The sequence below is a fragment of the Halalkalibacter sp. AB-rgal2 genome, from assembly GCF_041821005.1.
In the GTDB taxonomy this organism is placed as follows: Bacteria; Bacillota; Bacilli; order Bacillales; family Bacillaceae_D; genus Halalkalibacter.
On sequence record NZ_JBGUAV010000004.1, the window covers coordinates 115343 to 173013 of the forward strand.

A 57671-nucleotide genomic window follows, 5' to 3' on the forward strand; every position below is an offset into this window, starting at 1 on the left:
CTTCATCCATGTGTACCGTGCCAATATCTCGACTGTCTTTGCTCCTGCGACGATTATCACCTAATACAAAAACTTGGTCATCGGGAACAATAATCGCCTCGAAATCATGTGTAAGATTCTCTGAAGGATAAACAGTTCTTAGCTCATCTAAATAAATCTCAGCAACCTCTTCTCCATTTACATATAATAAATCGTTCTCAAATTTAATTTCATCACCAGGTAATCCAATAATTCTCTTTATGTAATCTTTTCCTGCCGGAGCGTGAAACACAATAATATCAAATCGATTCGGTTCGCTAAATGTATAGGCTATTTTATTAACAATCATTCGATCACCGTGCTCCAATGTTGGTACCATCGATTCTCCATCAACAATCACCGGTGCAAATAAAAATTGTCGAATGATAAACGCAATCGCAAAAGCAATGAGTATCGCTTTTATCCATTCCCATGATTCCTTTTTTCCTTCTTTTTCTTCCTCTATTAAGGTTTCTTCACTCATAAAGGCGCCCTCCATTTTCCGACTAACAAGCTTTAGTTTATCATACCTTTATAAAAATCTCATGCCCAAAATAAGACTTGGCCTATTATTATAAAGATACTTATATGAAAATGAAAAGAGGGCATTCAAAATAAGGCTAGCACCTCATATGAACACCCTCAACTCAATTATTTTTTCACATACGAAAAGCACTTTTGCTGCTTAACGAATTTCTTTAATACGAGCCGCTTTACCGCGTAGGCTACGTAAGTAATAAAGCTTAGCACGACGTACTTTACCGCGACGCTTCACTTCGATCTTATCAATCTTCGGTGAATGTAATGGGAATGTACGCTCAACACCTACACCATAAGAAATCTTACGTACAGTGAATGTTTCACTAATACCAGTACCACGACGTTTAATGACGACACCTTCAAAAAGCTGAATACGCTCACGAGTTCCTTCGACTACCTTAACGTGAACGGTTAACGTATCACCAGCGCGGAACGTTGGAATGTCATTACGTATTTGTTCATTCGTAATTTCTCGGATAATGTTGTTCATAACTTCCACTCCTTCCTTACAGATGCTCTTATCAGTCGAACCTGCAGCGGAACATCGTAATTACGGGCATTTAGCCACAAGCTTTATAATACCATAGCATTCATAACTTCTCAAGATGATTCATCTTTTTTTTGTGAAAATTCACGTATCCATTTCTTTTCTTCATCATTTAATTGCTTTCCTTTTAGTAAATCAGGACGTCGACTCCATGTTCTCTTCAATGCTTCTTTTCTACGCCACTCCTCAATTCGTTCATGATGACCAGAAAGTAATATATCTGGGACTACATTTCCACGGAAATTAGCTGGCCTTGTATATTGAGGGTGTTCCAATAAACCCGTTGAAAAAGAATCTAGCAAAGCCGAATTAGAATTTCCTAACACACCAGGTAATAATCGAACAATACTATCTGTCATAGCCATTGCTCCTATCTCACCACCCGTTAAGACATAATCCCCTATCGAAATTTCTTCATCTACAAGATGCTCTCGAATTCGCTCATCATACCCTTCATAATGACCACAAATAAAAATCAAATGCCCTTTTTGAGTTAATTGTTCTGCTTTTGACTGCGTATATGGCTCCCCTTGTGGGCAAAGAAGAACGACGTGGGGTTGTTCATACTCAGATGCTTGCTTCACGTGTTCGATTGCATCAAAAATAGGTTGCGGTCTAAGCACCATCCCAGCACCACCGCCATAAGGGTAGTCATCCACTTTTTGGTGTTTATCATTTGCAAAATGACGGTAATTAATCGTATTTAATGATACAATTCCAGCCTGCTGCGCTTTTTTCAAAATCGATGTTTCAAATACCCCATCAAACATTTCAGGAAACAACGTTAAAATGTCAATCTTCATTCAAGTAACCCTTCCATCAAATGAATCGTTATCTTCTTATCCGATATGGAAATGTCTTTAACAACATCATCAATATAGGGGATTAGAATGTCTTTGCCACCACTATTTCTTTGAACAATCCAAACATCATTAGCACCCGTTTGAACAATTTCCTTTACTTTCCCTATTGTTTCTCCTTCATCTGTCATAATGCTACAACCAATGATTTCATAATAGTAATACTCATCCTCATCAAGATCTGTTAAATACTCACTAGACACATATAATGTACACCCTTTAAATTTTTCTACATCATTGATCGAAAAGTAGCCTTCAAATTGAAGTAAATCAAACTGCTTATGTATGCGATGATGACTAACTGTTACGCTTATTTCCTCATTCGTTTGTACGCGTATCATTAGTTTAGAACCTACCGCGTATCGTTCATCACTGAAATCAGTTGATGAAATAACCCGTACTTCGCCTTTAACTCCATGGGTATTAACGATTTTCCCGACTCGAAACCAATCCCCATTCATCACTTTCCCTCCTTATTCGTAAATGTAGATTATGTCCCACTAATATAAAGAACGTATTTATAAATCAGGCATTATGTAACCTGAGACACATTTTATTATTTTAAGCAAAATGCAAAAAGTATAGTCATATATGTACAGAAAAAGGGTGAGGATTCCCCCACCCATTACTTGCACATTACTATTCCATGATGTCTAATTGAACACGCTTATACGATGAAGGTGAGGCATAGAGAATCGTCCGAATGGCTTTAGCTGTTCGTCCTTGCTTCCCTATTACTTTCCCAATATCCTCGCGATGAACAAACAATTGCAACCGCAACATCTGTCCTTCCGTGACTTCTTCAATCCGAATTTCTTCTGGATGATCGACAATTTCTTTCACCATATGTTCTAGTAACGCTCTCATTAGATTCTCCTTTTCGAAGAATTACTTTTGATTTTTTGCATTGTGAAGCTTTTCCATTAAACCAGCATTTGAAAACAGGTTACGCACTGTATCAGAAGGCTTTGCACCTTTTAACATCCATTCAAGTGCTTTTTCCTCTTCTAGATCAACCTTCGCTGGCTGAGTTAATGGATTATACGTTCCAATTTCTTCAATGAAACGTCCATCACGTGGTGAACGAGAATCTGCTACTACTACACGATAAAATGGGGCCTTTTTTGAACCCATGCGCTTTAAACGAATTTTTACTGCCATTCGTTAAACACCTCCACTAAAATTTAAAATTATTATATATGATCAATTTTTATCACATACCACCGTACATGATAAAAAAGGATTTCACTAAAAAGGTAACTTGAATCCACCAAGACCTTTGCCTTTTTTCTTCCCTTTGCCTGAAGACATATTGGTCATTTGCTTCATCATTTTCTTCATATCCTCGAACTGTTTCAAAAGTCGGTTCACATCTTGAATCGATGTTCCACTTCCTTTAGCAATTCGTCTCTTTCTACTTGCATTCATGATGGATGGCTCTTGTTTTTCCTTTGTCGTCATTGAACGAACGATTGCTTCAACTTTACCAATTTGCTTTTCATCCACTTGTAAATCCTTCATGCCCTTTTTGTTCATACCAGGCATCATATTGAGAAGTTCATCTAATGGCCCCATATTACGCACCTGATCTAGTTGCTCGAGAAAGTCTTCGAACGTAAAATCCATCGTTCTCATTTTCTTTTCAAGCTGCTTTGCCTTGTCTTCATCAATATTTGTTTGAGCCTTTTCAATAAGTGAAAGGACATCTCCCATGCCAAGAATACGAGAAGCCATACGCTCAGGGTGGAACGCTTCAAGCTGATCGATTTTCTCACCCATACCTGCAAATTTAATTGGTGTGTTCGTAACAGCCTTAACAGAAATCGCTGCTCCTCCACGAGTGTCACCGTCCAATTTGGTTAACACTACTCCAGTCACATCCAATTGTTCATTAAAGCTCTCAGCTACATTAACCGCATCTTGCCCTGTCATTGCATCAACAACAAGTAGAATCTCATCAGGACTAGCTACCTCTTTTACTTGCTGCAATTCTTGCATTAACTCTTCATCTACGTGCAAGCGACCAGCTGTATCAATGATGACATAATCATGATGATCTTCCTTTGCTTTATCAATGGCTTGTTTGGCAATCTCAACAGGACTAACTTGATCGCCTAGGTTGAACACAGGCATATTTAGCTGCTTTCCTAACGTCTCTAGCTGTTTAATCGCTGCCGGGCGATAAATATCAGCAGCAACTAATAATGGCTTACGGTTATGATTTTTACGTAAATGGTTCGCTAATTTAGCTGTCGTTGTTGTCTTACCAGCACCTTGTAAGCCAACCATCATCACAACTGTCGGGGATTTTGGTGAAACAGCAATCTTACTCTGTTCTCCCCCCATCAACGCTGTTAATTCTTCGTTTACAACCTTAATGACTTGCTGTCCTGGCGTTAAGCTCTTCATCACTTCTTGTCCAAGTGCTTTCTCACGTACACTTGCTATGAATTGCTTTACTACTTTAAAGTTAACATCCGCTTCTAGCAAGGCTAAGCGAACTTCACGCATCATTTCTTTAACGTCTTGTTCACTAACTTTTCCTTTACCGCGTATTTTCGTTAACGTTCCTTGCAATCGCTCCGCTAAACCTTCAAATGCCATGTTGTCGCCTCCTAGTCTAATTTCTCAAGAGAGTCAAGCAGTGACAGAGTCTCTTCAGGAGTCGCATTTTGTTGAATCGTTGTTCGTAACTTCGCCATAAGATCTGTACGTTGCTCAAATTTGAACAATAGCTTAAGCTTATCCTCATATCCTTCAAGCATCACTTCTGTTCTTTTAATATTATCGTAAACAGCTTGGCGACTAACGTCAAATTCTTCAGCAATTTCACCTAAAGAGAAATCATCTAGGTAGTAAAGTGACATATACTTACGTTGCTTCTGTGTTAGTAACGACTGATAAAAATCAAACAAATAGTTCATTCGGAGCGTCTTATCTAACACATCATCAACCCCTTGTTAAGTGATTTCCCTTTACGAATCATTATCTTACACGAATGAAAAGTATGTGTCAAGTTTTTTTCTTAACAAGTACTAATGCTCCTTCTGTTCCTCCTCTTCAATGGCTTCTTTAAACAGACCATATACAAACTGTTCAGCATTAAAAGCTTGCAGATCGTCAACCTTTTCACCTAAACCTACAAACTTCACTGGAATATCCAGCTCATGCCGGATCGCTAATACAATTCCACCTTTTGCTGTACCATCAAGCTTCGTTAAAACAATACCTGATACATTCGTTGCCGAACTGAACGATTTAGCCTGTGAAAGAGCATTCTGACCTGTTGTCGCATCCAATACGAGTAGCACTTCATGAGGCGCGCCAGGAACCTCTCTTTCGATCACACGTTTGACCTTTGCCAGTTCGTTCATTAAATTCACTTTATTTTGTAATCTTCCAGCAGTATCACAAAGTAAGACATCCATATTCCTTGCCTTTGCCGCTTGTAGAGCATCATACATGACAGCAGCTGGATCAGATCCTTCCTGCTGCTTTATAACATCAACACCTACTCGCTCCCCCCATACTTCAAGCTGTTCAATTGCTCCAGCTCTAAAAGTATCACCCGCGGCAAGCAAAACTGATTTCCCTTCTGCTTTCAGTTGATTCGCTAGCTTCCCAATCGTTGTCGTTTTACCGACACCGTTTACTCCAACAAAGAGGATAACACTCATGCCATTTTCATTTAATTGTAATGTCGTTTCATCTTGCTTCTCCAATAAACCTGCAAGCTTTTCTGAAATAACCGGTTGAATATCCTTTGTATCTTTAATATTCTGAAGTCTAACCTCGTCCTTGATCTCATCAATTAATTCCATCACTGTTGTAACACCAACATCTGACTCAATTAAGATCTCTTCTAACTCCTCAAAGAACTCTTCATCTACTTTGCGATAGCGTGATACAAGCTCATTCATTTTACCGACGACCGATTCTCTTGTCTTTTCTAATCCTTCTTTAAACTTATCTGTCACGTCTACCGTTTGATTTGTTATTTTCTCTTTCAGTTTTTTAAAGAAACTCATGTGCTCACACCTAACTTTCTATTAATTCTTTCGTTTCTTCCAAACGGACAGAAACGAGCTTTGAAACACCTGACTCTTCCATTGTAACACCATAGAGAACATCTGCTTCTTCCATTGTCCCACTTCGATGTGTAATGACAATAAATTGAGTCGCTTCACTAAACTCTTTTAAAAATTGTGCAAATCTACTTACATTTGCTTCATCTAATGCTGCTTCTACTTCATCAAGAACACAAAACGGAACAGGCCGTACACGTAATATCGCAAAAAGTAATGCGATCGCTGTCAATGAACGTTCTCCACCAGAAAGCAAACCTAAGTTTTGCATTTTTTTCCCTGGTGGTCGTGCCATAATTTCAACACCTGTATCAAGCAGATTTTCTGGCTCAGTTAGAACTAAATCGGCTTCCCCACCACCAAATAACTTTTTGTATATGACTTGAAAATGTGAGCGAATATGAACATACGTATCGTAAAATCGTTTAGTCATTTCTTGATCCATTTCAGTAATAACCCCATGCAGCGTCTCTTTAGCTTCTTGTAAATCGTTTTGCTGTGTCGTGAGAAAATCAAAGCGCTCACTCACACGGTCATATTCCTCAATTGCACCAATGTTCACTGTACCTAATTCATCAATAGAACGCTTCATTAGCCTTACCTTCGTCTTCGCTTCATTGGCATCGATCGTGAGCTGATAAGTTTGTTGCGCAGCTTCAAAGGAAAGCTCATATTCCTCCTGTATAGAAGATAAGCGATTATCTAGATCGACATCCATTCGATTAACCTTCACTTCAATCGACGTACACTCATTGCTAACAGCAGACTGTAATTGTTGCTTTTCCTTTTGCGTTTGTTCAACTTCTATTAAAAGCTGCTCTTGCTGTTCTCTTTCTTCTCGTAATGATGTAATGTGTACGGTTAATTCTTGCTTTTTCAACCTACTTTCACTAATCATTTCATTAATATGATCTTCACCATTTGTACGGTCAGACATTTCAAGAACTAAATCTTTATATTGATCATTAAGGTCACGATATTCACTCTCAAATTGTTCTTTCATCGTCCCCCAATAATCGACTTGCGAAGAAATCGCTTGGTATTGTTCTTTTATACGCGCAAGTTCAATTTTTCCAGTCGTTAATTGTTCTTGTAATGTTTCCTCAGATTCTTTTTGTTCTTCTTGTTTTTGCTCTAATGTTTTTACCCTTTGTTCTAATTGCTGACCTCTATCTACCATAACATCATAGGTTGAGTCTAACGTTTGAATCCGTTCAGTCATTTGACTAATCTCATTCGTAAAGCTATCTTTTTCTCGATCGAAGCGTGTGAATTGGTCTTTCGTCAATTCTAGCTCACGCTCAATGACTGTAACGTAAGATTTCATCTCCTGCCATTCTTGCCTAATGTTCTCTCCGCTTCCTCTTAATGATTCTCTCTTCTCCATTAATTGTTGAGAAACACTTTTTAACTCCTTCACTTCCTGTTCTAATGAATCGGCTACTTCCTTTAGATTGGAGAGCTTATTCTGTAAATCTTCTAGTTCTCGTTTACGACCAAGAAGTGGGGTTTGCTTTTGTTTCACCGCCCCTCCGGTCATCGAACCACCTGTATTAACAACATCTCCTTCTAATGTCACGACGCGAAAGCGATGTCCAACCCTCTTGGCTAACTCATTAGCAGCCTGTAAATCTTCAGCAATAATAACATTACCGAGCAGATGCTCTAATACAGGTCGATATCGCTCATCCGAACGTATTAAGCTCGCTGCAACACCTAAAAAACCTAAATGTTCACTCAAAGCCTGTACTTGGGCTGCCGGTATCGTCCTTGCCTTTAATACAGGTAAAGGTAAAAATGTCGCTCGTCCAATTCGATTCAGTTTTAAATATTGAATCGCCTTTCGTGCGTTCGCCTCACTATCCACAACAATATGCTGTGTTGCTCCACCTAATGCAATTTCGATCGCCGTTTCATATTGCTTTGGTACACGTAATAACTCAGCAACAGCACCGAGAATCCCTGTCAATTTACCATTTCGTTCCTTTAGGATTTCCTTAACACCATGAAAAAACCCAGAAAAGTCCGATTGCATTTCCTCCAATACATCTGCACGTGATTGGAGCTTTTGCTGAAGCTGAAAGGTTTCGTACAGCTTTGATTCCTTCTGTTGATACATCGACTCCTGCTTTTCAGCTTGACTCGAAATTCGCCGATATTCGTCCGTAATTCTTTCCAACTCTCGTTGCGTAATCGATTCTTTCTGCTTAGCTTCCTCAAGCTCTTTCAACCACTTTTGATGAACTTGAACAATATCTTCATTTTCTGTTAACAAACGTTGTTGCTTCTTTTTTTGATGATCAATTTGTTCTTCTAAGTAACGTTTTTCATTACGAATACTAGCTTGCTCATTCAAAACTTCAATATAGTCTGATTTTAATTGATCCATTTCATCTTCTAAATCTGTTGCAGAGCGATTAGCAAGCTGCTCCTTTTCTGAAACAGTTCGCTTAAATTCATTTAAGCGGGTACGAATTTCTTGCTCTTTCTTCTGCTCTTCTTCGAACTTCTTTTGAGTTGACTCTAATTGGTCTTTCTTTTCAGCAATCGATTTCTCTAATTGCTCTTTATGTTGTGATGCATTTTTCCGTCGTTCTTTTAATACTTCTTTACGACCTTCATTCTTCTCTAACTCTTCACTAGAATGAAGGAGTTCATCCTGCATATTAGATAGACGTTGACTCATATTACTTAGATTCTCACGTATCGCAAGACGCTGCTCTTCTAAATCAATCAGTTCTTCATTTAGATGTTGAAGCTTCTCCGTATGTGTCGCCAGTTGTTCTTTTTTCAATAACCAATTCTCATGTAATTGCTCAATTTCAAAAACCATTAAGGCAATATCTATTTCTTTTAATTCCTCTTTAATCGCTAAATATTCCTTAGCAAGTGAGGCTTGTTCCTTTAGTGGCTCCACTTGCGACTCGAGCTCATGAAGTATATCTTCCACACGAAGTAAATTATCTTGTGTCTCGGTTAAACGTTTCTCGGCTTTGACTTTTCTCGTTTTGTATTTCAAAACGCCGGCGGCTTCTTCAAAAATGACACGACGATCTTCAGGCTTATTACTTAAAATTTCTTCTATTTTCCCTTGACCAATGATTGAATAGGCTTCCTTTCCAAGTCCAGAATCAAGGAACAAATCAACAATATCTTTTAATCGACAGAGTTGCTTGTTAATAAAATACTCACTATCACCAGACCGATAAACACGCCTCGTTACACTGACTTCACTATAATCGATCGCTATGTATTGATCCTCATTGTCTAAAATTAAGCTCACTTCAGCATAGTTTAGTGGTTTACGACTATCACTTCCAGCAAAAATGATATCCTCCATTTTTGCTCCTCTTAATGACTTTGCCGATTGTTCACCAAGAACCCAGCGTATACTATCTGAAATATTACTTTTTCCACTCCCATTTGGTCCAACGACTGCCGTTACACCTGGAACAAAATCAATATTAATTTTTTCGGCAAATGATTTAAATCCGACGACCTCTAGTCGTTTGAGGAACATAGTCTTCTCCTCCTAACTATGTATGACAACTAAATAATTTTATCATATTAACAAAAGAATTGACATATAGAGGTTGTTCAAAATGGGCGCTTTTTCCCTTTTTGAATAACCTCGAAGTAATGAGTGTAGTCGCTACATCTTTTAAAGTCCTGTAGTGAGTCGTATTCTCGCCACAGGACACGTAGTGAATGAAGCCACATATAGACATTTAACGTCAAGTGAAACAAGTCATTCGAATTTGTTATTGCTTCTTTTTCAATGTAAATTGGGTTTTAAGAGGACAAAGTGATGTGGCTATGGTACGATGAAATCACTAGAAATAAGGAGTGAGATCATGAATTTAGATACTCAATCGAGAGAAAACATTGAATATATGCTTGACTCTATTAAAGACAAGCTACAAATTGTAAATGCTAGCGCGTTAAATTCAAAGAACTTCGACACCGAGCAATATGACGATTTACGTGATATTTACGAGCATGTCAAAAAACAGTCTAGCTTTTCAGTAAGTGAATTGGATGCAATTGTTACCGAATTAGGCCAACTACGAAAATAACCGATCCCCTATTAGTAAAAGAGTCGCTATCTAAAGAAGTAGCGACTCTTTTACTATGCGAAATTATTTTAACTTTTCTTTTTCATTTACATTCATAAGTGCTTGCTGAGCCGCATGTTGTTCAGCTTCTTTCTTTGAGCGCCCTGTACCGACTCCAATAGTTTCCCCATTTAACTGGACTTCTGATACAAATTCACGATTATGGGCAGGCCCACGTTCCTGAACGATTAAATATTGGATTAAACCGAGGTTATCACGTTGAATAAATTCTTGAAGCTGACTTTTAAAATCCATCATATGAGAAAAAGCACCATCGTTTATCTTAGGATAAATAGTCTGATTTAGAAATTCTAATACCGTATCAAGTCCTTGATCAAGGTAAAGAGCACCAATAAACGCTTCAAATACATCGGCTAATAAAGCCGGTCTTGCTCTTCCACCTGTCATTTCCTCGCCCTTTCCTAACAATACCATCTCTCCAAATTTTAACTCTTGGGCAAATAAAGCTAGGGAAGGCTCACATACAATAGAGGCACGAAGCTTTGTCATATCTCCCTCACTCATCGTATTGAATTGTTTAAATAAAAATTGAGAAACAGACAGTTCAAGTACAGCATCACCGAGAAATTCTAAACGTTCATTATCTTGACAAGAAAAAATACGATGCTCATTCACATAGGATGAATGGGTAAAGGCTTGAATTAATAATTTACGATTATCAAAATGTAATTGCAATCGCTCCATTAACTCATCAAACTTTTGCTTTTGATCTTTTGAAAGCACCATTTTACGAGGTGCACGTCTACGATCATGCTGGTACCTAGCACGTTTTGAAGGTCTTGAAGATTGTGGCATTCATAAACCACCTCCGTCTTTTTACATCTTCTAATAAGGTGGAAATACTAGGGTTTCTCCTTTCTAATATGAAAGGAGAAACACCTTGTCTTCCTATTAATTACGGTTGTTTATGTAATCAACGACATCAGCAACCGTTGAAATTTTCTCCGCTTCTTCGTCGGAAATTTCTAGGTCAAATTCATCTTCTAGCTCCATAACAAGCTCTACAACATCTAATGAATCTGCACCAAGATCGTCTTTAAATGAAGCTTCAGGCTTCACTTCTGCTTCTTCAACACCTAGACGATCAACAACAATCTTCGTAATACGTGATAAAGTATCTGCCATTTTCATTCACCTCCTCTCAAAGAGTACCATTCAATCTTATGGCATAACCATTCCGCCATCAACATGTAATGTTTGGCCTGTCATGTAATCCGCATCTGAACTTGCTAAAAAACGAATTGTATTGGCTATATCTTCCGGCTTACCTAATGTTGCAAGTGGAATTTGATTTAACAACTGAGCTTTCATATCTTCTCCAAGCTCATCTGTCATATCCGTTTCAATAAAACCTGGAGCGACTGCATTTACATGAATATTACGGTTAGCTAGCTCCCGTGCAAGAGTCTTTGTTAACCCGATTACACCCGCTTTAGCTGCGACATAATTCGCTTGACCGGCGTTTCCTAAAACAGCTACCACCGAAGCAACATTAATAATACGACCATATCGTTGCTTCATCATTTGGCGACTTACTGCCTTTGCACATTGAAAGACTCCTTTTAAATTCGTGTTGATCACATCATCCCATTCGTCATCCTTCATACGCATTAGCAGGTTATCTCGTGTAATTCCAGCATTGTTCACAAGAATATCAATGCGTCCAAACGCATCAACGGTTTGCTTCATTAACGCTTTCACTTGTTCTCCATCAGCAACATTTGCTTGAATGGCAATTGCGTCAACTCCAAATCCTTTTATCTCTGTAACAACCTCTTCTGCTTTTGCTTGACTACCTGCGTAATTCACGACAACATTAGCTCCATTACGTCCAAGCTCTAGCGCTGTTGCACGACCAATCCCACGAGAAGCGCCTGTCACAATCGCTGTTTGACCTTGTAGCATTATTCACTCACTCCTTCTAATTGCGCCTTTACTTTCATAACATCTTCCTTTGACTGTACAGAGATCGCTTTTACTTTTCGATTGACCTTTCGAACTAGCCCTGTTAAAACATTGCCACTTCCTATTTCAACAAATGTGTCAACTCCATTATCTAATAACGTATGGATCGTATCCTCCCATAAAACAGGCGAATAAACTTGCTGAATCAAGTTCTCACGAATGGTTGCGGCATCATCAACACGAGATGCAGACACATTTGCAATCACTGAAATGTTCGCATCTTGAATGTCCAACTTTGCTAGTACTGTTGCGAGCTTTTTTGCAGCTGGTTTCATTAGGGACGAATGAAATGGCCCGCTTACTTGCAATGGTAAGACGCGACGTGCTCCTTTTTCTTTCGCTAATCTGCTAGCCTCTTTTACACCAGCAGCAGAACCTGAAATGACGATTTGTCCTGGACAATTTAAATTAGCTAGCTCAACAATTCCTTTATGCTCATAAGCTCTCGTACAAATTGTTTCTAATGTAGCACGCTCCAATCCTAATACAGCGGCCATTGCCCCTTCACCATTCGGTACAGCTTCCTCCATAAATAATCCCCGTTGACGCACAGCATAAACGGCATCCTCAAACCTCATCGCTCCTGCTGCAACTAGAGCACTGTATTCGCCAAGACTGTGACCGGCAACGAAATCAGCCATTAAACCTTCTTCCTGCATCATTTGCAGTAGTGCAACGCTCATTGTAACAAGTGCTGGTTGAGTATGCTCTGTTTTCTTCAACTCTTCTTCAGGTCCTTCATACATGATTGTTGACAATGAGTAATCGAGAACTCGGTCTGCGCGTGAAAAACAATCAGACTCTACATCCTTCCCCATTCCAACTGATTGTGAGCCTTGCCCCGGAAACAAAAACGCTACCTTCCCCATCTTATCTCTCCTATTCCTCATTTACTGATTTAGCCACTTCATTTTTAATGATTGTGACCACTTGCTGATCAACCATCTCATACGCTTGTCTAATAGCATGAAAAACAGCCGTCTCATCTGAAGATCCATGAGCTTTAATCAAGGGTGCTTTTAAACCGTAAAGTCCGGCGCCACCATATTGCGAATAGCTCATTTGATTTTTTATTTTACGAAAGCGTGGTTTTAACGCTGCCGCAGCCATTTTTGAAAAAAGTGAGCTTGTTAATTCTTTCTTCATAATAGAAAAAAGAGCTCCAGCAGTCCCTTCAATGGATTTTAAAACGAGATTACCAGAAAACCCATCGCTTACAACGACATCGGCTACTCCATTAAGTAGATCTCTTGCTTCTATATTACCAACAAAATTGATGTTAGCATTCTCAAGCAATGAAAAGGTATCTTTCGTAAGCTCATTTCCTTTTCCGCTTTCAGTACCTACATTCAATAAACCAACGCGAGGTTTACGAACATTTCGCACCATCTGCATATAAGTATGACCCATTATAGCATATTGTAATAAATGCTTAGGCTTAGCATCCATATTTGCTCCAACATCAAGTAATAAGAAGCCTTTTCCATTTAGTGTTGGCAACATTGGTGACAAAGCAGGCCGATCAATCCCTTTAATACGGCCAACATGTAACAGACCAGCCGTCATTAAGGCTCCTGTATTACCAGCAGAAATCGTTGCATCCGCTCTTCCTTCCTTGACTTCTCTAACGGCTAATACCATGGATGAATCTTTCTTTCTTCTGACTGCTGTCGTCGGTTGATCAGTATCCTTTATCTTTTCAGTCGTATGTAAAATCGATATTCTCTCTTCTTTAACTAAATATTTCTTAATATCTTCTTCGTTACCAACAAGAGTTATTTCCAAATCGGAATACGTTTGAGCAGCTTTTTGAGCAGCCTCTACTTGAGCTTTAGGCGCGTTGTCGCCTCCCATTGCATCAATTGATATTTTCATCATGGTCTCTCCTTCTAAGAATCCTTTACCGCTGATCGGAACATGACAAATTCTCCTGAAAATACTAACTCATCTCCGACATAGCTTTTCACGTGAACGATCGTTCGCTCACGTTGATTTCCTGAAACACTCGCTTTAGCAATCACTCGTTCCCCAGCTTGTACTTGACGCGAGAAACGAATATTAGCTTTAGCCGTTAAAGCCATTTCATCGTTAATAATAGCAACTGCCAAAGAATTTGCCTGCGCAAACAAATGATGACCTCGGGCTATTCCTGTGCGAGTGAACACGTGTTCCTCTTTGACATCTAGTATTGATATCGCACGTTGATCAAGTTGAAGGTCGACGATCTCTCCTATCACTTCATCGGGGGAAAGTGCTTTTAACTCATCAAGCTGCTTTTGAGCTACTCCCTTAATACGCTCCCTCAGTTCAGGTATCGATAATTCCAATCGGTCGAGCCGTATCGTTTGTATACTAACAGAAAATGCTTCTGATAAATCCTCATCGGTTAAAAATGGATTTAACTGCAACATTTCTTGTAAACGTGTTTGGCGTTCCTTCTTTTTAATTTTCATCGGTTTCACCATCCACAACTATTCACTTTTATTACTAGGTACTAAGAGTAGTATATAATTGGTACAAGTTGATTTCAATAGTTAATCAATTTTTTGCCCATCCAATACGCCTTCTTTTTCTAAATATTCCCGAAGTAAAGCAAATTCTCCTTCCTTCCAAAACGAGTTAGAAAAAATAAGTGATTGAGCATCTTGTCTTGCCACTTCTAATGCTCGATAATCATGAACGACATCGGCTACTTTAAATTCAGGCAATCCACTTTGTTTAGACCCAAAGAAATCTCCTGGCCCCCGTAATTCTAAATCCTTTTCAGAGAGAACGAAACCATCATTCGATTCAGTCATAATCTTCATACGTTCTTTTCCAATTTCCGACTTAGGGTCAGCTAATAATATACAGTACGATTGAGCATCGCCTCTTCCAACTCTTCCTCTTAGTTGATGGAGTTGAGCAAGCCCAAAGCGCTCGGCATCATAAATAATCATCACTGTCGCATTCGGAACGTTTACTCCAACTTCTACAACAGTTGTTGACACCAATATTTGCGTTTCGTTTTGACTAAATGCATTCATTACTTCCTCTTTTTCGGTCGGGTGCAATCTCCCATGCATTAATCCGACTTTCCATTTCCCTTCAAAATGCTGCTGTAACAATAGATGAACATCAATTGCATTTTGAACGTCAAGCTTATCAGATTCCTCTATTAATGGACAAATGACATATACTTGTCTACCTTTTTTTAGCTCTTTTTCAGTGAAATCTAATACTCTCGTTAGCATATCAGGCTTAGCCCAATAAGTCTCTATCGCTTTACGTCCCGCCGGCATCTCATCAATGATCGATACATCCATATCACCAAAAACAGAGATCGCCAACGTCCTGGGGATAGGAGTAGCCGTCATAAAGAGTACATCAGGGTGTTGTCCTTTATCACGAAGAATCCTTCTTTGATTAACGCCAAAGCGATGCTGTTCATCAGTAATGACAAGCCCTAACCTTGAAAATTGTACATCATCTTGAATGAGTGCATGTGTCCCTACAATGACTTTTGTTGTCCCTGTTAAAACATTTGCCAGTAAGTCCTTTCGTTTACGTCCTTTTACCGATCCGGTTAACAATTCTACATCTATGCCGAACGGCTCAAATAATACTTGTAACGATTGGACATGCTGTTCTGCTAAGATTTCAGTTGGAACCATAAGAGCTGCTTGATAACCAGCTTCAACAACAGCATACATAGCGATTGCTGCCACAACTGTCTTTCCTGATCCAACATCACCTTGTAATAAGCGATTCATTTGATAAGAGGATTTTATATCCTCAATAATTTCATCCTTAACTCGACTTTGTGCACCTGTAAGTGGGAAGGACAAATGTGAAACAAAAGCTTGAACAGCTTCATCTTTTATATTTAAGCTCTGACCATTTGAGTGTTCTCGTGAAATCTTTCGAAAAGCTTGCATTTTTAATTGAAAGAATAAAAACTCCTCATAGACCATACGTCTTCTTGCATGTTTTAAAGCCTCATGACTAGAAGGGAAATGCAACTCCTGTATCGTTTGTACTTTATTCGGAAGCTTATATGCCTGCAAGTAAGAAGCTGGTAGCGGGTCAATGATTTCACTTTTATATTGAAGGAGAGCTTGTTGGATATACTTTCTCATTTTCTTAATCGTTAATGAGCCTGTTGTTGAATAAATGGGCATCAATGTTTGGTCACGTTCTTGATTACCTTGCTTAAACTCCGATCCTGTAATCATTAGTCGGTGTTGATCCCATTTACCCGTTACAGTCGCTTCAGCACCTACTACAATTTGCTTCTTTAAAAATGCACGATTAAAAAAAGTTACGGTTGCCAATACGCCATTTATTAACATCCTAAATGATAGACGATTTTTCTTTTTTCCATAATACCTAATAGAGGGCTCAGATTGAATCGTACCGATTACCGTCACTCGTTCCTCATGTTTCACTTGATGTAAATCTTTAATTTGATAATCTTCATACCGATAAGGAAAGTGTTCAATTAATTCAGCAATAGTATGAATTCGAAGGTCAGCAAGCTGAACTGCTGTTTCTTCACCTATTCCTTTTACCTCTTTTATAGGTAAATGTTGCATGTCCCTTCACCTCATTTCTAACAACCATTCAAGCTTATTTTAACATATTTTATCTGAAGGAAGAAAAAGGAGCTTTCCGATTAACGAACGAGATAACTCAAGTCCACTGAAATGTACAAATCAGCTTTTTTCAGTACCAACCGTTTCGTACATTGCTTAAAGGGCACTGAAAAAGTTAAAAATCAAAAGCCACTGAAAAAGTTAAAACCAAACTTTTTCAGTGGCTTTAAGTAATGTGCGTAGCCGTTGCCCGATTTTGAAAGCCTTGATATGAGTGGGTTTCTCATAGCAAGACGCGCAACGAGCGGAGCCATTACTCTTCCTTGAGTGACTAGAAAGGACTTTTTCAGTGCCCTTAATAACTGCTTTTACGAATATTTATATCATTCAACGACTTCATTCGTTGCCCGTGTGATTGAAATAGCAATCGTTCCAGGCCCGACATGTGCTCCAATGACTGCTCCTATAGATGTAACCACATCACTTTGAACATTAAACCTTTGCTGGCATAGTGACAAAACATCATGAGCATATTGTTCATTAATTGCATGAGAAATGCCTACATGTACAGGTTCTTTCCCAAATTGTTCATCAAACACTTCAAGTATTCGATTTAGTGCCTTCTTTTGACCTCTAGCCTTTTCAAATGAATACACTTCTCCTGCTTCATTTAATGAGAGGATCGGCTTAATTTTCAACATTGAGCCTAATAATGCTGATGCTTTACCAATCCGGCCATTTTTTTGCAAATATTCTAATGTATCGACCATAAAATAAACGGTTGTATCGTTAAGTAACTCTTCCAACCTCGATAGACAGTCCTCTAAGCTCCTGCCTGACTTTGCATATTTCGCTATTTCGACAACGATAATACCAATCGCATATGAAGCTCTCTTTGAGTCAATCACATGAATCGAATCCATTTCCAAAGCTTGCTTTGCAATGGTTGCAGCCTGATATGTTCCACTTAATTTAGAAGATAAATGAATAGAAATAATTTCGGTATCTTTGTCTGACAACGAACGATACAATTCCTCAAATTGATAAGGAGTCGGCTGAGAGGTTGAAGGAATGACATTACGCTCTTTTACATATTCATAAAATCGATCCGCAGTAAGAGTGACACCATCTTCATAAGCTTCTTCATCTGAAAAAATTACATTCAATGGGACAACGGTAATTCCTAATTCTTCGGCTAACGTATTGGGGATATCTGCGGTGCTATCTGTCACAATTTTAATCGTAGACATTTCCGACAACTCCCTTTTCGTATCATTTTTTATTCAACTGACAACAAATAAGAATAAAGTGGCTGGTCACCTTGATGAACATCAACTTCTACATCTTTATATTTCTCTTCAATGTAGTGAACGATTTCCTTTGTTCCTTCATCCGTTGCATCTTCACCTTGTAATAACGTCACAATTTCTGAATCTTCATCAATCATTTCATCTAATAAATCTTTCGTGACTTCTAGAAGGCTTTGTCCAGAACTAACAATCTTTTTATCTGCAATGCCCATATAATCTTCTTTTTTAATTTCCACACCATCAATAGTCGTATCTCGAACGGCATACGTAACTTGTCCAGATTTAACAGATGTTAATGCACCTTTCATTGTATCTTGATTATTCTCAAGTGATTGAGATGGGTTAAATGCTAATACTGCTGCTAACCCTTGTGGGACTGTTTTAGAAGGGACAACGATAACATCTTCTTCAGCAACTTCTGCAGCTTGCTCCGCAGCCATAATGATATTACCATTATTCGGCAAAATGATAATTTTTTCAGCATTGGTCTCCCTAATCGCCTTAATAATATCTTCGGTACTAGGATTCATCGTTTGTCCACCTGGAATCACAACACTAGCTCCTAAGCCTTTGAACAGTTTTGCAATTCCCTTCCCCATCGAAACGGTTACAATACCATACTCACTTTGATTTTGAGATTGATTAAGTTGTCTTTCTTGTTCATGATGTTGCTTTGACTCTTCTAATAAATTAGTATGTTGCATTCGCATATTTTCAATCTTAATATTAACGAGCTCACCGAATCGTTGCGCCTTATTTAGTACCTCTCCTGGATGCTCTGCGTGTATATGTACTTTTAATAAATCTTCATCTGACACAACTAATAGTGAATCCCCTAACTCACTTAATTCCTGACGAAATTCAGGTTCGTTAAAAGGGTGTTTTGCTAGCTTATCGTCTGCAAATTGAACCATAACCTCTGTACAAAAGCCAAATTCGATATCTTCAGTAGCAAGGTGACTTTGAGCATTGTGGTGTTCTACTTTTACTAGATCATCCATAGACGGTGCTTCTTGATTCGTTGTTGCAAGCTTTTCTCCTTTTAACACAGCTAAAAAACCTTCATAAATGTATACTAACCCTTGTCCACCAGAATCAACTACGCCAACCTCTTTTAAAACAGGTAATAGATCAGGAGTCCTCTTTAATGATCGATTAGCTTCTTCCAATGTAGCCTCCATCACATGAATGAGGTTATCATCCTTTTGTGAAACCTTCTCAGCTACCTTCGCTGCATCCTTTGCAACTGTCAAAATGGTACCTTCCACTGGTTTCATTACTGCCTTATATGCCGTTTCGACACCATGCTGGAGCGCCATCGCAAAACCTTCAGAAGTGACAGTCTGTTTCCCTTCGAGTTCTTTTGAAAACCCACGAAATAACTGTGACAAAATAACACCTGAGTTCCCTCTTGCACCCATTAGCAAGCCTTTTGCAAAAGCAGAGGCAACTTGACTGGCATTTCCATGTAGTTGCTGCTTTACTTCTTTCACACCTGAAGTGATAGAAAGATTCATATTGGTCCCTGTATCCCCATCTGGCACAGGGAATACATTTAATGCATCCACAACCTTAACATGGTTTGTTAAATTTGCTGCACCTTCTATAAACATTTGAGCAAGCTTATTCCCTTCAATTCGCTTCATTGCCACGAACATTTCCTCCTTACATCTTATGGGTTCGTGACGTGGACTCCTTGAACAAAAATGTTCACAGAATCTACATCTAGCCCTAACATTTGATCTAATTGGTACTTTACTTTCGTCTGTACATTATAAGCCACCTCTGATATTTTCGTTCCATAGCTCACAATAATATACATATCAATATGGATTTGCTCCATTTCTTCACGAATGACTACTCCGCGCCTGAAATTTTCTTTACCTAGTAAATCAGATAACCCATCCTTCAATTGTTTTTGCGATGCCATTCCAACAATGCCGTAGCAATCAATGGCCGCACCACCTGCAATGGTCGCAACAACATCTTTTGATATATCCACAATTCCTAGTTGAGTTTTCATTTCAATTGTCATTGATCCAACCTCCTCATTCCTTAACATCCCTTAGTAATGTTATTTTACTATACAATCCTTCATTTTAAAAGCAAATCTCAGATTTGAACTGTCAAGCAAGATTACTTGATAAAGTTTTCAGTAAGTTATTGCAATCAACCATGTGCTATGCTACTATATCTAAGTATGAAATTGAGCGTTTCGCATCGGAAATAAGGAGGTGCATATGATGGCACGTAAATGTTATATTACTGGTAAGCAAGCACGTAGTGGCAATAAGCGTTCTCACGCTCTGAATAAAACAAAGCGTCGTTGGGGTGCAAATGTACAAAAGGTTCGTATTCTTGTAGATGGTAAGCCAAAACGTGTTTACGTATCTGCTCGCGCACTTAAATCAGGTAAAGTACAACGTGTGTAAGGCTTTATAAGCCCCTTACACAGAGGGTGTTTCCATGTTCTATGTAGAACTTGTGAAACACCCTCTTTTCATTATCCTTTTTTAAATGAATTCAATACCGCTTTGACAATACCGCCTAAAAATTTTGGTAGCTTAATCGTGTAAAATTTCATAGCTCCTCCTCCTCAACATAAGTAACCAAATGAATAAGGTTGTTGCTGATCGCTAAAGGTGAAACTGCTTACGATACAGTTGGGCTTGATCAAGAATGACTCGAATCATTTTGACCAATAGAACGACCTATCCTCTTTCAATTATATGCGTGAACAAGATTCTATTCCCCATTTTTTCAAATTCATTTCATATTAAACTTGACTTTATTCCTTCACCTTTAAACATATGCCCTCAATCCACAATATATGATGATTCTTATTGAAAAGTGACCTAAGAAAAACCGTGGTGGCGGTCTTTTCTTATAAGCATTGTGCGGAGCCGTTACAACAGGTTTAAGTTTTTATGAAAGTGGAGTTCTTTCATAAATACGAGTAACGAGCGAGCCAACACTCTCCTTTGAACTGTCCCTCTAGCTTCATTCGGTTCCTCCCACACTTCCTTCTGAAATTTTACACATTCTGATTCTATGATACTACACCACGGTTTCGCACATTGCAAAAAGGGCACCAAAAAAGTTAGAAGACAAACTTTTTCAGTGCCCTTTCTTAATTATTCACCTCTTAAAACTTCTATTGCTTGTTTACGATTATTCATATTGTAAATAGATGAGCCTGCAACTAGGACGTTCGCACCAGCCTCTATGCATTGCTTCGCAGTCTCTTCATTTACACCTCCATCTACTTCAATATCAATATTCAGTCCTCTTTCTTGTGCGAGCGAATATACTTCTTGTATCTTACTTAATACAGTAGGAATAAATGTTTGACCACCGAAGCCCGGATTAACGGTCATAAGTAATACAAGGTCAACATCGTCAATGATTGTTTCTATCATTGAAACAGGAGTAGCAGGATTAAGTACGACACCTGCGTTAATTCCTAAATCTTTTATATGATGAATCGTACGATGAAGGTGAGGACAAGCTTCTACATGAACAGAAATGATATCTGCTCCCGCTTTTGCAAAGAGTGGAATATACTTATCTGGATTCTCTATCATCAAATGGACATCTAGTGTTAAATGTGTAACAGGTCTTATCGCTTCAACGACTAGAGGTCCTATTGTGATATTTGGAACAAAATGACCATCCATGACATCAACATGAATATAGTCGGCCCCACCTTTTTCTACATCTTTAATTTCTTCACCAAGCTTTGCAAAGTCTGCTGATAAAATGGAAGGTGCTATTTTTACCATATCTTTCAATACCTCTTTTTTTGATTTTTTATCTCATCTAAAAACTGTAGGTAATGCTCAAAACGCGATTGAGCAATCTCCCCTTTTTCATATGCTTTCTTCACAGCACAATGTGGCTCAGAGCTATGTGTACACCCTCTGAACTTACATTCTGTCGACAGCTCTTTCATTTCAAGAAAATATAACGACAACTCCTCAGGCAATATATCAACAAAGTCAAGAGAACTAAATCCAGGAGTATCAGCAACTAACCCATCGGCTATCGGCAATAGCTCAACATGTGTAGTTGTATGCTTCCCTCTTCCTAAATGAGAAGAAATTTCATTCGTTTCAATATCGAGATTTGGATCAAGAACGTTCAATAATGACGACTTCCCAACACCTGATTGACCTGCAACAACACTCATTTGCCCCTCTAAAAAAGGCTTTAGATCATTAATATCACTTTTTTCATTCATAGATGCAAAAAGGACTGTATAGCCGATTGACTCATATAAAGATTTATATGTATGCAATGATGCAAGTAGCTCATCATCTACTAGGTCAACCTTGCTAATAACAAGGAGAGGTTTAATCGCATTCGCTTCAATATGAACAAGAAAACGATCCAATAGTAGTAAGCTGAAATCAGGTTCTAAAGCAGAAAAAACGAGGATAGCCTGATCAATATTTGCTATCGGAGGACGAATTAATTCATTTTTTCGCTCAGAGACGTCTAATATATAACCATCTGTTCGATTTTCAGCTTCAAACTGAACTTCATCACCTACTAATGGTTTGATTTTCCGTTTTCTGAAATTCCCACGTGCTCGACATTGAAACAAACCATCTTCATTTTTCACATAGTAATATCCACTTAAGGCTTTAATAATCTTACCCTCTGCCATTCATAACCTCCAATTTAAAATAATCAAAATGATTTTTGGTCTTGAACGATCCCGAAGGCAAAATCACTACCTTCAGGATGTTCAATAGCTACGTTCTTAAAAGCCCACGAATGCAATCGTTTTTAGTATGTTTAGTCATCAAAATGAAATACATCTGATTGTTCAACTAACTCTTCGTCTACATATACATCATACGATCCGGGATATGATGAACTGACTTCCAATTGAATGCGGTAGGTCACTGTTTCACTTATTTGTTCTTCAACATATACTTGATCTTCTCCATTTGTTGAAGCATCACGATATACAATTTTAATACGGTATGAGTTATTTCCATTTTCATCTTCTACTACAATTCGGTAATTTTGTGAGAAGAACTTTGATGGTTCCTCTTCTGGCTCGGGTTCTGGTTCTGGTCCTTGAGAAATGATGACAGTGACAGAATCCCCTTTTGATAACATCGTGAAAGCACCCGGATCCTGCCTAATGACCCGGCCTTCTTCTACCGCTGATGAATATTCTTCGACGAAATCACCATTCAGGTCTACCTCAGCAAAATAGTCCTGTACAGCTGACTCCTCTAGACCCACAAGGTTTTGTAAACGAATTGGCGCTTCAACACTATAGGTTAGTGTAACCGTCGTTTCTGCTGGAACTACCATTTCCCCACCACTCGGGTCTTGCTCTAGCACGATTCCTGGTTCTTCCTCATTTGTTTCACGTGTATCTCTATTAACTGTGAATCCTTGGCTTTCTAATAATGCTTCAGCACGATCTATATTCGTACCAACATAATCATCGATCTCCATTTCTTCTTGACCTAAAGAAACAAACAGTGTAATAGGTGCTTGCTCCTTTACCATTGAGCCAGGCAATGGATTTTGTCGAACGACGTGTTCATTTGGAACTGATTCATGAAACACATCTTCTCGTTCTGCTATTAACTTTAATTCAATTAATTCCTCTTCTGCATCCTCAAAAGGGATTTCAGTAAAATCAGGCACTTCCACTTCATTGACGTGTAATAAACGCGGAATCACGGTAAATGCAATAATAACTGCCCCTAGTAATATGGCAAATACCGTCAATAAGATCATTAGTTTTTTATTTTTTTTTCTCTTCTTTTTATTAGGAGGTGTCGTTGTCTTTTCTTCCGTTTGTTCTATTTCTTTTTCGACTGGTGCCTCAATCGTTTTTTCTAAATCCTCATCTTTAATAACTGGAATCACTTTTGTCGCTTCTTCATCAACTGTTTGATTGTAAGGTTCTTCTTCTAATCTACTAGGATGCAGTACAGTAGATAGATCCTCCTCCATATCTTGAATCGAATCATAACGCTTCAATGGATCTTTTTCCGTCGCTCTTTTGATCATATTATCGATACTTTGAGGTAACTGATCATTCAGATCTTTAATAGAAGGAGTATCGTGCTGCAAATGCTTAATCGCAATTGAAACGGCTGTGTCTCCAGAAAAGGGAATCCTTCCAGTTACCATTTCATAAAAGACAATACCTAGTGAATAAATATCAGATTTAAACGTTACTTGACCTCCACGTGCTTGCTCAGGCGATAAATACTGAACCGAACCCATAACTGAATTTGTATGAGTAATGGTTGCCGCAGATATAGCACGTGCGATACCGAAATCTGTCACCTTCAAAAGTCCGTCATGACGAACTAAAATATTATGGGGCTTAATATCACGATGAACAAGTTGGTTTGCATGAGAATGAGAGAGCGCGGAAAGCATTTGTTCCATGTAGCCAACCGCTTCCTCGACATCAAGTGCTCCCTTCATTTGGATTAATTCTTTTAACGTTTGACCTTCAACATATTCCATCACAATGTAATACGTATCACCCTCTTCACCAACATCATAAATATTGACAATATTCGGATGGTTCAAGCTTGTGGCAGCTTGAGCTTCTCTTCGAAAACGATGGATAAATTGTTCATCACTCGAAAATTGTGGCTGCAGAACTTTAACAGCAACTTCACGATCAAGGATGACATCATGTGCTTTATACACATTTGCCATCCCTCCACCACCAATCATCTCAAGAATGTGATAACGTCCACTTATTCGTTGTCCTTTCATTAACTCGAACTCCCATCGGACCTTACTAAAGACATTGAAATAATGGCAACTGTTATGTTGTCTTCGCCACCACGTTCATTAGCAAGTTGAATCAAATTGTTAGCCTTCTGTTGAATTTCATCATTCGTTTGTAATTGTTCCGCAATATCCTCTTTAGATAACTTATCGGTTAATCCATCCGAACAAAGAAACACATAATCACTCTCATCAGCTTGAAATGTAGATACATCTACTTTAATATCTAGACCTGTCCCTAGTGCACGTAATATAACATTCCTACGTGGATGATGCTCCGCTTCTTCTTCTGAAATTTGACCAGTATTTACAAGCTCCTGTACGAGTGAGTGATCATTTGTCTTTAATTGAAAACCATTTTGATTTTGGACATAGGCACGACTATCACCGATATGAGCAATCGATACATATTCATTTGTACATATTGCAACCACCAATGTCGTTCCCATGCCTTTACATTCTTCATGTTCATTGGCATGTTGAAAAAGCTTTTCGTTTATCTTGTTAAAATGATCGATTAGCCATTTTTCTGATTCATCAATCGTCATTCTTTCTTCTTTTTGCTCCCAAAGAGAACGAAAATATTCTGTAGTCATTGAGCTAGCCACATCTCCTGCTTGGTGCCCACCCATACCATCAGCTACAATGGCCAGAATACCAACGTTATTTTTAAAAATACCGCCACTATCTTCATTATGTGGCCGCACCATTCCAGAATCTGTTTGAAATGCAAACTCCATCTCCTAATCACCTCTTCTCATCTCTCAATCACCCGAATTGTATTTGTTCAATCTTTCACCTTTTTTCAAAACAAGCAATAAAAAAACCATCTGTTTCGAAATCCTGAGGCAAAATGGTAACCATCCCTGCCTTAAAGCGTCCAATTTCACTAAGCTTCTCAGGTAACCTTGCTGTTAATGAATGATCTAACTGAAACTCGGAATGATTCTTTAAGAAATTCTCGACTGTTCCTTCATTTTCCTCTTTATCAATTGTACATGTACTGTAAAGGATTTTTCCACCTTTTTTCACATGCTTACTTAACGAAGATAGCAATTCCATTTGAACGGTCTGAATCGCTTCAATATCTGAAGGTTTTTTGTTCCATTTAATATCAGGCTTGCGACGAATCACTCCAAAACCTGAGCACGGTGCGTCTACTAGTACACGATCAAATTGCTTCTCTCCGACATAGTCATCAAGCTTTCTTGCATCAAAGGCGACTGCCTTAACATTCGTTAAGCCAAGACGAGCAGTTTGTTCACGAATAAGAGAAATCTTATGCTCATGTAGATCAAAAGAGTACAAACGACCGACGTTATTCATCATTTCTGCAATATGAGTCGTTTTTCCACCTGGGGCTGCACAAGCATCGATAATTTCCATGCCTTCTTTCACATCAAGTGCTTTTGCAACGAGCATTGAGCTTTCGTCCTGAACCGTAAGCAGACCATTTCGATAAGCATTTGTAGTGAGAACATGTCCAGCCTTTATAATTAGTCCGTCTTCAGATAAATACCCTCTTTCCACTACAACCCCTTCGTTTTGCAGTGCTTCTATAGCGCCTGCTACAGTTGTTTTCATTCGGTTTACACGAACCGAGACTGCGGGGGGGTGATGACTCATTTGACAGATTTTCATCGTTTCTTCTTCGCCATATTGCTCAATCCATCTCGAAATGAGCCATTTTGGAAAGCTTAACTCAAGTGCCATAGCTTTTTTCTTGTTTTTTATAGAATGAAAACTAGGTGGCCCCTGACGTTGAAAGGAACGTAAAATACCGTTCACCATTCCACTAATCCCTTGATGACCTCGTTTCGAGGCGATCGTAACCGCTTCATGGATAACAGCTCTATCAGGTACACGATCTAAAAATACCATTTGATAAATTGATAAACGTAATAGAACGTGAACCCATTGTTCAATCGATTCAAATCCATTTTTTACATAGGGTGTTAAATAATAATCCAATGTATTTTTCCGTTGAACAGTTCCATAAACCATTTCTGTCATCAAACCTACATCCTGTTTTGAAAAATTATTTTGTTTAATTTTTTGATTTAATAACAAGTTACTGTAAGCTTGATTCTCTTCCACTTGTAATAAAGCATCTAGTGCTACTTCACGTACGAGCTTACTCATCTCCAACCCTCATTCCAACTGTAAGAGATGCCCCCGCACCTCGGATAAATGATGAACCATCCATCCTCTTCTTACCAGCTGGTTGTAAATCAGTTATTTTAATAGAAGTCGTATTTCCAGTAGCAACAATAATTCCATCTTCCTCAATTCTTTCAATGACACCTGGTTCAAACGTTCCTTCTTTTGAAACCTTTTCTCCCCACCACACTTTAAGACCTTTATCATTTAACTTTGTATATGCAACTGGCCATGGATGAAGACCTCTAATGTGATTATAGATTTCTTCACCTGTTTGCTCCCAATTAATCTTCTCCATCTCTCTTGTAATGTTATGGGCAAAAGTGACTTGAGATTCATCTTGTGGGATCGCTTTAGCCTTTCCACTAACGATATTAGGAATGGTTGAAAGGAGAAGCCTTGCCCCCTCATTACTTAACTTATCATGTAATGTCCCAACATGGTCATGCTCTTCAATCGGAACCTTCACATAAGAAAGCATATCTCCTGCATCTAACTTTTCAACCATGTACATAATTGTTACTCCTGCTTCTTTTTCACCATCGATGATCGCTTGATGAATCGGAGCACCTCCTCGATATCTCGGCAATAACGAAGCATGTACATTAATACAGCCTAACGTTGGGTATTCCAGTAATTCTTTCGGCAAAATTTGACCAAATGCCGCCGTTACAATTAAATCTGGTTCAAATTCAAGCACCCTTTCCACTTCAGTCGTATCCTTTATCTTTTCTGGCTGTAAAACAGAAATTTCATGTGCAAGTGCTTCGACTTTAACAGGAGGTGGAGTTAGTACCTTTTTTCGCCCTACTGGACGATCTGGTTGCGTAACGACTGCGACCACTTCATTATTTGACTCCACTAACGAACGTAATACGGGAACCGCAAAATCCGGCGTCCCCATAAATACTATTTTCATTTTTTAACCGCCTTCTTTCTTCAATAACGATCTTTTATGTAAATAAATAGGGTTGAAGATCAATAGTGAGCTGTAAGCCTTTATTTAACTCACGCTGATAATGCTCTCTAATTTCAATTAACACTTTTCTTAGCTTTGGTTCGTTTTTGTATTTTATCATGCATTGATAACGATATCTATCCTTTATACGTGCTAATGGCGAAGAAACAGGTCCTAACACGGTTGTTTCTGTTGATAGTTCTCTTCTTAAAAAGGCAACCACGGTTTCAGAAACGTCTATCACCTTCATTAGCTCTTGGTGAGATATCGTAATAAGAGTCATATACACATAAGGAGGATACTGTCCAAACTTTCTTTGGTTCATTTCTGTTTGAAAAAAAGCTTGATAATCATGCGCTTTAACGAGATCAATGCTATAATGTTCTGGTGAATACGATTGTATGACAACTTCGCCAGAGAGCTCATGGCGGCCTGCACGTCCACTAACTTGTTCTAGTAATTGAAAGGTTCTTTCTGCAGAACGAAAATCAGGAATGTGAAGCATTGAATCCGCTGCTAATACACCGACTAACGTAATAGCTGGAAAATCTAGACCTTTCGCAATCATCTGTGTCCCAAGTAAGATATCAGCTTGCTTTTTTTCAAATGCTGATAATAGCCGTTCGTGTGATCCCTTGCGACGTGTCGTATCAACATCCATGCGAATCACTCTCGCTTCTGGTAATACACGAGTCAATTCTTCTTCAACCTTTTGGGTACCTGAACCAAAGAAGCGAATATGCTCACTTCCACATGATTTGCACGTACGTGGCATAGATTCTTCATGGCCACAATAATGGCATTTTAACCGGTTTTGACTACGATGATACGTAAGTGAAATATCGCAAGATTCACATGTGGCAACATATCCGCAATCTCGACACATAACAAACGTAGAATGCCCCCTTCGATTTAAGAAAAGCACGCTTTGTTCTCCTTTAGCTACCCGATCTTTTAATTTTTCAAATAGGACTGAGGAGAACATTGAACGATTACCCTCTCGAAGCTCCTCTCTCATATCAACTATATGTACTTCTGGCATTTTCCGATTCTGAACTCGTTCATCCAACGTTAATAGCTGATAGACTTCTTTTTTCGCCCTGGCATACGTTTCAAGCAATGGAGTAGCACTACCTAATATAACAGGGCATTGATGATATTGCGCACGCCATATAGCAACATCACGAGCATGATATCGTGGATTCTCTTCTTGCTTATAGCTTGTTTCATGCTCTTCGTCAATAATGATCATACCTAAACGATCAAACGGAGCAAATATCGCCGAGCGAGCACCGACAACAACTTTCACTTCTTTTCGTTTAATTTTTCGCCATTCATCATACTTCTCTCCCATTGATAAGCCAGAATGTAAAACGGCTACTTCTGAACCAAAACGACCTTTAAAACGATTCACCATTTGTGGCGTTAACGAAATTTCTGGTACAAGCATAATCGCCTCTTTTTGAAGATTTAGCGCTTGTTGAATAACTTGTAAATACACTTCCGTCTTACCACTACCAGTCACACCGTGTAATAAAAAAACATCATGCTCTTCTTTTTTGATACAAGGATTCACTTGATCTACAACCTGTTGCTGCTGATTCGTCAATTTTAATGGATCTGTTCGTTCAAATTGTAGGCCAGATAAGGGATCTCGATAAACCTCTTGATCAACTTCCTTAATAATACCTTTTTCACGTAAAGGCTTTATTGAAGCACGTGTCGTTTGTCCTTCTTCTACTAAGGCTTGAATTGAAATAGGACCTGGCTGTTTACTTAAAATATGGACAAGCTCTATTTGCTTATTGGCACGTTTCGTTAACAACGATAAAGCTTGGTCTAATGACATGTTAAGCTGAACTAAACGTTGCGTTTTCGTTTTACCTTTCTCAATGACAACATACTCTACTTCTAACGTGCCCTTTTTAACCTCCGCTTGTACATCAGATAAAACTGAAGCCCCTTCTTTTATTAGCTCATCCCATTGATAAACCTTTCCTTGATCAAACAAACTCTTTAGATGAGTAGGGAGGCTTTCTATTTCATTTGCTTTTAGTTGTTTTTTCACCTTTGTCCTTAAAGCAGCAGGAATCATCAATTGATAAGCAGAAACTTTAAAGCTTAGAGTTTCTTCAGCTAACCAGTTACCTAGCTGAAGAAACTCTTCTGCTAGAATCGGTTCAGCATCTAATAAATCAGCAATGGCTTTCGTTTGCTCATACGACGATTGCTCAGAAATAGACATAACGAAACCTTGTATTTTTCTAGGGCCAAATGGTACGACAACACGCATACCTGGTTGAACGATACTTTTCCAATTATCAGGAATTTCATAATCAAACTGACGATCAGTTTGAGCAGATGGAACATCAACAATGACTTGTGCATACATCTTAGTGCACCTTCTTCATATACAGCATTGTCTCTTCTAAAATACGAAAAGCAGCTTCCTGTTTCGAAAGCATTGGAAATGGTTTCATTTCACCATTTCGATGAATAATTGTAATTTGGTTTGTATCGCCTTTAAACCCAGACCCTACTTCACTAATATTATTAGCTACGATTAAATCTAGGTTCTTTTTTTCAAGCTTCTTTTTCGCATACTCAACTACCTTTTCTGATTCCGCAGCAAAACCAACGATAACTTGCGAAGGTGTTTTCTTTGTAGAGATCGTTTGGAGAATATCAACGGTACGTTCCATTTCAATGGACCATTCACCTTGTTGTTTCTTTCTTTTTTGGTCGTATACGTTTTTCGGTGTATAATCAGCCACTGCCGCTGCTTTAATAAGTATATCTGACTGTGTAAAAGCCTCATCAACAGCATGATACATTTCCTCTGCCGACGTAATTGCAACGACATTTACTCCAGTAGGATGTTCTAAAGAGGTCGGACCGGAAATTAGAGTTACTTCAGCACCTAATTGTTTCGCAGCCTCAGCTAGTGCATAGCCCATTTTCCCCGAGGAATGATTGGTAAAGTAACGCACAGGGTCAATTTTTTCTTGTGTCGGACCAGCAGTAATAACGACTTTCTTGCCTAGTAATAATTGTGAGCGATTGAAATGCTTGTCTACTATATCCAAAATCACTTCAGCCTCTGCCATTCGTCCTTTTCCAACCCAACCACAGGCAAGATACCCTTCTTCTCCTTCAATAAATGAAAAGCCATCCTGTCGCAATATAGCCATATTACGCTGAACCGCCGGGTGTTCATACATGTGAACGTTCATGGCAGGCGCGATATAAACTTCTGCCTTTGTTGCAAGGAGGCTTGTCGTCACGAAATCATCAGCCATTCCTTGAGCGAGCTTAGCAATGATATTAGCTGTCGCAGGAGCGATAATGATCACATCTGCCCAATCGGCCACATCAATATGAGCTATTTTCTCAGGCTCTGGTTCAGTAAATGTATCGACATAAACAGGTCCACGCGATAATGCCTGAAAGGTTAAGGGTGTTACAAATTTTTGTGCAGATTCAGTCATCATCACTTTCACATTTGCACCTTTTTGTACGAGCTGACTCGTTAAGTTTGCAGCTTTATAAGATGCAATTCCTCCTGTAACTGCTATAACGACATTCTTCCCCTTCATTTTTGTTTCACTCCTTAAAAAATCTCTCTTCTACCAGAAGCTTTTTTGTCTCTTAAATGAAAATGAGGTGTCTCAAAGGTTTGGAACCTTATGAGACACCTTCTAATCCCGTTTAAATATGCTTACCGTATTCTTCTCTGATCGCTTCTACGCGTTCATAACGTAAGTGATCATGTACAATCTCTTCTAATGCAACACCTACAGGCTTATAAGATACGGGTCTTTCAACAAGGGGAGTACGTTTTTCATTTTCACGAATTTCTCTAGCACGTTTAGATGATACGGTTACAAGTGTATATTTCGAATCCAATTTTTCTAGCAATGAATCAATCGATGGATATAGCATTAATTTACCTCCACAAGTTCCTTGTATTTTTCAATTAATCGTTCTCTTTTACAATGTTCAGCGATGACTATAGACTTAATACGCTCGACCGCAAGCTCCACTTGGTCATTTTCCACAACATAATCATAGTTTTTCATCATATCAATTTCTTCTTTTGCAACATTCATCCGTTCATTAATGACATCAACTGTCTCCGTTCCACGACCGACAATACGATTGCGTAATTCTGCTAAACTAGGTGGCATGAGAAAGATGAATACACCTTCAGGAAACCGCTCCTTTACCTTGAGTGCTCCTTGTACTTCTATTTCTAAAATAATATCTTTACCATTGTTTAACGTTTCTTGAACGTAATCAATCGGTGTACCATAAAAGTTACCGACATATTCTGCCCATTCAAGTAATCGATCTTGTGCGATCATTTCTTTAAATTCTTCTCTTGACTTAAAGAAATAGTTAATGCCATTCACTTCACCATCACGCGGAGCTCTCGTTGTTGCAGAAACGGAATATTGAATATCAGTTTCTTGTTCGCGCAAAGCTGAACATACTGTTCCTTTCCCAACACCAGCTGGCCCAGACAATACAAGTAAAAGACCTTTCTCTTTTCTCATGAGTACCTCCTACATCTATGTAACCCTGTCCTACTTAAGAATCTTCGGAACCTTCTTCTTTTGTTGTTAAACGTTGTGCCACTGTTTCTGGTTGTACCGCACTTAGAATAACGTGATCACTATCTGCAATAATTACCGCACGTGTGCGCCGTCCATATGTAGCATCAATTAACATATTTCGGTCGCGCGCATCTTGAATGATTCGTTTGATTGGTGCCGACTCTGGACTCACGATCGAAATAATTCGATTTGCTGAAACGATATTTCCAAAGCCGATGTTAATTAATTTTATATTCATATAGACCCCCACTTTTGGAAAGGCTCTTTTCCCCTCCATTGTTATCCAAACTATTCTTACTATATACGAAATGGCTGAATATTTCTAGATTATTCTATATTTTGTACTTGTTCTTTCACCTTTTCTAGATGACCTTTCATCTCAACCACTTCTTGTCTTATAAAGGAATCACTCGCCTTTGAACCGATTGTATTCACTTCCCGATTCATTTCCTGAATTAAAAAATCCAATCTTCTCCCAATTGGTTCGCTCAATTGGCAATAACGAAGGAATTGCTGAATATGCGTCTTTAAACGAACTATTTCCTCACTTATATCAACTTTATCAGCTAACAACGCTACCTCCGTCAAAATACGTGACTCATCTATTTCATGACTGGCAACCAACGTATTGATTTGAGCGTGTAAACGACTTTTATATTCATCTAATAATCGAGGAAGTACTTCTGCAATATGTTCACAATGATTAGTCACTTGTTTAATCTCTTGCTTAATATTAAGCAACAGAGCGCTGCCTTCCTGTCCCCTCATTTTCAATAATGATTGTAATGCTTGATCAACCCCTTTTAGAACACAGCGCTCAAACTCGTCAGAAAACGACTGCTCTTGATGGGCAACACGCACTAACGATTCATTCATGAGCAATCGATTAATATCTAATGGAAGCGAATTTGTTTCTTTCTTTCGAATCTCATGAAAGGTCGCTATATATTGATCAACTAATAATTCGTCTACTTGTAGTTCTTGACTTGTTCTTATCTCACCTTCTATTCGAACAAAAACCTCCACTTTCCCACGAATAATCAAACTCTTAACCTTTTTTGCAATTGCATCTTCAAGAGATGGTGCTGACTGAAACAGTCGTACCTGACAATCAAAAAAACGTTGATTGACCGATCTCGTTTCAATGACAATTTGGCCTTCTCCGTATTCAACTCGAGCAGAACCGAATCCTGTCATACTTTTCATATGATCACATCCAATTGATATTCTAACGAAAACAGCAACATTCAACAAGACATTTAACGATATTCCTTCATTAGTATTACGATATGAAAGGTCCATTCACAAGAAACTTGCTCGTAAATGGACCTAGTTGTGTTCATTTAACTATAACGAAATGAAGGTCAATGTGCAATTTTAACCGTCATGAACCTTTCATTTTATTTATTGGTGACTGAACAAAACGTACGAACTCTTTTTCATTTAATGTATGCCCTTCCACCATCTCTAGTTCATCTCCTTCTCCAGCACTTAGCTTCGATTCATAACATATGCAAGCCATTTTATTTAGTAGACACGCAAAACATGCTATACTAAAGAAATGTACAATATAGATGAATCTTTACTTGGCACAGAGAAAGGGTGAACAACATGTCATTCGATGGATTTATGACACGAGCGGTGGCGCATGAATTAAGCTCACAATTAACCTCTGGTCGCATATCAAAAATACATCAACCATATAAATCAGAATTAGTTTTCACGATACGAGCGAACCGCAAAAATTATCAATTACTCATTTCTGTTAACGCTAGCTTCGCCCGTATTCATTTGACAAATGAAAAATACGATAACCCGGCAGAACCACCGATGTTTTGTATGTTATTGCGGAAACATTTAGAAGGAGCAGTCGTTGAACAAATTGAACAATTAGATATGGAGAGAGTGATTGTCTTTACCATTCGACATAAAGACGAAATAGGTGATGAGACACAAAAGAAGCTTTATATTGAAATTATGGGACGCCATAGTAATGTTAGCTTAGTTGATACGGAAACAGGGATGATTCTTGACAGTATTAAACATATTGGTCTATCACAGAGCAGCATTCGAACCATTCTTCCAGGTCAGCTGTATAGTAGACCACCTGAACAAAATAAAGAAAACCCATTGATGATCGATGAAGAACGCTTATTGCAATTACTAGATTTCAATTCCGGTAAGCTTGACAATCAGCTCGTTCAAAAGCTTGCAGGACTCTCCCCTCAGCTAGCTAAAGAAATCATTCATCTAGCAGGGCCAATGGTAAATAAGGATTCACTCGTCGAAGCTTTTTCTTATATAATAACCAAGCTTAAGACACATTCCTACGAGCCTGAAATGATAGTAACTGAAAAAGAAACGTTCTCGCTTATCCACCTCAAACACATGCAAGGAGAAAGAAAACGATTTGAATCGATAAGTGAGCTTCTTGATCGTTTTTTCTACGGGAAAGCTGAACGAGATCGAGTGAAGCAACAGGCTCATGATTTAGAACGATTCATGAAAAACGAGTGGCAAAAAAACAAGAAAAAAATCAAAAAGCTTGAAAAAACGTTAATTCAAGCTGATCAAGCACAACAATATCAAAAGCTCGGTGAGCTCATTACAGCCAACATTCATGCGATTACACGAGGAAGCAAGTCAATTGATGTGGTTGACTACTACGATGAAGACGGGCAAACGATAACAATTCAACTTGACCCGCAAAAGACTGGAGCAGAAAATGCTCAAGCCTATTTTAAGCGTTATAACAAAGCAAAGAACTCAGTGAAAGTCGTGCAAGAGCAAATAGAGAAGAGCAAAGAAGAAATGGCTTATTTTGAACAGCTCATTCAGCAAATGGAAAGTGCATCGCCAAAAGACATTGAGGAAATAAGAGAAGAATTAATTGAAGAAGGCTATATCAGGAGAAGGCAGCAATCAAAGAAGAAGAAAAAAGCAATGAAGCCACAAATTGAAGCGTATCGATCAACTTCTGGCATTGACTTCTATGTTGGAAAGAATAATAAGCAAAATGAATATGTGACGATGCGATTTGCACGTCAAGATGAAATTTGGTTACATACTAAAGATATTCCTGGATCACACGTTGTCATTAGAAGTACGGAACCTGATCAACAAGCATTACTTGAGGCCGCAACCGTTGCAGCCTATTTTAGTAAAGCTCGACAATCAAGCTCCGTCCCAGTTGACTATACGAAAATTCGTCACGTCAAAAAACCTAACGGAGCGAAGCCCGGCTTTGTCATTTATGAACAACAAACGACATTATTTGTTACACCAGACGAAGATCTCGTACGTTCACTAAGAAAATGAGATGAAAAGCCACCGTACAAAATGTGAGTCTAAAAAATCGAGTATGAAACCTTTTGTGGTTTCGATTCAGACTAGACAAAACGAGGCTAGGACAACCCCCGCCTCTGAAATGAAAAGCAGGTGAAATTTTACTTATCGTAAGATTTCACCGGCTTTATGAAACTTCAAACTGTAGATAAAAGGCCTTTGAGTCTCATTTCTCAAAGGCCTTTTTAGACTATTTCTCTTATTTTCTTTTTTTCGTTAAAAAAGCGGAAGGGGGAGCGAATTAAAAAAACGAATGATCATGGCTATACTCTCAAATCACAAAAAAAGCCAGTCGACTGTATCGCTTTTGCGAGACTTTGCCGAAAGGCTGCATAGTGATTAACTGAACTTCATAGCTTTTCAGTTTTCTATCGTTATTGCCCCATCCATTCAAGTGATTGAGGATTGTTTCTCCATTTGTTTAATTTAGCGACATCGGCTTGTTTAATGTATCCATTTTGACTAGCTACCTCAACCAATGTCGAATAATTCGTTAAAATATAAGTAGGGATATTCGCGTTTTGCATCGTCACTTCTGCTTTTTGGAATTCATATGTAAAGATTGCTAAAACAGCTACAACCTCAGCACCAGCTTCCCTTAATGCTTCAGCCGCTTTAACGACACTGCCACCTGTAGAGATTAAGTCTTCAACTAGGACAACCTTCTGCCCACGTTCTACCTTGCCCTCAATTTGATTTTGCTTTCCATGACCTTTTGCACTACCTCGTACATAGGCCATTGGTAGCTCAAGAGCATCTGCTAAAAGAGCAGCATGAGGAATACCTGCAGTAGCTGTACCCGCAATCACATCTGCCTTTTTAATATGCTCGTTATATAACTCGACAAAGCCTTTAATAATATCTTTTCTAACAGAAGGAAAAGAAAGTGTTAATCGATTATCACAATAAATTGGTGATTTAATACCCGATGTCCATGTAAAAGGCTCATTCGGCTGCAAATGAACCGCTTCGATCGTTAATAAATGCTTAGCAATACTTTCTTTCACTTCAAGCCCTCCCATTGTTGCTTCATTATTTTATATACAGAAAAGGGATCATCTGCGGTCGTAATACTTCTACCGACCACAATTCCCCAGCTCCCAAGCTCTCTTGCTTTTTGTGGAGTAACAACTCGTTTTTGATCACCCTTCTCATCTTCGGCACGTCTAATACCTGGACACACTGTATAAAAGGTCTCTCCACACGCTTCTTGAATGAACGGTACTTCTTGAGCCGAGCATACGACTCCATCTACACCACTCTTCTTAGCTAGTTGCGCATAGGCTTGCACCACTTCAGTCAGTGGCTTTTCAATTAAAAGTTGCTTCTGCATTGTATCTTCATCTGTGCTCGTTAGTTGCGTTACTGCAATCAAAACTGGGCGTTTTCTACCAGCTGAAGTTCCCGCTTCAAGCCCTTCAACAGCACCTTCCATCATTCTTTGGCCACCTGCTGCATGTACATTGACGATATCAACATCAAGCGCAGCTAATTCCTTCATTGTCCGTTGAACGGTATTAGGAATATCATGAAGCTTTAAATCCAAGAAAATACGATGCCCTGCCTGCTTTAATTCTTCGATCACTTGCAGCCCTTCACGATAAAATAGTTCCATTCCTACCTTAACAAATAAAGACTCACGATTAAATGAACGTAGTAGCTCTAATCTCTTTGCACGATTGTCTAGGTCTAATGCAATAATAAATGGACGTGTCATTCTTTCCAACTCCCTCCGATTAATTCATGAATCTCATTTACCTCTAATTCATCTAGTAAAGCTGGGAGTTCTCCTATAAGAGTCGGACAAATATAAGGGTCTGTAAAGTTTGCCGTTCCAATCGCTACCGCACTAGCACCAGCAAGCATAAACTCAACAACATCCTCTGCTGTTTGAATCCCACCCATACCAATAATCGGAATAGCTACAGCTTGGCTCACTTGATGGATCATACGGATCGCTACTGGCTTAATGGCTGGACCCGACAGACCTCCATAAAGGTTCGACAAAATCGGCTTTCGACGACGAATATCAATCCGACTTCCTAATAGTGTATTAATCATCGATAACCCGTCCGCACCAGCCTGCTCAACAGCACGGGCTATTTCAACAATATCCGCTACATTTGGAGATAATTTCACATAAACAGGAACTTCAGACACCGCTTTGACTTCCTTTGTTAACTGTGCAGCCACTTCAGGAATCGTACCAAAAGCGATTCCACCTTGCTTTACATTTGGGCAGGAAATATTTAATTCGATCGCTTGTACGTTAGGAGCTGTAGAAAGCTTCGCTGTTGTTGCTACATAATCATCAATTTCAGTCCCAGCAACATTAGCTACAATCGGAACATCATATCGTTCTAACCAAGGTAACTCGTTAGCCATAACCCCCTCAAGCCCAGGGTTTTGTAAACCGATGGCATTTAACATACCAGCAGTCGTTTCTGCTACCCGCGGTGTCGCATTTCCAAATCGTGATTCAGCCGTTGTCGCTTTGATTGCAATCGCCCCTAATTCGCTCAAATCGTAAAAAGAGGCATATTCCTTTCCAAAGCCAAAGCAGCCAGAAGCAGGCATAATTGGATTTTTCAATGATAATCCTGGTAATTCGACCTTTAATCGGTTCATAATACAACCTCCCCTACTGGAAAGACAGGGCCATCAGTACAAACTTTTCGATAGCTCGTGCCTGATTCATCTCCTACGACATGACAAACACAGGCAAAGCAGGCTCCGACACCACAGCCCATCCGTTCTTCAAGAGAGATATAGAGCTTTTGATCCGCATAACGATCAGATAATGCCTTTAACATCGGTGTTGGGCCACATGAATACATATAGTCAAACCGTATCTCTTCATTTTGTAAAACATCTGTTACAAAGCCTGATGTTCCATACGTACCATCAGCCGTTGCTACATACGTATCTCCTAATTGACTAAATTCCTCTTCATAGAAAACATCACCGTTTGATTGAAAGCCGAGAATGTGAACGACATTCACACCCTTTTTCTTTAGCTGCTTAGATAAATAATAGAGAGGAGGGACTCCTATTCCACCTCCAACGAGGACAGCCGTTTCATTCGGCTTAATGTCCTCAATTGGAAAACCGCGACCTAATGGTCCTAAAATATCAAGCGAATCGCCTAATTTTTTTTCTGACAATCGTTTCGTTCCACTTCCTTCTACTCGATAAAGCATCTTGACCGTTTCTGCATCCAGGTCAACATCACAAATACTGATTGGACGTCTTAAAAGCAGGTCATCACTACTGCTTACTCGCAAGTGAAGAAATTGCCCAGGTGTTGTCATTTCATTTACAAGCGAACCACTACAAACCAATTCATATACATTAGATGTTAACGGTCGTTGCGATTGAACTGTTACAATTTCTTTCTTCATCATAGGTCCCCCCACTCCTTTTCTATAGCTTCAACTCTGGCATATGCTCCGAAGAAAATGTGATCGATTCAAGAACTCTTAACAGTGCCTCTGCTGTATCCATTGATGTCAAACATACGACACCATTCTCAACGGCTTCACGTCGAATACGGAAGCCATCTCGAGCCGGCTGCTTTCCTCTCGTTAATGTATTAATCACAAATTGTGCTTGTCCTTGTTGAATCACATCTAATAAATGTGGCTTTTCCTCACCAATCTTATTAACGATTGTGACAGGAATATGCGCTTCTTGAATAAATTGTGCTGTACCCGCCGTTGCCATAATATCAAATCCTAATCCATGGAAACGCTCTACAAGCGCTAAGGCTTCTTCTTTGTCTTTATCCGCAACTGTAAACAGAACAGATCCGTGCGTCGGAATTTGCATACCAGAAGCAACTAAGCCTTTATACAAAGCCTTCTCTAGCGTATGATCTCTACCCATAACTTCTCCAGTCGATTTCATCTCTGGACCAAGTGTAATATCAACTCTTCTTAGCTTAGCAAATGAAAAGACAGGAACCTTTACCGATACTTCCTTGGCCTCTTCCTGGTATCCAGTTTCATAACCAAGCTCAGGTAGCGACTTACCAAGCATTGCTTTTGTTGCAATATTCGCCATCGGTACTCCGGTAATTTTACTTAAAAATGGAACCGTGCGACTTGAACGTGGATTCACTTCAAGTACATACACTTCATCTTGATGCCAAACAAATTGAATATTTAACAAGCCGATAATCTTTAGTCCTCTTGCAATAGAGATAGTTCGGTCAATTAATTTTTGTTTTAAATGTTCAGGAACGGTTTGTGGTGGATAAACAGCAATTGAATCTCCTGAGTGTACTCCTGCACGCTCAATATGCTCCATTATTCCTGGAATAAAGACATTTTCCCCATCCGAAATGGCATCTACTTCAAGCTCTTTCCCAGTTAAATAACGATCGACAAGAACCGGATGCTTTGGATTAACATTAACTGCATTTGTCATGTAATTTAATAATTCTTCTTCTTTATAAACAATCTCCATAGCTCGACCACCTAAAACGTATGAAGGACGAACAAGAACTGGATAACCAATTTCAGTCGCAATTTCAACTGCCCCCTCAACCGAAGTTGCTGTACGACCAAGTGGTTGCGGTATATCAAGCGATAGCAATGTTTGTTCGAATTTATCACGATCCTCAGCACGATCCATACTTTCTAGTGATGTCCCGATAATTGGTACGCCACGCTCTTCTAAATCAGCAGCTAAGTTAATTGCCGTTTGACCACCAAATTGAACAATAACACCTTCAGGCTTCTCCTGTTCATAGACATGCATCACGTCTTCTACGGTCAATGGCTCAAAATATAATTTATCTGAAGTGCTAAAATCTGTCGATACCGTTTCGGGGTTATTATTCATAATAATCGCTTCATATCCAGCTTCTTTAATCGCCCAAACAGTATGAACAGTCGCATAATCAAATTCAATACCTTGTCCAATACGAATCGGTCCTGACCCTAATACGAGAATACTCTTTTTGTCTGTACGTACAGATTCATTTTCTTCTTCATAGGTTCCATAAAAATAAGGTGTAGCCGATTCAAACTCCGCAGCGCACGTATCGACCATTTTATATACAGGAACAACCTTGTTCTTTTGACGGAAATCATACACCTCTTTTTCCTCTTGATCCCATAGACGAGCAATCGCTATATCAGAGAAGCCTTTTTCTTTAGCATGCTTCAATACGTCAACATCATTTTTTGAATCTTTTAGCTTTATTTCAATCTGAATGATTCGATGAAGCTTTTGCATAAAGAAGCGATCAATTTTGGTCAAATCACAAAGCGTTTGGACCGTTTCACCTCTTCTTAATAGCTCAGCTAAAATAAATAACCGTTCATCGTCCGCTTTAGGAATTCGTTCTAATAATTCATGAGATGAAATCGTCGTGATTTTTTTATCAAACAAATGATCATAGCCTGCTTCTAACGAACGCACTGCCTTCAGTAGCGACTCTTCTAAGTTACGCCCAATTGCCATTACTTCTCCTGTTGCTTTCATTTGTGTTCCTAATGAGCGGTTTGCTGAATCGAATTTATCAAATGGCCAGCGCGGAATTTTCGATACAACATAATCAAGTGCAGGCTCAAAGCTTGCATATGTCTTTCCTGTAATAGGATTCATTAATTCATCAAGGCTATAACCTACAGCAATTTTCGCTGCCATCTTCGCAATTGGATAGCCAGTTGCTTTTGATGCTAGTGCCGATGAACGGCTGACCCTGGGGTTGACTTCAATAATATAGTATTGGTCACTATGTGCGTCATGAGCGAATTGAACATTACATCCACCTTCAATTCCAAGTGCACGAATAATCGTTAATGATGCATTACGTAAACGCTGGTAATCACGATCCGTCAACGTTTGGCTCGGTGCGACAACAATCGAATCTCCTGTATGAACACCTACTGGATCAATATTTTCCATGTTACATACAACAATGGCATTATCGCTAGCATCACGCATCACTTCATATTCAACTTCTTTAAACCCAGCAATACTTTTTTCCACTAAACATTGTGTCACAGGACTATATTTCAATCCACTTGAAACAAATTCTTTGAATTCCTTCTCGTCATGTGCAATTCCACCGCCCGTTCCACCTAACGTATAAGCAGGACGAATAATTACTGGATAACCAACCTCTTCAACAAACGCAAAGGCTTCATCAAGGTTATGAACAATTTCACTTTCTGGAACTGGCTGATTTAATTCATGCATTAAACTTCTAAATAAGTCACGATCCTCAGCTTGTTTAATGGCTTCAAGATCAGTTCCAAGTAATTCAATTTGATAGCGTTCAAGAATACCTGATTCTTCTAACTCCATTGCCATATTTAAGCCTGTTTGTCCACCTAATGTTGCAACGATACCATCTGGTCGCTCTTTACGAATGATTTTACTCACAAATTCTAGCGTGATTGGCTCAATGTAAACACGATCAGCCATCGTTGTATCAGTCATAATCGTTGCAGGGTTTGAATTAATTAAAACGACTTCATACCCTTCTTCTTTCAATGCTTGACAAGCTTGTGTACCAGCGTAATCAAACTCTGCAGCTTGTCCAATAACAATTGGACCTGAACCAATAACAAGTATCTTATGAATATCTTTACGTTTTCCCATTTATGTCCTCTCCCCCTACTAGACGTGTAACGAACGTTTCTTGGCTGTTTCCATCATTGAAATAAATTGATCGAATAAATCATTTGCATCATGCGGTCCTGGTGAAGCCTCTGGGTGATACTGCACACTAAATGCCGGCGTATTTTTCACTCTAATTCCTTCTACTGTCCCGTCATTAACTGCTACATGAGTTAACTGTAATGATGTTCCTTGTAATGATTCAACATCTACCGTAAAACCGTGATTTTGAGCAGTAATGGCGATTTTCCCTGTTTCTAAATCTCGAACTGGATGGTTCGAGCCTCTATGTCCAAATCGCAATTTGCTCGTTGTAGCACCACCTGCGAGTGCCAATAGCTGATGCCCCAAACAAATACCAAAGATCGGTACGTTTCCAATTAACTCTTTAATCATTTCAATCGCTTCTGGCACGTCGACTGGATTTCCAGGACCGTTACTTAGCATCACACCATCTGCACCTAAACGAATGATTTCTTCTGCTGTTGTGTTATACGGTACAACTACGACATCACATTGACGAGCGATTAGCTCTTGTAAAATACCATGCTTCATTCCAAAATCAACTAATACAACACGGTTTCCTCTACCTGGAGCATGATAGGGATCTTTTGTAGAAACACGTTCAACTTGATCATGAGGGAAGGCAGCAGCCTTTAACTCATTGATAACAGAGGATACATCCACTTCCATTGAACAAATTCTTCCTTTTAGTGTTCCATGCTCTCTTATTAAACGAGTTAACTTACGTGTATCAATCCCTGCCAGGCCAGGAATATCCTTTGCTGTTAATAATTCATGCAAAGGCTCTTCTTCATGGCAATGACTTGGCTCAGGTTCATATTCCTTCACAATCAATCCATTAATGGAAGGCGTAATCGATTCAAAATCATCCCGATTAATACCATAATTCCCGATAAGAGGATACGTCATCGTCACAATCTGCGCACAATAAGACGGATCAGATAAGATCTCTTGATACCCAGTCATTCCTGTATTAAATACAACTTCTCCACTTAATTCTTTCGCTGATCCAAAGCCTTCGCCTACAAATACAGATCCATCTTCCAAAATCAATTGACGTTTCATGAGGTCACCTTTCCTTTCGCAAATACAAGTTTTCCACCTACAAATGTATATTCAGGCCATCCAGTGCATGACCACCCTAAAAATGGTGTATTTTTCCCTTTTGATAGAAAAGCCTTCGCACTAATTTCTTTTTCCTTTTCAAGATCAATAACGGTAAGATCTCCATGTGAGCCTTCTTTAAGAGTACCGAATGGTAAATGGAACGTTTCAGCTGGTTTAATCGTTAACCAATCGACTAATTGCTTCAAAGAAATCTTTCCTGTTTGGACAAAGTTTGTATACAAGAGCGGAAAGGCTGTTTCTAACCCAACAATACCAAACGGCGCTTTCTCGATTCCTTCCGATTTCTCTTCGGCTGAGTGCGGTGCATGATCTGTTGCGATAAAATCAATCGTTCCATCTAATAACCCTTCCCACAACGCTTCACGATCTTCTTTTCCTCGAAGAGGCGGATTCATTTTATAGTTAGGATCAACACCTTCTATATCCTCATCACAAAGCAATAGATGATGTGGTGTTACTTCAGCCGTCACACGAATTCCAGCTTTTTTAGCATCACGTACGACTCGAACCGACTCCTTCGTGCTAATATGACATACGTGATAATGAGCACCTGCTGCTTCAGCTAACAGGACATCTCGGGCAATATGTACAGATTCACAAACAGAGGGAATTCCTTTTAACCCTTTTTCCTTTGAATAACCCCCTTCATGTACAGCACCACCATGAATTAACGTATTTTCTTCACAATGGGCAACAACAGCCATATTTAATTCTGCTGCTTTTTGCATCGCTTGAAGCATCATATCAGCAGATTGAACACCTACTCCATCATCTGTAAACGCAAACGCCCCTGATTCTTTTAAAGCAGAAAAATCCGTTAATTCTCTACCAAGCTGTCTCGTTGTAATGGCGGCATATGGCAGCACACGAACAATAGCCGTTTCCTCAATTCGATTTTGTAGCCATTCTAGTTGCTCTTTAGTATCAGGTACTGGACGAGTATTTGGCATAGGACAAATCGTTGTAAACCCACCAGCTGCTGCTGCATGTGATCCTGTTTCGATCGTTTCTTTATGCTCCCCACCCGGTTCTCGTAAATGCACATGGACATCAACAAGTCCTGGAGCAATTAATTTCCCTGCTACATCTAGTTCTTTTTCAATTGGTTCATGTGTCTGAAATTGAATGCGACCATCAATTAAATAAATATCTTTTTGAACGAATTCACCATCCGCTTGTAAAATGAAACCACCTATTAGTTTCGTATTCATCTCGTTCTCCTCCTACAATGATTGCTTTAGAATCGCCCGTTTCATAACGGCTTTTCGAACAGCAACTCCATTTTTCATTTGCTTAAAAATTCGCGAGTGCTTCCCTTCTACTAATTCATCTGCTAGTTCAACTCCACGGTTTACAGGTCCTGGATGAAGAATAATAGCATTTTGCTTTAATTGACTCTCACGAGCTAATGACAATCCGTATTGACGATGATACTCCTCTTTCGTATAAGACATGGATTGATCATGCCGTTCATGCTGAATTCTTAGAAGCATCACAACATCTGCTTGTGGAAGATACGTATCAAAATCGACATGCTCATATAAATGAGTATAACCTTCCATCCAATCAATCGGGCCAGCCACTTTCACATTAGCACCTAAGCGAGTGAGAGTCGCTGCATTAGAACGAGCCACTCGACTATGTCGTAAATCACCTGTTATAACAATATTTAAGCCTGCGAACGTTCCAAATTCTTGCTGGATTGTTAGCATATCAAGTAATGATTGAGTCGGGTGATGTCCACTACCATCACCTCCATTTACTATCGGAATGGATAATTGATCTTTAATTTGTTCGTAATATTCATTTTCTGGATGACGAATGACTAAGACATTAGCCCCAATCGACTCAAAAGTTTTCACCGTATCTAACAAAGACTCTCCCTTTTGAACGCTTGATGACTCTTCACTAAAGGATAAGACATGAAATCCGAGAAGCTTTTGCGCTACTTCAAAGCTATAACGTGTTCTCGTACTAGGCTCAAAGAATAAATTCGCAACGACAGCTTGTTGATTCGTTGTCCATTCATAACCTGTAGCAAATTGTTCAGCTTCTCCTAGCAGTTGTATAATTTCCATAGTAGTCATATTATCTAACGTTAAAAGATCTCCTCTTTGTTGCAACTCCATTGCTGTCATCATACTCATCATCCCCTTTTTAAAATTCTTACCTTGTGTTTAAGCTTTTCTGTAAAAAAATACCCTGAGAGTACGCTTCTCAGGGTATTAGAAATGAGAGAGGGAGTTCCCTCTTCAAAACGTAACACCTTTTGAAGTCTCTCTGTACTTCTTTTAAAAGGATCTTCTATTCATCTGTCTCAAACATCGATTTCTTTCCATAGCTAACTTCTTTATTTGGTAATACTTGATGCAGGATAATACCAATAATTGCTGCTAAAGCCATACCAGGGATTTCGATATGCTCATTTACTTGAATGACAGCTCCACCAATTCCAACGACTAGTATAATGGAAGAAATAATTAAGTTACGCTTCTCCCCAATATTAATCTTATTATCAATTAACATTCTTAAACCAGATGATGCAATGACACCAAACAGTAAGATCGATACACCGCCCATGACGGCTGTTGGAATCGATTCAATAAACGCCGCAAACGTACCAATAAATGATAGGAAGATTGCAATGACTGCCGCACCTGCAATAACAAACACACTAAATACTCTCGTAATCGCTAGAACACCAATGTTCTCACCATAAGTTGTATTAGGTGGACCACCAATTAACGAAGCAATAATTGTTGCTACTCCATCCCCCAATAATGAGCGATGTAAACCTGGCTTTTTAATAAAGTTTCGACCGACCACCTTACTAAGTACCATCTGATCTCCAATATGTTCAGAAATCGTTACGACAGCAATCGGTACCATAATGAACAAAATCGTCCAACTTAAACTAGGTGTATACGTGACAAATGGAACGATCACCTCAGGTGCAGAAATGAAATCTGCCTCTTTAACAGGGGTGAAATCAACAATTCCTACAATCAATGATGTGATATACCCACCGACAATCCCGAACAAAATGGGGACTAAACTAAAGAATCCCTTGAAGAAAATCGAAGCTAGAACGGTTATCCCAAGAGAAACGAGTGCTACAAATAAGAACGTTCCATTGTATTCCCCGGTTCCTTGATCATTCATCGCCATATCAACAGCAACACCTGCTAGCCCTAATCCAATGACCATTATGACTGGTCCAACTACTATAGGAGGGAGGATGTTCATAATCCACTTTACTCCAATGGTTTTAATAACTAATGCAACGATCCCGTATACGATCCCAGCAAAAAAGCTACCAACCATCGCCCCTTCTGGACCACCAATTGCCATTGCTGAAATGATCGGTGCAATAAAGGCAAAGGATGATCCTAAGTAAGCAGGAACTTGACCTCTAGTTATGAGTAAATAAGCAATTGTTCCTAAACCACTTGAAAGCAATGCTACTGAAGGACTTAGATCGACTAAAAACGGAACTAATATCGTTGCTCCAAACATGGCAAATAAATGCTGGATACTTAATACGACCCATTTATCTAACCTTGGTTTCTCCTGAATGCCAATTTCATGATTTGATGCCATTGTATATCCCCCTACTTGTCTCTTTTCTACAATCACTATTTTTATTTATGTTCGATCGTCACTTCATCTACATCATCAATTTCATTTAATTTAGCCGCGATGATTTCACTTTTCGACGTTGGTACATTCTTTCCAACATAATCTGGACGAATCGGTAATTCTCGGTGACCGCGGTCAATTAAAACGGCCAATTGAATTTGTGCAGGCCTTCCTAAATCAACTAATGCATCGAGAGCTGCACGAACCGTTCTACCCGTATAAAGGACATCATCAATTAGAATCACTTTTCGATTATTTATATCAACATTTATATCCGTCCCTTGTAAAATCGGCTCTTCTGTAGGTGATTTCTTCGTTAAATCATCACGATATAGTGTAATATCAACCTCACCAACCGGAACCGAAACACCTTCGATTTGCTCAATTCTCTCAGCTAGACGGTTAGCAATATAAATCCCTCTCGTTTTGATGCCGATTAAGACACAATTTTCGACACCTTTGTTACGTTCAATAATCTCATGTGCGATTCGTGTGATGGCTCTTCTAATTGCCTGTTCATCTAAAATGATACGTGACATATTGGCCTCCTTTTCTATACATACAAAAAAACTCTCATACCAAAATTTAGGCATGAGAGGGCTTTGCAAACATACGTAGGTCTTGTTTAATTAGTAAATGCCTACGGTTTGTTTCCGACTTCCTTCTCAGCCTCACGGGACTGATGTTAAAGGACTTATTTAATTACTCATAGTATGAACGAGATGTGTCAAAATGTCAACGACTTTTTTCGACTATTGTGATCGAAGAAACGTTAATTGTTCACTCATATCTGGAGGAATAGGAACTTCAAATAATAGATCTTCACCAGTACGAGGATGGGTAAACCCAAGAACCTCAGCATGAAGCGCTTGACCATTTATTTGTAGTGATTTACGTTTCGGACCATATTTGGGATCACCCGCTAATGGGTAGCCAATATACTTCATATGTACACGAATTTGGTGCGTTCTACCCGTTTCCAACTCACATTGGACATAGGAGAAATTTTTAAACGTCTCTAAAACTGTAAAGTGAGTAACAGCATCTTTACTATTTTTCTCAGTGACGGTCATCTTTTGTCTATCTGTATAATCACGGCCAATCGGAGCATCTATCGTACCATGTTGATGTGGAATAACGCCATGAACGATCGCTTTATATATACGCTTAGTTGTTTTCTTCTTCAATTGATTGACTAACGATTCATGTGCATGGTCATTTTTTGCGACCATTAAAAGCCCTGAAGTATCTTTATCAATTCGATGAACAATTCCAGGTCTAATGACCCCATTAATACCTGATAAGTCTTGGCAATGATACATAAGCGCATTAACTAGCGTTCTAGATGAATGACCTGGGGCTGGATGTACAACCATTCCTCGTGGTTTATTCACGACGATCACATCTTCATCTTCATAGACGATTTCAATTGGTATATTCTCAGCAACGACTTCTAATTCTTCAGGTTCAGGAATCGTTAAAGTAATATGATCATTTGCTGACACTTTATAATTTCTTTTTACCGGCTTCCCATTTACGTTAATATGGTCATTATTAATCCATTGCTGAACTTGAGTTCGAGACCATTTTTTCTCATTAGCTGTTAACACCTTGTCAATACGTTCTCCATGTTCTTCAGCTGTGACAGTCCATTCATGCTGCTCCATTACGTTCTCTCCTTTTTCTGTTTCCGTTCATCCGCAATCATCTTGATAAAGAGAATTCCAACACCTACACAGAGGGCAGAATCAGCAACATTAAAGATCGGAAAATTATATCCAAATATGTATGTATCAATAAAGTCAACGACTTCTCCTCGAAGTACACGATCGATAAAATTCCCAAGTGCGCCACCAAGAATGAATCCGAGTGAAATGCCTATCATAACACTTTTAGATCCCTCTTTTTTCATATAATAAACGATGCCAATGACAACAACAATCGTCACGATATAAAAGAACCACATTTGACCTTGTAAAATCCCAAATGCTGCCCCCTGATTACGATGGGATGTGAAATAAAGGACATTTTCAATTAATCTAATTCGTTCTCCGACTTCCATTTCTTTAACAACGATCCATTTCGTTAACTGATCCAATAAAATGATGGCGAGTGTTAAAGCATAATATTTTAATACGTTCAAACCTACCCCTCCACTACGATAAAATGGTTAACTTTAGTTATTATATCATACCGCCAAGCGACAAGCAGGAAGGGCACTGAAAAAATTTGGCTTATCACTTTTTTGTGTCCTTTGTTTTACGAAAGCAGACTCAAAAGTTCAAATAATCCTTTGAGCCTGCTTTCTATCTAATTTTGTCCATTTAAATAATGATCATAATGAACATTTCGTTGGAACTGGACATTTTCCGATCCTGAATACCCCTCAATACCAGTCGAAAGAAAGCCTTCAATCTCCTCAACATAGCCAATTAATTCATCTTGATCCATGAATGAAGAGTCTTCAAAGATCATCGAATTCTCATTAAATGATGCAACAGCTTGATAGGAATCTTCCGCATCAAATTCTGTTTCTTTCGATAAATGGTCAAAATTAAAGGTGTTAAAGCCTTGAAGCACATCCTCTTCAGCTGGATGAGAAGAATCCATCATTCCCTTCTCTCCTTTTTCAATAACCGTTCTTGCAGTCGGTTGTGCCTCAAGTCGTTCATATGGGATTTCTTTTCCTGTCTCCTCACAAATCCCATACGTTCCTTTATCAAATTTAGCTAGGGCATGCTCAATTTCCTCATGCTCATGCTCGAGCTGCTCCATTAATGCTGCATCCTTTTCTCTTTCGTACAGATCTGTAGCAGTATCAGCGGGATGGTTATCATATTGTGATAACTCACCAGTCGAATAAGAAAGAGACTCTTTCTCTTCATCAGAGAAGCTTTCTTTAATTCGTGCCTCAACCTTTTGTTTTCGTTGCAGCAATTGTTGCTTTAAAGAAGTATAGTCCATTATCTCGATTCCCCCAGTTGTTACATTGACATCAAATCTAATGACGTCATTGTATAGTTTCACCAATGACCGTAACGATAGCCAAGTAAGATTTAACATGGTATATTTACACACCTATGTCTTAATATTAACTTTTCAAGAACACGAACGATACCTACTTATAATTTCCTAATTAAAAAAACGACTAGCGTTATGCTAGCCGTTCCCAAAATATTTATTCATTTGCGTAGTACGTTTTCACCGTTTCGGCACAAGAAGAGCATAAGGTAGGATGCTCAGCGGAAGCGCCTACTGTAGTCGATACAACCCAACAGCGCTCACACGTCTCACCTTCAGCTTGCTCAACGGAAATGGCTAATTGTTCAAAAGTCGTCGCCGAGCTTGGTGCTTCATTTACTTCACCAGCCATTTTCACGCTCGAAACGATAAAGAGCTTTTCAAGGTTTTCAATCGAACGTAATAAATCACTGACAGGACCACTTGCATATAGCGTAATAGCAGCTGTTAATGATTTCCCTATTTTCTTTTCATTTCGAGCTTGCTCTAATCCTTTTAGAACGTCATCTCGTATCTCCATAAACTGATCCCATTTTTTCTCTAGACCTTCTACATCATTGAACGCTTGAACTTGAGGCATATCCGTTAATTGAACACTTTCTTCTTCAACATTAGGTATGTGCTCCCATACTTCATCTGCTGTATGTGACAAGATTGGTGAAACGAGCTTCGTTAATGCAATAAGCACTTCATGCATCACTGTTTGAATCGCTCTTCGTGCTGGATGATTAGCATGCTCAATATATAACGTATCCTTTGCCATATCCATGTAAAATGAACTTAATTCAATGGTACAGAAGTTATGAATAGTATGATAAACCGTCGAAAACTGATAATGCTCATATGATTCTGTTACTTTTTCAATCACATTGTTTAGTTTGACGAGCATAAATAGATCAACTTCTCTAAGTTGCTCCGTTTCAACACGATGAGCGCTCGGATTAAAATCATGCAAATTTCCTAATAAAAATCGAAAAGTATTTCGAATTTTTCGATAGGACTCAGATACTTGCTTTAATATTTTATCAGAAACACGTACATCTGCTTGATAATCAACCGACGCTACCCATAAGCGTAAAATATCAGCTCCAAGCTGCTTCATAACATCGTTAGGAATGACTACATTTCCAATTGATTTACTCATTTTACGACCTTCTCCATCAAGTGTAAAGCCGTGACTTAACACGCCCTTATAAGGTGCTTTTCCAGTCACTGCTACAGCCGTAGAAAGCGATGAGTTAAACCAGCCTCGATATTGGTCAGAGCCTTCCAAGTACAAATCTGCGGGTCGATCAAGCTCTTTACGTTCCTCAAGAACAGCCTGATGAGAAGAGCCTGAATCAAACCAAACATCCATAATATCCATTTCACGAGTAAATGTTCCATTTGGACTATGAGAAGACGTGAACCCTTCTGGTAAAAGTTGTTCCGTATCCCATTCGAACCAAACATTCGAACCATGCTCTCTAAATAACTTGACGATATGATTAATTGTCTCATCCGTAATAATTGGCTCTCCATCTTCGCCGTAAAACACAGGAATTGGTACACCCCAAGCACGTTGACGAGATATACACCAGTCGCCTCGATCACGTACCATATTAAATAAACGAGTCTCGCCCCACTTCGGAATCCAATCGACCTCTTCAACAGCTTTTAACAGTTGATCCCGGAATTGTTCAATTGAAGCAAACCATTGAGCCGTTGCACGATAAATAACCGGCTTCTTCGTCCTCCAATCATGCGCATACGAATGTGTAATAAACGTTAGCTTCATTAACGAACCGAGCTCATCTAATTTTTGGGTAATCGGTTTATTCGCTTCATCATAGAACAAGCCTTCAAAACCAGGAGCTTCATCAGTCATATATCCTTTGTCATCAACTGGGCAAAGGATATCTAAACCATACTTTTGTCCGACAATGTAATCCTCTTCACCATGTCCTGGAGCTGTGTGAACACAACCAGTACCAGCATCTAATGTGACATGATCTCCACAGATGACGAGTGAGTCGCGTTTATAAATCGGATGTTCTGCAACGACGTTTTCTAACTGAGAGCCTTTCATTGTTTTCGTTACTTCATATTGCTCCCATTCAAATTCATTTGCTAGCGTTTCAAGTAATCCTTCCGCAACGACATATTTTTGATGATTTACTAGTACAACTACATATGTTAAATCAGGATGTACAGCAATCCCTAAATTAGCAGGAATCGTCCAAGGTGTTGTTGTCCAAATAATGATTTTTTCATCACCGTCTAATACGTCCCCACCTTCTTTTACAGAAAAGGCAACATAAATGGAGGGTGAACGTTTATCGTGGTATTCAATTTCAGCTTCAGCTAGAGCTGACTCAGATGATGGTGACCAATAAACGGGCTTCTTCCCTTTATAAATGTACCCTTTCTTCGCCATATCACCGAACACTTTTATTTGTTGTGCCTCATACCCTTTATCTAGCGTAATATAAGGATTCCACCAATCTCCACGAACACCTAAACGCATAAATTGTTCACGTTGGCGAGCAATTTGCTTAAGTGCATACTCTTCACAAAGCTTTCTAAATTGAGCTACACTCATCTCCTTACGCTTCACTTTACCGTTTTTCGTCAATGCTGTTTCAATTGGAAGTCCATGTGTATCCCATCCTGGTACGTAAGGAGCATGAAAGCCACTCATTGATTTATAACGCACGATAAAATCTTTCAAGATTTTATTTAGTGCATGGCCCATATGAATATCCCCATTTGCATAAGGAGGACCATCATGTAAGACAAATAGAGGTCGGCCTTTCGTACGTTCTTGTACTTTTTCATAAATGTTTTGTTCATTCCAAATACTTTGACGCTCTGGCTCACGATTCGGCAAATTCCCTCTCATTGGGAATGCCGTTTTGGGCATAAGTAATGTTTCTTTGTATTCCATTTTTCCAACTCCTTAATTTTGAAAATCAAAAAACTCCTCACCCCTAAAAAAGGGACGAGAAGTTAACCCGTGGTACCACCCTCATGAAAAGGTAACCTTTCCACTCAAGCATTCTTAACGTGAATGAGACGTTGCAGCTTACTATAGCGTTCAGCGCAATACTAAAGGGTGATTTTCCAATATGCTATGTAATCAGGCTTTCACCATCCCTGAATCGCTACGTACATGAAACATACTGTACTCTTCCTTATCATTGTGTTTACTTTTATTTTGTTTAAACGAATGAAGTAATTATAAGTCAGACATGAATGAAGATCAAGTTATTATTCAGTATAACTAGTCTTTTCCTCTTCATCATCAACGGTTGCAGTCATTTCTTTCCAATCCTCAGTTCGAAGCATTTCAAGCTGCGCTTCAATTAACATTTTAAAACGCATCTTATATACAGAAGCTTGCTTTTTCAGCTCTTCCATATCCATCATCACTTTACGTGATTTAGACAACGCATCATTTATAATCCGGTCAGCATTTTTTTCTGCTTCCTTCACAATTAATTGTGCTTCCTTTTGAGCATTTCTTCTTACTTCCTCAGCCGTTTCTTGAGCGATTAAGATCGATTTATTAAGCGTCTCCTCCATATCTTGGAAGTGACCAAGCTTCTCCTCAAGAGTTGTCAATTGCTCAAATAAATCCTTCTTCTCTTTCAATACAGCCTCATAATCCTTAATAACTTGATCCAAAAATTCATTTACTTCATCTTCATCATATCCACGAAATCCTCTAGTGAATTCCTTATTATGAATATCTAAAGGCGTTAAAGGCATATCGCCACCTCCTAGTTAGTTGCTTACTTGTCTACTTACACTTTATTCGACATTTATTTCGAAAATCCTTTTAGAGGTTGTTCAAAATGGCGGTTTTCTCATCACAAGACGCGTAGCGAACAGAGCCATCGCCATATTTTTTGATACTTTTTGAACGACCTCTTTTACTTCATTATATTATGAAAGTCGACCAAAACGAAGCCTGTACTTATCCTTCTTCGTTCTTCCTTCAACTTTTATAAGCTTGGATCGACCAAATCCCCTTACTGACAATTGATCACCTGCTTCTAGCAGAAAGGACTGCTGATCAATTGTTTTAAAATTCACTTTAACAAGGCCTTTCTCAATAATTGGAAGTACTTTAGAACGAGATAGCTTATAAATTTGAGCCAAAACCGCATCTAACCGAAGAGACGAAATCGTCGTTGTTTGTTCATCCCAAACTTCTTCATTTTTCTCATGTTCAGATATAGGTCTTCGTTCGAGTGATACCGACGCCTTTCCAATCATTTTAACATTTGCAATGATAAAATCTTCAATTTCCTCGGCAATAATCACTTGTACATAGCCGTCACCAATAACAATATCTCCGAATTTTTCACGCTTAAGACCGACATTCATTAATGCCCCTAATACATCACGATGCTCAAGCGAAACAAATTTAGAAGGATATCGAATAATACATAGTGAAAGCTTAAAGTCCTCTTCAATAGTCTGAATATAAGAAGGTGCAACGAATGCACGCTTTCTCTCAGAAAAAGGCGAACCTCCTAGAAAAGAGAGATTTACCTCGTCATCCTGACCGATGACACTTTGTAAGATCTCTTGTTGTCTCGGGTCAAGAAAATCAGTTAATCTTTCTCGATAACGTAATTTGGCATCTTGCTGCCATTCTAATGCTTGATCAACAAATGTCCATTCATTCTCTCTGAAATGTTGGTAAATACTCATGAAGTCACCACTTCCATCAGCTCATTTAAAAAATAGCTGCAATCCCCATTCTCGCAAAGTGTAACGCAAGAATTGCGACAATGGGAGAAATATCAATCATTCCTAATGGAGGAATAATCTTGCGAAAAGGCTCCAAGAAAGGCTCCACTAACTGACCTATCATTTGTCCAATTGATGACTCTCGTGCATTGGGAAACCAAGACATCAAAATATATGCAATGACCATATAAGAGTAAATGGTTAATAACAACATTAATAAACTGCCAATCCCACTCATCTAAATTCACCACCTTTTTATCCTTCAAATTGCTCTTGAATCATTTCCGTTATGGACCCAGTTACATCAACATTGTCTGGTGTACATAAGAAGATATGCGTCCCAACTTTTTGAATGTCTCCTCCAATCGCATAAACAGTCCCACTTAAAAAATCAACAATTCGTTTTGCTTGATCGTGCGAGATACGTTGCAAATTAATTATGACAGCTTTGCGATTCTTCAGATGATCAGCAATTTCTTGTGCCTCATCATACGTCCTCGGTTCTAATAAAATCATTTTTGCACCCTTTTGAATACTTTGTAAACTAACAACATTTTGTTGATTTTGTTGTGACTTCGTTTGATTGGAGCGAGACCTACGCTGTGGAGCTTCTATTTCCTCTTGCTGAGGCTCCGTCATTTCTTCTACTTCTTCATAATGATCATCAAGTTCAAAAAAACGTTTGAATTTCGATTTCATTCCCACAGTAACCTCTCCTTTTTTCATTCTTTTCCAACTAGTGCAGTGCCAATCCGAATAAATGTCGCTCCTTCCTCAAGAGCTATTCTATAATCATTCGACATTCCCATTGATAATTCATGGCATGGAGCGTGCGACCATTTTTTTTGTCGTATTTGGTCACGAAGTTCTCTCAATTTCCGAAAAATAGGACGAGTTTGTTCTTGGTCATCATAGTAAGGAGCCATCGTCATTAAACCTATGACTTCTATCCCCTTATATTCCATTAACGTTTCAATAAACTCTTCCACTGAGGAAGGGAGTATACCTGATTTGGTTTCTTCACCGGACACGTTTACTTGTACGAAACATTTCATCTTCCTTCCACTTGGCATACGCTTGTCCAACTCTTTAGCAAGTGACAATCTTTCAAGAGAATGGAGATATTCATATTTCCCGACAATATCTTTTACCTTTCGAGATTGCAGTGTTCCAATGAAATGCCATGTCCCTTGAGGATGAAGAGCTTCCCATTTAGTAAGTGCTCCGTCTACACGATTTTCACCTATGTGTTGAAGCCCAGAGTGAAGAGCCGCTTGCGCTGTTTCAATTGAAACATACTTCGTAACAGCTATAATATGTATATCGGACACATTCCGTCCAATCTTTTGACAAATTTCCTTCACTTCATTATTTATGCTTTTAACATTTTCTTCAATTGTCATTCCATGTCACCTTCCAACTATCTCAATCCGATGAAACTCATTAACCTACCAGTCTTCCCACCCTCAGCGCGATGTGAAAATAACCGCTCATCCGATACTGTACATAAAGATGATACCGTTATTTGTGAAGGATGTATTCCTTCGTTAATAAAAAGATATTTATTTACCATTTGTAAATCTAAAAGGTAATGATCATCTGAAATTTTTTCATATAACAAAGACTTATCAAAAGACCGTTCAAAACATTCATCAATGGCATTTATAACTATATCACTTACTTCATAATGTCTTCTACTAATCGAAGGTCCTATGACAATTAAGATATCTTCTTTTGGAATGGATTCATGTTCCGACCAGCGTCTAATCATCTTAGGACCAATCTGATCTACTGTTCCACGCCATCCAGCATGAGCTAAGCCGATGAATGTAGCTTTTGGCGCATAAAAATAGATTGGAACACAATCGGCATACAAACTAGTTAATAATACATTGCGCTCATTCGTGTAGATTCCATCTGTTTCACGAATAGCTGATCTCAAATCTTGTGAACCCATCCCTTTATGCTCTTGAGAAACGCAAACAATTTTTGAATGATGAACTTGTTCAGTTCCAACCCACTGAACAAGCGGAAAGGAAAGATCATTAGCAAGCAATTGACGATTTTTAGAAACGATCTCTGGATCATCCTGAACATGATACCCCATATTTAAGCTACTAAATGGAGCTGAACTCATTCCACTGTTTCTTGTCGTAAAGCCTGCAACTAAGGAAGGATATTTGTTTTCCCAATATGATAACTTTAAATATCGTTCCGATCCTTGTTCAAAAGGCTCCATTTGACTCTCTCCTTACCTTTAACGAATAAGACGATTATATATATTCTATCATAGGTAAGAAAAAACGCGAAACATCTTTCTCATGTTTTCCTACTTTACTTGTTGTTGCATATTAAATTTTGATTGCAATTCAACTAAAATGACATCTGAACCAATACGAATAATATTTTTCCATGGAATGATGATTTCTTCAACTTCCTTTCCGAACATACTCATGACTCTACCTGTTCCACTAATAACAAGTGCTCTAATTTGACCTGATTGTAGATCAATTTCTATATCTGTCAATTGTCCTAACCGTTTCCCATTTTCCATGTTTACAATGTCCTTCGCTTGTAGTTCAGATATTT

General features: G+C 38.8%; 57 protein-coding genes and 1 other annotated feature (2 of these 58 running past the window's edge). Of the genes, 3 read left to right on the forward strand and 54 right to left on the reverse strand.

Features of this window, described 5'->3' with window-relative positions:
- From lepB to smc, 10 genes are all read right to left on the reverse strand, one after another.
- A protein-coding gene (gene lepB / locus ACERJO_RS05005) for a signal peptidase I (RefSeq protein WP_247103940.1) crosses the window boundary here: on the reverse strand, window positions 1–502 show its 5' portion. 59 nt of this gene lie to the left of the window's left edge; the window shows 502 of its 561 coding nt (coding positions 1–502); the start codon lies at window positions 500–502; its stop codon lies beyond the left edge, outside the window.
- Window positions 503–703: 201 nt separating this feature from the next.
- On the reverse strand, window positions 704–1048 hold the full coding sequence (gene rplS / locus ACERJO_RS05010; protein WP_247103939.1) for a 50S ribosomal protein L19: 345 nt from the start codon (window positions 1046–1048) through the stop codon (window positions 704–706).
- Between the two features lie 110 nt (window positions 1049–1158).
- Window positions 1159–1908 carry a tRNA (guanosine(37)-N1)-methyltransferase TrmD gene (gene trmD / locus ACERJO_RS05015; protein WP_373646755.1) on the reverse strand — a complete coding sequence of 250 codons (750 nt, stop codon included), beginning with the start codon at window positions 1906–1908 and terminating at the stop codon, window positions 1159–1161.
- Window positions 1905–2426, reverse strand: a complete 522-nt coding sequence (gene rimM / locus ACERJO_RS05020) for a ribosome maturation factor RimM (protein ID WP_373646756.1) — start codon at window positions 2424–2426, stop codon at window positions 1905–1907. Before rimM ends, trmD begins: the two co-directional genes overlap by 4 nt.
- Window positions 2427–2604: 178 nt before the next feature.
- Window positions 2605–2832, reverse strand: a complete 228-nt coding sequence (locus ACERJO_RS05025) for a KH domain-containing protein (RefSeq protein WP_247103936.1) — start codon at window positions 2830–2832, stop codon at window positions 2605–2607.
- A 21-nt stretch (window positions 2833–2853) separates the two neighbouring features.
- Window positions 2854–3126 (reverse strand): 30S ribosomal protein S16, encoded by a 273-nt coding sequence (gene rpsP, locus ACERJO_RS05030; protein ID WP_035340536.1) that lies wholly within the window; start codon window positions 3124–3126, stop codon window positions 2854–2856.
- 87 nt (window positions 3127–3213) lie between these two features.
- On the reverse strand, window positions 3214–4569 hold the full coding sequence (ffh, locus tag ACERJO_RS05035; protein ID WP_247103935.1) for a signal recognition particle protein: 1356 nt from the start codon (window positions 4567–4569) through the stop codon (window positions 3214–3216).
- An 11-nt stretch (window positions 4570–4580) separates the two neighbouring features.
- On the reverse strand, window positions 4581–4889 hold the full coding sequence (locus ACERJO_RS05040; RefSeq protein ID WP_252120663.1) for a putative DNA-binding protein: 309 nt from the start codon (window positions 4887–4889) through the stop codon (window positions 4581–4583).
- Between the two features lie 111 nt (window positions 4890–5000).
- Window positions 5001–5993: a signal recognition particle-docking protein FtsY gene (gene ftsY, locus ACERJO_RS05045; protein WP_247103932.1), complete on the reverse strand. Its 993-nt coding sequence runs from the start codon at window positions 5991–5993 to the stop codon at window positions 5001–5003.
- Window positions 5994–6003: 10 nt separating this feature from the next.
- The gene (smc, locus tag ACERJO_RS05050) at window positions 6004–9570 is read right to left on the reverse strand and encodes a chromosome segregation protein SMC (RefSeq protein ID WP_373646758.1); all 3567 of its coding nucleotides are present in this window, start codon (window positions 9568–9570) and stop codon (window positions 6004–6006) included.
- A gap of 334 nt (window positions 9571–9904) precedes the next feature.
- Between smc and ACERJO_RS05055 the strand changes: the two genes are divergently transcribed.
- Window positions 9905–10126, forward strand: a complete 222-nt coding sequence (locus ACERJO_RS05055; protein WP_247103929.1) for a DUF1128 domain-containing protein — start codon at window positions 9905–9907, stop codon at window positions 10124–10126.
- Window positions 10127–10189: 63 nt separating this feature from the next.
- Here the strand turns inward: ACERJO_RS05055 and rnc are convergent, their stop codons facing one another.
- The 10 genes from rnc to ACERJO_RS05105 form a co-directional block, all read right to left on the reverse strand.
- Window positions 10190–10981: a ribonuclease III gene (rnc, locus tag ACERJO_RS05060; protein WP_274169693.1), complete on the reverse strand. Its 792-nt coding sequence runs from the start codon at window positions 10979–10981 to the stop codon at window positions 10190–10192.
- Between the two features lie 96 nt (window positions 10982–11077).
- Window positions 11078–11311, reverse strand: coding sequence for an acyl carrier protein (acpP, locus tag ACERJO_RS05065; protein ID WP_247103927.1), 234 nt, complete (start codon window positions 11309–11311; stop codon window positions 11078–11080).
- 36 nt (window positions 11312–11347) lie between these two features.
- Window positions 11348–12091, reverse strand: coding sequence for a 3-oxoacyl-[acyl-carrier-protein] reductase (fabG, locus tag ACERJO_RS05070; RefSeq protein WP_247103925.1), 744 nt, complete (start codon window positions 12089–12091; stop codon window positions 11348–11350).
- Window positions 12091–13020 carry an ACP S-malonyltransferase gene (gene fabD, locus ACERJO_RS05075; RefSeq protein WP_373646759.1) on the reverse strand — a complete coding sequence of 310 codons (930 nt, stop codon included), beginning with the start codon at window positions 13018–13020 and terminating at the stop codon, window positions 12091–12093. Before fabD ends, fabG begins: the two co-directional genes overlap by 1 nt.
- Before the next feature lie 10 nt (window positions 13021–13030).
- Window positions 13031–14026 (reverse strand): phosphate acyltransferase PlsX, encoded by a 996-nt coding sequence (gene plsX / locus ACERJO_RS05080; RefSeq protein ID WP_373646761.1) that lies wholly within the window; start codon window positions 14024–14026, stop codon window positions 13031–13033.
- 14 nt (window positions 14027–14040) lie between these two features.
- Window positions 14041–14604, reverse strand: a complete 564-nt coding sequence (fapR, locus tag ACERJO_RS05085) for a transcription factor FapR (RefSeq protein WP_373646762.1) — start codon at window positions 14602–14604, stop codon at window positions 14041–14043.
- An 81-nt stretch (window positions 14605–14685) separates the two neighbouring features.
- Entirely contained in the window at window positions 14686–16725 is a 2040-nt protein-coding gene (gene recG / locus ACERJO_RS05090; RefSeq protein ID WP_247103919.1) for an ATP-dependent DNA helicase RecG, read from the reverse strand.
- Between the two features lie 383 nt (window positions 16726–17108).
- Window positions 17109–17975 (reverse strand): DegV family protein, encoded by an 867-nt coding sequence (locus ACERJO_RS05095; RefSeq protein ID WP_247103918.1) that lies wholly within the window; start codon window positions 17973–17975, stop codon window positions 17109–17111.
- Between the two features lie 29 nt (window positions 17976–18004).
- Window positions 18005–19687, reverse strand: a complete 1683-nt coding sequence (locus tag ACERJO_RS05100) for a DAK2 domain-containing protein (protein WP_373646763.1) — start codon at window positions 19685–19687, stop codon at window positions 18005–18007.
- 20 nt (window positions 19688–19707) lie between these two features.
- Window positions 19708–20070, reverse strand: a complete 363-nt coding sequence (locus ACERJO_RS05105) for an Asp23/Gls24 family envelope stress response protein (protein ID WP_247103916.1) — start codon at window positions 20068–20070, stop codon at window positions 19708–19710.
- 208 nt (window positions 20071–20278) lie between these two features.
- On the opposite strand from ACERJO_RS05105, the gene rpmB reads away from it, so the two are divergent.
- Window positions 20279–20467: a 50S ribosomal protein L28 gene (gene rpmB, locus ACERJO_RS05110; RefSeq protein WP_247103915.1), complete on the forward strand. Its 189-nt coding sequence runs from the start codon at window positions 20279–20281 to the stop codon at window positions 20465–20467.
- A 71-nt stretch (window positions 20468–20538) separates the two neighbouring features.
- Here the strand turns inward: rpmB and spoVM are convergent, their stop codons facing one another.
- From spoVM to ACERJO_RS05175, 13 genes are all read right to left on the reverse strand, one after another.
- Window positions 20539–20619 carry a stage V sporulation protein SpoVM gene (gene spoVM, locus ACERJO_RS05115; RefSeq protein WP_247104144.1) on the reverse strand — a complete coding sequence of 27 codons (81 nt, stop codon included), beginning with the start codon at window positions 20617–20619 and terminating at the stop codon, window positions 20539–20541.
- A gap of 550 nt (window positions 20620–21169) precedes the next feature.
- Window positions 21170–21817 carry a ribulose-phosphate 3-epimerase gene (gene rpe, locus ACERJO_RS05120; protein ID WP_373646765.1) on the reverse strand — a complete coding sequence of 216 codons (648 nt, stop codon included), beginning with the start codon at window positions 21815–21817 and terminating at the stop codon, window positions 21170–21172.
- Between the two features lie 5 nt (window positions 21818–21822).
- Window positions 21823–22704: a ribosome small subunit-dependent GTPase A gene (gene rsgA / locus ACERJO_RS05125; protein WP_373646766.1), complete on the reverse strand. Its 882-nt coding sequence runs from the start codon at window positions 22702–22704 to the stop codon at window positions 21823–21825.
- Between the two features lie 131 nt (window positions 22705–22835).
- Complete coding sequence (pknB, locus tag ACERJO_RS05130) at window positions 22836–24803, reverse strand: Stk1 family PASTA domain-containing Ser/Thr kinase (RefSeq protein WP_373646767.1); 1968 nt, start codon at window positions 24801–24803, stop codon at window positions 22836–22838.
- Entirely contained in the window at window positions 24803–25558 is a 756-nt protein-coding gene (locus tag ACERJO_RS05135; protein WP_373646769.1) for a Stp1/IreP family PP2C-type Ser/Thr phosphatase, read from the reverse strand. Before ACERJO_RS05135 ends, pknB begins: the two co-directional genes overlap by 1 nt.
- A gap of 55 nt (window positions 25559–25613) precedes the next feature.
- Window positions 25614–26960, reverse strand: a complete 1347-nt coding sequence (gene rsmB, locus ACERJO_RS05140) for a 16S rRNA (cytosine(967)-C(5))-methyltransferase RsmB (protein ID WP_247103908.1) — start codon at window positions 26958–26960, stop codon at window positions 25614–25616.
- On the reverse strand, window positions 26953–27897 hold the full coding sequence (gene fmt / locus ACERJO_RS05145; protein ID WP_247103907.1) for a methionyl-tRNA formyltransferase: 945 nt from the start codon (window positions 27895–27897) through the stop codon (window positions 26953–26955). The genes rsmB and fmt overlap by 8 nt, the downstream gene beginning before the upstream one ends.
- 34 nt (window positions 27898–27931) lie before the next feature.
- Window positions 27932–30328, reverse strand: coding sequence for a primosomal protein N' (gene priA, locus ACERJO_RS05150; RefSeq protein WP_373646771.1), 2397 nt, complete (start codon window positions 30326–30328; stop codon window positions 27932–27934).
- Window position 30329: 1 nt separating this feature from the next.
- Window positions 30330–31532 carry a bifunctional phosphopantothenoylcysteine decarboxylase/phosphopantothenate--cysteine ligase CoaBC gene (gene coaBC, locus ACERJO_RS05155; RefSeq protein ID WP_247103905.1) on the reverse strand — a complete coding sequence of 401 codons (1203 nt, stop codon included), beginning with the start codon at window positions 31530–31532 and terminating at the stop codon, window positions 30330–30332.
- 112 nt (window positions 31533–31644) lie between these two features.
- Window positions 31645–31878 carry a DNA-directed RNA polymerase subunit omega gene (gene rpoZ, locus ACERJO_RS05160; RefSeq protein WP_247103903.1) on the reverse strand — a complete coding sequence of 78 codons (234 nt, stop codon included), beginning with the start codon at window positions 31876–31878 and terminating at the stop codon, window positions 31645–31647.
- Window positions 31878–32492, reverse strand: coding sequence for a guanylate kinase (gene gmk / locus ACERJO_RS05165; protein ID WP_035340489.1), 615 nt, complete (start codon window positions 32490–32492; stop codon window positions 31878–31880). Before gmk ends, rpoZ begins: the two co-directional genes overlap by 1 nt.
- A 34-nt stretch (window positions 32493–32526) precedes the next feature.
- The gene (gene remA / locus ACERJO_RS05170; RefSeq protein ID WP_247103901.1) at window positions 32527–32790 is read right to left on the reverse strand and encodes an extracellular matrix/biofilm regulator RemA; all 264 of its coding nucleotides are present in this window, start codon (window positions 32788–32790) and stop codon (window positions 32527–32529) included.
- Window positions 32791–32879: 89 nt separating this feature from the next.
- A complete protein-coding gene (locus ACERJO_RS05175) occupies window positions 32880–33758 on the reverse strand; it encodes a YicC/YloC family endoribonuclease (RefSeq protein ID WP_373646772.1) in 879 nt (292 codons plus the stop codon).
- Window positions 33759–34163: 405 nt separating this feature from the next.
- On the opposite strand from ACERJO_RS05175, the gene ACERJO_RS05180 reads away from it, so the two are divergent.
- Complete coding sequence (locus tag ACERJO_RS05180) at window positions 34164–35870, forward strand: Rqc2 family fibronectin-binding protein (protein ID WP_373646773.1); 1707 nt, start codon at window positions 34164–34166, stop codon at window positions 35868–35870.
- Between the two features lie 401 nt (window positions 35871–36271).
- Here ACERJO_RS05180 and pyrE read toward each other — a convergent pair whose 3' ends face one another.
- The 21 genes from pyrE to ACERJO_RS05285 form a co-directional block, all read right to left on the reverse strand.
- On the reverse strand, window positions 36272–36904 hold the full coding sequence (gene pyrE, locus ACERJO_RS05185; RefSeq protein ID WP_373646774.1) for an orotate phosphoribosyltransferase: 633 nt from the start codon (window positions 36902–36904) through the stop codon (window positions 36272–36274).
- Window positions 36901–37614, reverse strand: coding sequence for an orotidine-5'-phosphate decarboxylase (gene pyrF, locus ACERJO_RS05190; RefSeq protein WP_373646775.1), 714 nt, complete (start codon window positions 37612–37614; stop codon window positions 36901–36903). The genes pyrE and pyrF overlap by 4 nt, the downstream gene beginning before the upstream one ends.
- Window positions 37611–38525: a dihydroorotate dehydrogenase gene (locus ACERJO_RS05195; RefSeq protein ID WP_247103890.1), complete on the reverse strand. Its 915-nt coding sequence runs from the start codon at window positions 38523–38525 to the stop codon at window positions 37611–37613. Before ACERJO_RS05195 ends, pyrF begins: the two co-directional genes overlap by 4 nt.
- Window positions 38522–39301 carry a dihydroorotate dehydrogenase electron transfer subunit gene (locus ACERJO_RS05200; RefSeq protein ID WP_373646776.1) on the reverse strand — a complete coding sequence of 260 codons (780 nt, stop codon included), beginning with the start codon at window positions 39299–39301 and terminating at the stop codon, window positions 38522–38524. The genes ACERJO_RS05195 and ACERJO_RS05200 overlap by 4 nt, the downstream gene beginning before the upstream one ends.
- Before the next feature lie 19 nt (window positions 39302–39320).
- Window positions 39321–42512, reverse strand: coding sequence for a carbamoyl-phosphate synthase large subunit (gene carB, locus ACERJO_RS05205; RefSeq protein WP_373646777.1), 3192 nt, complete (start codon window positions 42510–42512; stop codon window positions 39321–39323).
- Window positions 42513–42530: 18 nt separating this feature from the next.
- Complete coding sequence (locus ACERJO_RS05210) at window positions 42531–43619, reverse strand: carbamoyl phosphate synthase small subunit (RefSeq protein WP_373646780.1); 1089 nt, start codon at window positions 43617–43619, stop codon at window positions 42531–42533.
- On the reverse strand, window positions 43616–44893 hold the full coding sequence (locus ACERJO_RS05215; protein ID WP_373646781.1) for a dihydroorotase: 1278 nt from the start codon (window positions 44891–44893) through the stop codon (window positions 43616–43618). The genes ACERJO_RS05210 and ACERJO_RS05215 overlap by 4 nt, the downstream gene beginning before the upstream one ends.
- A gap of 12 nt (window positions 44894–44905) precedes the next feature.
- The gene (locus ACERJO_RS05220) at window positions 44906–45823 is read right to left on the reverse strand and encodes an aspartate carbamoyltransferase catalytic subunit (protein WP_247103885.1); all 918 of its coding nucleotides are present in this window, start codon (window positions 45821–45823) and stop codon (window positions 44906–44908) included.
- A 163-nt stretch (window positions 45824–45986) separates the two neighbouring features.
- Window positions 45987–47282 (reverse strand): solute carrier family 23 protein, encoded by a 1296-nt coding sequence (locus tag ACERJO_RS05225; protein ID WP_373646782.1) that lies wholly within the window; start codon window positions 47280–47282, stop codon window positions 45987–45989.
- A 41-nt stretch (window positions 47283–47323) separates the two neighbouring features.
- Window positions 47324–47860, reverse strand: coding sequence for a bifunctional pyr operon transcriptional regulator/uracil phosphoribosyltransferase PyrR (gene pyrR / locus ACERJO_RS05230; RefSeq protein ID WP_247103883.1), 537 nt, complete (start codon window positions 47858–47860; stop codon window positions 47324–47326).
- A gap of 213 nt (window positions 47861–48073) precedes the next feature.
- Window positions 48074–48988 (reverse strand): RluA family pseudouridine synthase, encoded by a 915-nt coding sequence (locus tag ACERJO_RS05235; RefSeq protein WP_247103881.1) that lies wholly within the window; start codon window positions 48986–48988, stop codon window positions 48074–48076.
- Window positions 48988–49464 (reverse strand): signal peptidase II, encoded by a 477-nt coding sequence (gene lspA / locus ACERJO_RS05240; RefSeq protein ID WP_247103880.1) that lies wholly within the window; start codon window positions 49462–49464, stop codon window positions 48988–48990. The genes ACERJO_RS05235 and lspA overlap by 1 nt, the downstream gene beginning before the upstream one ends.
- A 167-nt stretch (window positions 49465–49631) precedes the next feature.
- Complete coding sequence (locus ACERJO_RS05245; protein ID WP_247103877.1) at window positions 49632–50384, reverse strand: TraR/DksA C4-type zinc finger protein; 753 nt, start codon at window positions 50382–50384, stop codon at window positions 49632–49634.
- Between the two features lie 115 nt (window positions 50385–50499).
- Window positions 50500–53268, reverse strand: coding sequence for an isoleucine--tRNA ligase (gene ileS / locus ACERJO_RS05250; RefSeq protein ID WP_373646784.1), 2769 nt, complete (start codon window positions 53266–53268; stop codon window positions 50500–50502).
- Window positions 53269–53315: 47 nt separating this feature from the next.
- Window positions 53316–53531, reverse strand: a binding site (T-box leader).
- Between the two features lie 60 nt (window positions 53532–53591).
- Complete coding sequence (locus ACERJO_RS05255) at window positions 53592–54092, reverse strand: DivIVA domain-containing protein (RefSeq protein ID WP_247103873.1); 501 nt, start codon at window positions 54090–54092, stop codon at window positions 53592–53594.
- 177 nt (window positions 54093–54269) lie between these two features.
- The gene (locus ACERJO_RS05260; RefSeq protein ID WP_373646786.1) at window positions 54270–55043 is read right to left on the reverse strand and encodes a YlmH family RNA-binding protein; all 774 of its coding nucleotides are present in this window, start codon (window positions 55041–55043) and stop codon (window positions 54270–54272) included.
- A 25-nt stretch (window positions 55044–55068) separates the two neighbouring features.
- The gene (locus ACERJO_RS05265; protein ID WP_247103871.1) at window positions 55069–55320 is read right to left on the reverse strand and encodes a YggT family protein; all 252 of its coding nucleotides are present in this window, start codon (window positions 55318–55320) and stop codon (window positions 55069–55071) included.
- Window positions 55321–55337: 17 nt separating this feature from the next.
- Window positions 55338–55787, reverse strand: a complete 450-nt coding sequence (locus ACERJO_RS05270; protein ID WP_373646787.1) for a cell division protein SepF — start codon at window positions 55785–55787, stop codon at window positions 55338–55340.
- Between the two features lie 17 nt (window positions 55788–55804).
- Window positions 55805–56485, reverse strand: coding sequence for a YggS family pyridoxal phosphate-dependent enzyme (locus tag ACERJO_RS05275; RefSeq protein ID WP_373646788.1), 681 nt, complete (start codon window positions 56483–56485; stop codon window positions 55805–55807).
- Window positions 56486–56502: 17 nt separating this feature from the next.
- On the reverse strand, window positions 56503–57321 hold the full coding sequence (gene pgeF / locus ACERJO_RS05280) for a peptidoglycan editing factor PgeF (protein ID WP_373646789.1): 819 nt from the start codon (window positions 57319–57321) through the stop codon (window positions 56503–56505).
- A 90-nt stretch (window positions 57322–57411) separates the two neighbouring features.
- Window positions 57412–57671 carry the 3' portion of a YlmC/YmxH family sporulation protein gene (locus ACERJO_RS05285; protein WP_247103867.1) on the reverse strand. Its footprint extends 4 nt past the window's final position, so the window shows 260 of its 264 coding nt (coding positions 5–264); its start codon lies beyond the right edge, outside the window — the gene reads right to left on this strand; the stop codon is at window positions 57412–57414.

Coding starts and splice junctions, on each gene's coding strand:
- rpmB (WP_247103915.1), top strand. CDS start 20,279: ATGGCACGTAAATGTTATATTACTGGTAAGCAAGCACGTAGTGGCAAT.
- ACERJO_RS05225 (WP_373646782.1), bottom strand. CDS start 47,282: ATGGCATCAAATCATGAAATTGGCATTCAGGAGAAACCAAGGTTAGAT.
- ACERJO_RS05135 (WP_373646769.1), bottom strand. CDS start 25,558: ATGGAGTTTGCATTTCAAACAGATTCTGGAATGGTGCGGCCACATAAT.
- fmt (WP_247103907.1), bottom strand. CDS start 27,897: ATGAAAATAGTATTTATGGGGACGCCGGATTTTGCGGTTCCCGTATTA.
- ACERJO_RS05245 (WP_247103877.1), bottom strand. CDS start 50,384: ATGTTAAATCTTACTTGGCTATCGTTACGGTCATTGGTGAAACTATAC.
- rsmB (WP_247103908.1), bottom strand. CDS start 26,960: ATGAGTAAGCTCGTACGTGAAGTAGCACTAGATGCTTTATTACAAGTG.
- ftsY (WP_247103932.1), bottom strand. CDS start 5,993: ATGAGTTTCTTTAAAAAACTGAAAGAGAAAATAACAAATCAAACGGTA.
- rpsP (WP_035340536.1), bottom strand. CDS start 3,126: ATGGCAGTAAAAATTCGTTTAAAGCGCATGGGTTCAAAAAAGGCCCCA.
- priA (WP_373646771.1), bottom strand. CDS start 30,328: ATGTATGCACAAGTCATTGTTGATGTTCCATCTGCTCAAACTGATCGT.
- remA (WP_247103901.1), bottom strand. CDS start 32,790: ATGAATATAAAATTAATTAACATCGGCTTTGGAAATATCGTTTCAGCA.
- carB (WP_373646777.1), bottom strand. CDS start 42,512: ATGGGAAAACGTAAAGATATTCATAAGATACTTGTTATTGGTTCAGGT.
- ACERJO_RS05260 (WP_373646786.1), bottom strand. CDS start 55,043: ATGAGTATTTACCAACATTTCAGAGAGAATGAATGGACATTTGTTGAT.
- pgeF (WP_373646789.1), bottom strand. CDS start 57,321: ATGGAGCCTTTTGAACAAGGATCGGAACGATATTTAAAGTTATCATAT.
- rplS (WP_247103939.1), bottom strand. CDS start 1,048: ATGAACAACATTATCCGAGAAATTACGAATGAACAAATACGTAATGAC.
- smc (WP_373646758.1), bottom strand. CDS start 9,570: ATGTTCCTCAAACGACTAGAGGTCGTCGGATTTAAATCATTTGCCGAA.
- pyrR (WP_247103883.1), bottom strand. CDS start 47,860: ATGTCACGTATCATTTTAGATGAACAGGCAATTAGAAGAGCCATCACA.
- rpoZ (WP_247103903.1), bottom strand. CDS start 31,878: ATGCTATATCCATCGATTGATTCATTGCTAGAAAAATTGGATTCGAAA.
- ffh (WP_247103935.1), bottom strand. CDS start 4,569: ATGGCATTTGAAGGTTTAGCGGAGCGATTGCAAGGAACGTTAACGAAA.
- ileS (WP_373646784.1), bottom strand. CDS start 53,268: ATGGAATACAAAGAAACATTACTTATGCCCAAAACGGCATTCCCAATG.
- ACERJO_RS05220 (WP_247103885.1), bottom strand. CDS start 45,823: ATGATGACAGCAATGGAGTTGCAACAAAGAGGAGATCTTTTAACGTTA.
- ACERJO_RS05210 (WP_373646780.1), bottom strand. CDS start 43,619: ATGAAACGTCAATTGATTTTGGAAGATGGATCTGTATTTGTAGGCGAA.
- spoVM (WP_247104144.1), bottom strand. CDS start 20,619: ATGAAATTTTACACGATTAAGCTACCAAAATTTTTAGGCGGTATTGTC.
- recG (WP_247103919.1), bottom strand. CDS start 16,725: ATGCAACATTTACCTATAAAAGAGGTAAAAGGAATAGGTGAAGAAACA.
- ACERJO_RS05215 (WP_373646781.1), bottom strand. CDS start 44,893: ATGAATACGAAACTAATAGGTGGTTTCATTTTACAAGCGGATGGTGAA.
- rpe (WP_373646765.1), bottom strand. CDS start 21,817: ATGGTAAAAATAGCACCTTCCATTTTATCAGCAGACTTTGCAAAGCTT.
- ACERJO_RS05025 (WP_247103936.1), bottom strand. CDS start 2,832: ATGAGAGCGTTACTAGAACATATGGTGAAAGAAATTGTCGATCATCCA.
- ACERJO_RS05195 (WP_247103890.1), bottom strand. CDS start 38,525: ATGAACCGATTAAAGGTCGAATTACCAGGATTATCATTGAAAAATCCA.
- trmD (WP_373646755.1), bottom strand. CDS start 1,908: ATGAAGATTGACATTTTAACGTTGTTTCCTGAAATGTTTGATGGGGTA.
- ACERJO_RS05040 (WP_252120663.1), bottom strand. CDS start 4,889: ATGAACTATTTGTTTGATTTTTATCAGTCGTTACTAACACAGAAGCAA.
- fapR (WP_373646762.1), bottom strand. CDS start 14,604: ATGAAAATTAAAAAGAAGGAACGCCAAACACGTTTACAAGAAATGTTG.
- fabD (WP_373646759.1), bottom strand. CDS start 13,020: ATGGGGAAGGTAGCGTTTTTGTTTCCGGGGCAAGGCTCACAATCAGTT.
- rimM (WP_373646756.1), bottom strand. CDS start 2,426: ATGAATGGGGATTGGTTTCGAGTCGGGAAAATCGTTAATACCCATGGA.
- gmk (WP_035340489.1), bottom strand. CDS start 32,492: ATGAGAAAAGAGAAAGGTCTTTTACTTGTATTGTCTGGGCCAGCTGGT.
- ACERJO_RS05095 (WP_247103918.1), bottom strand. CDS start 17,975: ATGTCTACGATTAAAATTGTGACAGATAGCACCGCAGATATCCCCAAT.
- fabG (WP_247103925.1), bottom strand. CDS start 12,091: ATGCTACAAGGTCAAACAGCGATTGTGACAGGCGCTTCTCGTGGGATT.
- pknB (WP_373646767.1), bottom strand. CDS start 24,803: ATGAAAGGACAACGAATAAGTGGACGTTATCACATTCTTGAGATGATT.
- rnc (WP_274169693.1), bottom strand. CDS start 10,981: ATGCCACAATCTTCAAGACCTTCAAAACGTGCTAGGTACCAGCATGAT.
- ACERJO_RS05255 (WP_247103873.1), bottom strand. CDS start 54,092: ATGCCTTTAACGCCTTTAGATATTCATAATAAGGAATTCACTAGAGGA.
- ACERJO_RS05180 (WP_373646773.1), top strand. CDS start 34,164: ATGTCATTCGATGGATTTATGACACGAGCGGTGGCGCATGAATTAAGC.
- ACERJO_RS05235 (WP_247103881.1), bottom strand. CDS start 48,988: ATGGAGCAGCATGAATGGACTGTCACAGCTGAAGAACATGGAGAACGT.
- ACERJO_RS05200 (WP_373646776.1), bottom strand. CDS start 39,301: ATGATGAAGAAAGAAATTGTAACAGTTCAATCGCAACGACCGTTAACA.
- plsX (WP_373646761.1), bottom strand. CDS start 14,026: ATGAAAATATCAATTGATGCAATGGGAGGCGACAACGCGCCTAAAGCT.
- pyrF (WP_373646775.1), bottom strand. CDS start 37,614: ATGACACGTCCATTTATTATTGCATTAGACCTAGACAATCGTGCAAAG.
- acpP (WP_247103927.1), bottom strand. CDS start 11,311: ATGGCAGATACTTTATCACGTATTACGAAGATTGTTGTTGATCGTCTA.
- coaBC (WP_247103905.1), bottom strand. CDS start 31,532: ATGAAGGGGAAGAATGTCGTTATAGCAGTTACAGGAGGAATTGCATCT.
- rsgA (WP_373646766.1), bottom strand. CDS start 22,704: ATGGCAGAGGGTAAGATTATTAAAGCCTTAAGTGGATATTACTATGTG.
- ACERJO_RS05055 (WP_247103929.1), top strand. CDS start 9,905: ATGAATTTAGATACTCAATCGAGAGAAAACATTGAATATATGCTTGAC.
- ACERJO_RS05275 (WP_373646788.1), bottom strand. CDS start 56,485: ATGACAATTGAAGAAAATGTTAAAAGCATAAATAATGAAGTGAAGGAA.
- ACERJO_RS05105 (WP_247103916.1), bottom strand. CDS start 20,070: ATGACAATTGAAATGAAAACTCAACTAGGAATTGTGGATATATCAAAA.
- ACERJO_RS05175 (WP_373646772.1), bottom strand. CDS start 33,758: ATGAAAAGTATGACAGGATTCGGTTCTGCTCGAGTTGAATACGGAGAA.
- ACERJO_RS05265 (WP_247103871.1), bottom strand. CDS start 55,320: ATGAGTGGGATTGGCAGTTTATTAATGTTGTTATTAACCATTTACTCT.